45 protein-coding genes and 1 pseudogene are annotated in these 52,994 nt (G+C 57.1%); 25 read left to right on the forward strand and 21 right to left on the reverse strand.

What is annotated here, in order from left to right; genetic code table 11:
• Positions 1 to 154, forward strand: a pseudogene (locus tag ACZYSM_RS24280) (IS630 family transposase); the annotation flags it as partial.
• 11 nt (positions 155 to 165) lie between these two features.
• Here ACZYSM_RS24280 and ACZYSM_RS24285 read toward each other — a convergent pair.
• The 4 genes from ACZYSM_RS24285 to ACZYSM_RS24300 all read right to left on the reverse strand — a co-directional run bounded on the left by ACZYSM_RS24285 (position 166) and on the right by ACZYSM_RS24300 (position 5,263).
• Entirely contained in the window at positions 166 to 402 is a 237-nt protein-coding gene (locus tag ACZYSM_RS24285; RefSeq protein ID WP_489075399.1) for a DUF7336 domain-containing protein, read from the reverse strand.
• Positions 403 to 627: 225 nt separating this feature from the next.
• Complete coding sequence (locus tag ACZYSM_RS24290; RefSeq protein ID WP_489075401.1) at positions 628 to 1,035, reverse strand: hypothetical protein; 408 nt, start codon at positions 1,033 to 1,035, stop codon at positions 628 to 630.
• Between the two features lie 11 nt (positions 1,036 to 1,046).
• On the reverse strand, positions 1,047 to 3,767 hold the full coding sequence (locus tag ACZYSM_RS24295; RefSeq protein WP_489075403.1) for an RHS repeat-associated core domain-containing protein: 2,721 nt from the start codon (positions 3,765 to 3,767) through the stop codon (positions 1,047 to 1,049).
• Between the two features lie 17 nt (positions 3,768 to 3,784).
• The gene (locus ACZYSM_RS24300; RefSeq protein WP_489075405.1) at positions 3,785 to 5,263 is read right to left on the reverse strand and encodes an RHS repeat domain-containing protein; all 1,479 of its coding nucleotides are present in this window, start codon (positions 5,261 to 5,263) and stop codon (positions 3,785 to 3,787) included.
• A gap of 611 nt (positions 5,264 to 5,874) precedes the next feature.
• Here ACZYSM_RS24300 and hexR point away from each other — a divergent pair.
• Both hexR and ACZYSM_RS24310 read left to right on the forward strand, forming a co-directional pair.
• Positions 5,875 to 6,741, forward strand: a complete 867-nt coding sequence (gene hexR / locus ACZYSM_RS24305) for a transcriptional regulator HexR (protein ID WP_419114035.1) — start codon at positions 5,875 to 5,877, stop codon at positions 6,739 to 6,741.
• 223 nt (positions 6,742 to 6,964) lie between these two features.
• The gene (locus tag ACZYSM_RS24310; protein WP_489075408.1) at positions 6,965 to 7,177 is read left to right on the forward strand and encodes a PA3496 family putative envelope integrity protein; all 213 of its coding nucleotides are present in this window, start codon (positions 6,965 to 6,967) and stop codon (positions 7,175 to 7,177) included.
• Here ACZYSM_RS24310 and ACZYSM_RS24315 read toward each other — a convergent pair.
• Positions 7,119 to 8,081 carry a LysR family transcriptional regulator gene (locus tag ACZYSM_RS24315; RefSeq protein ID WP_489075410.1) on the reverse strand — a complete coding sequence of 321 codons (963 nt, stop codon included), beginning with the start codon at positions 8,079 to 8,081 and terminating at the stop codon, positions 7,119 to 7,121. The two genes, ACZYSM_RS24310 and ACZYSM_RS24315, sit on opposite strands and share 59 nt — an antisense overlap.
• 189 nt (positions 8,082 to 8,270) lie before the next feature.
• Between ACZYSM_RS24315 and ACZYSM_RS24320 the strand changes: the two genes are divergently transcribed.
• On the forward strand, positions 8,271 to 9,686 hold the full coding sequence (locus tag ACZYSM_RS24320) for an acetyl-CoA carboxylase biotin carboxylase subunit (RefSeq protein WP_489075412.1): 1,416 nt from the start codon (positions 8,271 to 8,273) through the stop codon (positions 9,684 to 9,686).
• 11 nt (positions 9,687 to 9,697) lie between these two features.
• Entirely contained in the window at positions 9,698 to 11,503 is a 1,806-nt protein-coding gene (gene oadA / locus ACZYSM_RS24325; protein WP_489075414.1) for a sodium-extruding oxaloacetate decarboxylase subunit alpha, read from the forward strand.
• A gap of 101 nt (positions 11,504 to 11,604) precedes the next feature.
• Here oadA and ACZYSM_RS24330 read toward each other — a convergent pair whose 3' ends face one another.
• Genes ACZYSM_RS24330 through ACZYSM_RS24340 form a run of 3 tightly spaced genes read right to left on the reverse strand, consistent with a single transcriptional unit; the run spans position 11,605 to position 13,382 of the window.
• The gene (locus ACZYSM_RS24330) at positions 11,605 to 12,285 is read right to left on the reverse strand and encodes a GNAT family N-acetyltransferase (protein WP_489075416.1); all 681 of its coding nucleotides are present in this window, start codon (positions 12,283 to 12,285) and stop codon (positions 11,605 to 11,607) included.
• A 17-nt stretch (positions 12,286 to 12,302) separates the two neighbouring features.
• Positions 12,303 to 12,749 (reverse strand): GNAT family N-acetyltransferase, encoded by a 447-nt coding sequence (locus tag ACZYSM_RS24335; protein ID WP_489075418.1) that lies wholly within the window; start codon positions 12,747 to 12,749, stop codon positions 12,303 to 12,305.
• A 9-nt stretch (positions 12,750 to 12,758) separates the two neighbouring features.
• Positions 12,759 to 13,382 (reverse strand): FMN-binding negative transcriptional regulator, encoded by a 624-nt coding sequence (locus ACZYSM_RS24340; RefSeq protein ID WP_489075420.1) that lies wholly within the window; start codon positions 13,380 to 13,382, stop codon positions 12,759 to 12,761.
• Positions 13,383 to 13,486: 104 nt separating this feature from the next.
• On the opposite strand from ACZYSM_RS24340, the gene pdxR reads away from it, so the two are divergent.
• Complete coding sequence (gene pdxR / locus ACZYSM_RS24345) at positions 13,487 to 15,046, forward strand: MocR-like pyridoxine biosynthesis transcription factor PdxR (protein ID WP_489075422.1); 1,560 nt, start codon at positions 13,487 to 13,489, stop codon at positions 15,044 to 15,046.
• A 79-nt stretch (positions 15,047 to 15,125) separates the two neighbouring features.
• Here the strand turns inward: pdxR and ACZYSM_RS24350 are convergent, their stop codons facing one another.
• From ACZYSM_RS24350 to ACZYSM_RS24375, 6 genes are all read right to left on the reverse strand, one after another.
• Complete coding sequence (locus ACZYSM_RS24350) at positions 15,126 to 16,226, reverse strand: polyamine ABC transporter substrate-binding protein (RefSeq protein ID WP_489075425.1); 1,101 nt, start codon at positions 16,224 to 16,226, stop codon at positions 15,126 to 15,128.
• Between the two features lie 12 nt (positions 16,227 to 16,238).
• Complete coding sequence (locus ACZYSM_RS24355; protein WP_489075427.1) at positions 16,239 to 17,270, reverse strand: histone deacetylase family protein; 1,032 nt, start codon at positions 17,268 to 17,270, stop codon at positions 16,239 to 16,241.
• A 324-nt stretch (positions 17,271 to 17,594) separates the two neighbouring features.
• Positions 17,595 to 18,587: an AraC family transcriptional regulator gene (locus tag ACZYSM_RS24360; RefSeq protein WP_489075473.1), complete on the reverse strand. Its 993-nt coding sequence runs from the start codon at positions 18,585 to 18,587 to the stop codon at positions 17,595 to 17,597.
• 274 nt (positions 18,588 to 18,861) lie between these two features.
• Complete coding sequence (locus tag ACZYSM_RS24365; RefSeq protein ID WP_489075429.1) at positions 18,862 to 19,866, reverse strand: asparaginase; 1,005 nt, start codon at positions 19,864 to 19,866, stop codon at positions 18,862 to 18,864.
• A 97-nt stretch (positions 19,867 to 19,963) separates the two neighbouring features.
• A complete protein-coding gene (locus tag ACZYSM_RS24370) occupies positions 19,964 to 21,415 on the reverse strand; it encodes an alanine/glycine:cation symporter family protein (RefSeq protein WP_489075431.1) in 1,452 nt (483 codons plus the stop codon).
• Positions 21,416 to 21,818: 403 nt separating this feature from the next.
• Positions 21,819 to 23,243 (reverse strand): aspartate ammonia-lyase, encoded by a 1,425-nt coding sequence (locus ACZYSM_RS24375; protein ID WP_489075433.1) that lies wholly within the window; start codon positions 23,241 to 23,243, stop codon positions 21,819 to 21,821.
• Between the two features lie 180 nt (positions 23,244 to 23,423).
• Here ACZYSM_RS24375 and ACZYSM_RS24380 point away from each other — a divergent pair, with 180 nt between their 5' ends.
• From ACZYSM_RS24380 to ACZYSM_RS24400, 5 genes are all read left to right on the forward strand, one after another.
• Positions 23,424 to 24,341, forward strand: coding sequence for a LysR substrate-binding domain-containing protein (locus tag ACZYSM_RS24380; RefSeq protein ID WP_489075435.1), 918 nt, complete (start codon positions 23,424 to 23,426; stop codon positions 24,339 to 24,341).
• A 336-nt stretch (positions 24,342 to 24,677) separates the two neighbouring features.
• Positions 24,678 to 25,169, forward strand: coding sequence for a 5-(carboxyamino)imidazole ribonucleotide mutase (purE, locus tag ACZYSM_RS24385; RefSeq protein ID WP_419114014.1), 492 nt, complete (start codon positions 24,678 to 24,680; stop codon positions 25,167 to 25,169).
• A gap of 11 nt (positions 25,170 to 25,180) precedes the next feature.
• Complete coding sequence (locus tag ACZYSM_RS24390) at positions 25,181 to 26,263, forward strand: 5-(carboxyamino)imidazole ribonucleotide synthase (RefSeq protein WP_489075437.1); 1,083 nt, start codon at positions 25,181 to 25,183, stop codon at positions 26,261 to 26,263.
• Between the two features lie 107 nt (positions 26,264 to 26,370).
• Positions 26,371 to 26,616 carry a GlsB/YeaQ/YmgE family stress response membrane protein gene (locus tag ACZYSM_RS24395; protein ID WP_489075439.1) on the forward strand — a complete coding sequence of 82 codons (246 nt, stop codon included), beginning with the start codon at positions 26,371 to 26,373 and terminating at the stop codon, positions 26,614 to 26,616.
• 88 nt (positions 26,617 to 26,704) lie between these two features.
• Positions 26,705 to 27,241: a DUF3299 domain-containing protein gene (locus ACZYSM_RS24400; protein WP_489075441.1), complete on the forward strand. Its 537-nt coding sequence runs from the start codon at positions 26,705 to 26,707 to the stop codon at positions 27,239 to 27,241.
• A gap of 72 nt (positions 27,242 to 27,313) precedes the next feature.
• Here ACZYSM_RS24400 and ACZYSM_RS24405 read toward each other — a convergent pair whose 3' ends face one another.
• Together ACZYSM_RS24405 and ACZYSM_RS24410 are read right to left on the reverse strand one after the other, a co-directional pair.
• On the reverse strand, positions 27,314 to 28,213 hold the full coding sequence (locus ACZYSM_RS24405; protein WP_489075443.1) for a D-hexose-6-phosphate mutarotase: 900 nt from the start codon (positions 28,211 to 28,213) through the stop codon (positions 27,314 to 27,316).
• Between the two features lie 57 nt (positions 28,214 to 28,270).
• Positions 28,271 to 28,672: an acyl-CoA thioesterase gene (locus ACZYSM_RS24410; protein WP_150640794.1), complete on the reverse strand. Its 402-nt coding sequence runs from the start codon at positions 28,670 to 28,672 to the stop codon at positions 28,271 to 28,273.
• Positions 28,673 to 29,192: 520 nt separating this feature from the next.
• On the opposite strand from ACZYSM_RS24410, the gene ACZYSM_RS24415 reads away from it, so the two are divergent.
• The 8 genes from ACZYSM_RS24415 (at position 29,193) to ACZYSM_RS24450 (ending at position 39,859) form a co-directional block, all read left to right on the forward strand.
• A complete protein-coding gene (locus ACZYSM_RS24415) occupies positions 29,193 to 30,491 on the forward strand; it encodes an MFS transporter (protein WP_489075445.1) in 1,299 nt (432 codons plus the stop codon).
• A gap of 194 nt (positions 30,492 to 30,685) precedes the next feature.
• The gene (locus tag ACZYSM_RS24420) at positions 30,686 to 31,690 is read left to right on the forward strand and encodes a phosphate ABC transporter substrate-binding protein PstS (protein ID WP_489075446.1); all 1,005 of its coding nucleotides are present in this window, start codon (positions 30,686 to 30,688) and stop codon (positions 31,688 to 31,690) included.
• Positions 31,691 to 32,105: 415 nt separating this feature from the next.
• Positions 32,106 to 34,139: an ABC transporter permease subunit gene (locus tag ACZYSM_RS24425; RefSeq protein WP_489075475.1), complete on the forward strand. Its 2,034-nt coding sequence runs from the start codon at positions 32,106 to 32,108 to the stop codon at positions 34,137 to 34,139.
• 15 nt (positions 34,140 to 34,154) lie between these two features.
• A complete protein-coding gene (gene pstA, locus ACZYSM_RS24430; protein WP_489075447.1) occupies positions 34,155 to 35,825 on the forward strand; it encodes a phosphate ABC transporter permease PstA in 1,671 nt (556 codons plus the stop codon).
• A gap of 146 nt (positions 35,826 to 35,971) precedes the next feature.
• Positions 35,972 to 36,805, forward strand: a complete 834-nt coding sequence (gene pstB, locus ACZYSM_RS24435; protein WP_489075448.1) for a phosphate ABC transporter ATP-binding protein PstB — start codon at positions 35,972 to 35,974, stop codon at positions 36,803 to 36,805.
• 71 nt (positions 36,806 to 36,876) lie between these two features.
• Entirely contained in the window at positions 36,877 to 37,638 is a 762-nt protein-coding gene (gene phoU / locus ACZYSM_RS24440; protein WP_489075449.1) for a phosphate signaling complex protein PhoU, read from the forward strand.
• Between the two features lie 161 nt (positions 37,639 to 37,799).
• Positions 37,800 to 38,705: a response regulator gene (locus ACZYSM_RS24445; protein WP_489075451.1), complete on the forward strand. Its 906-nt coding sequence runs from the start codon at positions 37,800 to 37,802 to the stop codon at positions 38,703 to 38,705.
• A gap of 257 nt (positions 38,706 to 38,962) precedes the next feature.
• Positions 38,963 to 39,859 (forward strand): peptidoglycan DD-metalloendopeptidase family protein, encoded by an 897-nt coding sequence (locus tag ACZYSM_RS24450; RefSeq protein ID WP_489075453.1) that lies wholly within the window; start codon positions 38,963 to 38,965, stop codon positions 39,857 to 39,859.
• 116 nt (positions 39,860 to 39,975) lie between these two features.
• Here the strand turns inward: ACZYSM_RS24450 and ACZYSM_RS24455 are convergent, their stop codons facing one another.
• The 3 genes from ACZYSM_RS24455 to phoB all read right to left on the reverse strand — a co-directional run bounded on the left by ACZYSM_RS24455 (position 39,976) and on the right by phoB (position 43,497).
• Entirely contained in the window at positions 39,976 to 41,316 is a 1,341-nt protein-coding gene (locus tag ACZYSM_RS24455) for a hemolysin family protein (protein WP_489075455.1), read from the reverse strand.
• Between the two features lie 124 nt (positions 41,317 to 41,440).
• Positions 41,441 to 42,727, reverse strand: a complete 1,287-nt coding sequence (gene phoR, locus ACZYSM_RS24460; RefSeq protein WP_489075477.1) for a phosphate regulon sensor histidine kinase PhoR — start codon at positions 42,725 to 42,727, stop codon at positions 41,441 to 41,443.
• A gap of 80 nt (positions 42,728 to 42,807) precedes the next feature.
• On the reverse strand, positions 42,808 to 43,497 hold the full coding sequence (phoB, locus tag ACZYSM_RS24465) for a phosphate regulon transcriptional regulator PhoB (RefSeq protein WP_489075457.1): 690 nt from the start codon (positions 43,495 to 43,497) through the stop codon (positions 42,808 to 42,810).
• A gap of 150 nt (positions 43,498 to 43,647) precedes the next feature.
• Here phoB and ACZYSM_RS24470 point away from each other — a divergent pair, with 150 nt between their 5' ends.
• Positions 43,648 to 44,028: a COG4315 family predicted lipoprotein gene (locus ACZYSM_RS24470; protein ID WP_489075459.1), complete on the forward strand. Its 381-nt coding sequence runs from the start codon at positions 43,648 to 43,650 to the stop codon at positions 44,026 to 44,028.
• A 72-nt stretch (positions 44,029 to 44,100) separates the two neighbouring features.
• On the opposite strand, the gene ubiA is transcribed toward ACZYSM_RS24470, so the two are convergent.
• Positions 44,101 to 44,991, reverse strand: coding sequence for a 4-hydroxybenzoate octaprenyltransferase (ubiA, locus tag ACZYSM_RS24475; RefSeq protein WP_489075461.1), 891 nt, complete (start codon positions 44,989 to 44,991; stop codon positions 44,101 to 44,103).
• Positions 44,991 to 45,554: a chorismate--pyruvate lyase family protein gene (locus ACZYSM_RS24480; RefSeq protein ID WP_489075463.1), complete on the reverse strand. Its 564-nt coding sequence runs from the start codon at positions 45,552 to 45,554 to the stop codon at positions 44,991 to 44,993. Before ACZYSM_RS24480 ends, ubiA begins: the two co-directional genes overlap by 1 nt.
• Positions 45,555 to 45,769: 215 nt before the next feature.
• Between ACZYSM_RS24480 and ACZYSM_RS24485 the strand changes: the two genes are divergently transcribed.
• The 5 genes from ACZYSM_RS24485 to ACZYSM_RS24505 all read left to right on the forward strand — a co-directional run bounded on the left by ACZYSM_RS24485 (position 45,770) and on the right by ACZYSM_RS24505 (position 52,311).
• Positions 45,770 to 45,937 (forward strand): rubredoxin, encoded by a 168-nt coding sequence (locus tag ACZYSM_RS24485; protein ID WP_150640779.1) that lies wholly within the window; start codon positions 45,770 to 45,772, stop codon positions 45,935 to 45,937.
• A 42-nt stretch (positions 45,938 to 45,979) separates the two neighbouring features.
• The gene (locus ACZYSM_RS24490) at positions 45,980 to 47,128 is read left to right on the forward strand and encodes an NAD(P)/FAD-dependent oxidoreductase (protein WP_489075465.1); all 1,149 of its coding nucleotides are present in this window, start codon (positions 45,980 to 45,982) and stop codon (positions 47,126 to 47,128) included.
• A 188-nt stretch (positions 47,129 to 47,316) separates the two neighbouring features.
• On the forward strand, positions 47,317 to 47,592 hold the full coding sequence (locus tag ACZYSM_RS24495) for an HU family DNA-binding protein (protein WP_489075467.1): 276 nt from the start codon (positions 47,317 to 47,319) through the stop codon (positions 47,590 to 47,592).
• Between the two features lie 646 nt (positions 47,593 to 48,238).
• Positions 48,239 to 48,523, forward strand: a complete 285-nt coding sequence (locus tag ACZYSM_RS24500; protein WP_489075469.1) for a fructose-bisphosphate aldolase — start codon at positions 48,239 to 48,241, stop codon at positions 48,521 to 48,523.
• A gap of 521 nt (positions 48,524 to 49,044) precedes the next feature.
• On the forward strand, positions 49,045 to 52,311 hold the full coding sequence (locus ACZYSM_RS24505; protein WP_489075471.1) for a metallophosphoesterase family protein: 3,267 nt from the start codon (positions 49,045 to 49,047) through the stop codon (positions 52,309 to 52,311).
• Positions 52,312 to 52,994: the final 683 nt, after the last annotated feature.

The following is a 52,994-nucleotide window of genomic DNA, read 5'->3' on the forward strand; positions in this document are numbered from 1 at the left end:
CTCGATTACCGCCTTCCTAGCATTACGGAACGCACGACCGACCCGGTACGTTTGGAACGCAAAGGGCGAGGAAATTTTGAGCAAGATACGGCGAGCACGCGAGGCGATGGAGACGCAGATGGAGGGGCAAGTTATTTCGAAAACAGCACACTAGAGTGATTTCACTCATTCATGATCTTCGCTCGGAATATAGGTGAAAAAACCTTCCGTCCAATGGTCTTTCCCAAGCTGATACCCTTCAATAAAAAAGCCCTCTTTAGTCTCAGAAAACCCAGCTTTAAGACTTGCTCTTTCTACAGCCTTTTCAGCCGATTCCTTAGAGTCATAGACACCTATAAACTTTATATCTTCTTGTCCGTCGGGCAGCTCATTCGTGTGTGTAACTATATAAACAACATCCATACGGCTATCTCCGTTATTTTTGGGTCATTCGAATGAACGATCACCCCATTTCCTTATTTTGTTATGTTCGGAAGCCGGCCCTTTGTCAGCGCGTTGAGAGGCTGAAGCTATCTCGTGATTTTATGAATATGCTAACGGTTGGGCAAAGATCGAGGATGTCGTGGCCGAGCTGGAACAAAGAGTTCAGGTCGGGGAGCTGGGACCAATAAATAGACCAAGGCCTATTTACTCAAGTTTAAAGCTCTTGGCCAACATTATTATGGTCGCACCATAAACCGGTTCAACCTCCATAAGTTTTAATTCTCCATCTCGAATACAATCGGTTTTTCTTTTTAATACATCCCAATCAAGTTCAGTTCGGGTTGGCTCCCGACCTCGTATTAAAAAAAATAAGCGTCGAGCTACATCAAGATCAAAATCGCCAAAGTTGCTATTATCAATAATGCTCACTCGATCAATAATATTGGAAAGTCGCATTTCATTCATAGTGAAATCATCAACATCAGTTGCGATAATTTGTGCTCTGCCTTTTCCCGATGCTGCATAAGTAACATCAATAATCACTTCTTTTTTCAATGTATCAACTTTTATTCCGTCAATAGTTGATTCGATTAAAATATCCCAATTATCCATGTCATTCCTTCCTATTGTATCGGTGAGTAATCACGTCCGGGGTGCTCTCTACGTCCGTCTTCCCATTCATGTACATGCGGTGACTCATGACCTTGGTGTGGCTTGTCATAGTCCCTTTTGGGCTTTCCTTCTGAGTCATATTCCCTTGTCCTGCGTCGGCCTTCTATTACTTCGTCAGGGTTCGCCCGGTTGGGGACATTTTTTTCTCTGCCTGTACTCGCTTCATTCGCAACATCATTGGCAGATTCGTTGAATAGCTTGTCCCCGAGATACCAACCCAACCCGGCGCCCAGGCCAGCACCAATAGCACCGCCAATAGCGGTCCCTACACCTGGGCATACAAATGTGCCAGCTGCAGCGCCCGCTTCGGCACCAAGGATCAAAAGTGCGCTTTGCCCGGTCGGGTCAATGTACTTAAGTGGGTTGCCTTCCACGTAGGCATAGGTATTTAGGCCGCCATTCAGCCCAATCGGATCACTTTGGACATAGCGCCCCGTTTCCGGATCGTAATCCCGGAAATAGTTATAGTACAACCCACTCTCCGCATCGTAATACTGACCAGGGAAACGGAGGTTCAAGGTCAGGCTACCGCTGGCTTGTCCGACGCCAAAGGCATCGGACTTCCAGCGCCAAACCGTTTGCCGGCTGGCGTTGGTGGCGATACGCGGCGTGTTGAGGTGGTCGCTGTGGAGATAAAACGGGGTGCTGTTGGCAAGTGCGCCTTGCTCGCCGTAGCCCACGCTCACACCACCCAGCGGTGAATCATCGAGCCAGACATAGTATTGACTCGTTAGCTTTTTGCCTTTGCTGTCGAACGCGGTTTCGCCCAGCAGTTGCCCATCAGGCCCGTAGAGGAATGTGGTATTACCTTGTGGGGTGATTTTCCGGGTGCGCTGACCCAGAGCGTTATAGCGAAACTCGGCCAGGGTCAGGTTGCCGTTTTTCACGCTGGTCAGGCGATTTTGTTCGTCGTAGGTCAATTGACGATCAGCGCGGTCTTGGGTCAGATTGCCTGCCGCATCAGCGATTACCAATTGGTCGTCGATTTGGCTCAAACGGTTGTTGCTGGCGCCATACCGATAATCAGTGGTGGCACTGTCTCGCGCCTGACCTTCGATTAGAGGCGTGAGGGTTTTTTCGGTGCGATTGCTCGCAGCGTCATAGGTGAAGGTTTGCTGTTGGCTGGTATTTGCCTCTTCTGTCAGGCGGTCCAACGCGTTGTAGCTGTAGCTCAGATCGCCGAGCAGACTATTTTGTATCTGGGTGATGTTGCCGTTGGCATCGTAGTTATAAATGTTGCTCCAGCCAGCGACAGTTTGTGCTGTCAACTGATAGTCCTGGTCATAGTTACGTTGAAGTGTGGTGCCATTGTTCCAGGTCAGGCTTTTAAGCGGGCCGAAAGGTAAATAACTGAGGTCACGGGCGAAGTTGATCGGTTCATCTGTGCCAACCCGCATTTGTACCTGGTTGACCTGCCCGGCGGAGTTGCGAAGATAGTCGATGCTGAAGCCGGACGGGTAGTCGATGCGAATCAGTCGATTGGCTCCGTCGTACCCATAGCCGAGGTTAGCGGACCGAGTGACTTCGTTCGCTGGCAGAACATGCAGTTGTCCGGTGAGGTTACCTTGCTCATCGTAGGTGTAACTCAGCACACCATTGATGTCTTCTACTGCAGTCAGTCGGCCGATGCCTTTGTTACCCTCGGCAACCGCGTCGTAGTGGAACCGGGTATCCAGTTGCGGCTTGGCCGGGAAACGGCGAGCTGTCAAACGATTGAGGGCATCGTAGGTGAAAGACGTGACTACGCCGCGGGCGTCAGTCTTTTGTGTGATGTTGCCAGCGGCGTCATGTTTATAGGTGTTGGTGCCACTGTCGGGGCTGACCAGATGAGTCAGGTTACCGAGGCTGTCATATTGATATCGAGTGATCACTCCGCGCGGGTCGTTGACTTGTATGAGATTGTCTTGAGCGTCGTATTCAAAACGAGTGGTGCCGTTTAGCGGGTCAGTGTTCTTCACTAACCGGTCGAGCGGGTCATAGGCTCTGCTATTGCTGTAATTACGAGGATTGGTCGTGACGGTGGGATTATCGTTCAGGTCGTATTGCATGCGACTGGTTTGGCCAGCAGCACCCACTGAGTGCAGTAGGCGGCCTAGTTCGTCATATACCCGTCGATGCTGTTTCGTCAGATTGCCCGCACTGTCTTTCAGTCGTGTTGCGGTGCGATTACCCATTGGATCAAGATCAAATTCGATCTGCTCCTCCAGGCTGTTGGTGATACGAGTGAGCCGCCTTGCGTCGTCCCAGGTGTAGGCCAACCAGCTACCGTCACCACGAATCAGCTTGGTGATGTCACCTACAGCATTGTGTTCGAACCGCGTGGTGTTATTGGCAGTGCTTACTGATGTTAGCCAGCCTTGCGGTGCATAGGTCAGTGTTGAGGCGACTCCATTGGGATCGACAAGGGTTTGTGGGTTACCCATAAAGTCGAAATTCGAAAGCTCGGTGACGTGCCCGAGCGCGTTAATAACGCGTGTCAGCTGTCCTTTCGCGTCGTATTCGTAGCGAGTGATGTCGTTCACATCGGTTCGGGGTCCATCCGAGGACTCGATCAGGCCTTTAGCATTGTAGGTGAGAGACCAACTGCGCTCTGCGGCTTGCGAAAATGGTGCGACAGAAATGGTGCTCAGGGCGAGCGCTAACAGGCTGGCCCGAAATGTTAGTTTCTTCATGATCAGATCCTTCTGAATCAGCGTGACGTCGCGGTTTGACTGAGTTGTCGTCCTTGAGGGTCGTAGGTGTACTGGATTAGTCGGCCCGGTTGGGTGACGCGGACAGGAGAAAATAAAGTCGGGTGCCACTCGGTGAAAATTGTTCTGGAGTCAGGCGTTCCACTGGCTTCTGTGCGGGAGGTTTCCAGACCGCGATCATTGTGGGTATAGGTGGTTACGTTGCCGTTGTTATCTATCTTGGTCTTGAGGAGTCCGCGTTCATCATAAGTAAAGGTCGAATTGCTATCCGGGCAATTAGCAGAGGGCTCGCCGTTAATCGCGGTAATGTGTTTGATGCCTTGGATGAAATCGAAAATGTAGTTTGTCTTCTTACCACGCTCATTGATGACGGTAGTTGATCCATCGGTGTTGTAATGGACTAGTATCTTCTCGGCACCACCTGCGTGTTCACTGGAGATGGCGCGGCCTTGATCATCATAAGTCCAACTGGCGTAACGAATGCCGCGCTCATCCTTGATGGCGGTCAGCAGTGTTGCATTTTTTGGGTCCTCGTATAAATACGACTTTTTCTCGGATCCTGCTTTGTAGTGGCGAGTAACTTGCTTTAGTTGTTTGTATTTATCGTAGATATAGTCGATTGTAATGTTTTCTGATACAAGTTTTTTTGGTTGTTTTCGCGCGTCTTCAGTTATTTCCAAGCGAGCGCCGTAGGCATCAGTCACGGTAAGATTTTTTTCTGTGTGTTCTATGTTTTGCGCCGCGCCGAGGTTCCTGATAGTAAGTAATCTCCCTTGATCATCGAATTCATAAAAATAGTTATCGGGAGACTGATAGCGCCAGCGATTGTTCTCTCGGGTCAACATTCCGCGCTCTGGGTGTTTGGGAGAAAAATTCTGGCCTGCTTTTTCGAAAGTGGATTCTTTTCCGTCGGCATGAGTGAGCGTGATGAGTGTGGAACCTATAATCAGTCGGAACGCATAATTATGAGTCCATACACCCTTTACGCTGCTATAAACTCTTGAAAAGCTGGCTGGATTGGGTTGGTTGACTTTTCTAGGAGTCGCATAATCTGTTTCTGACTGAGTTTTGTACCCTGTTGAAAAATCTATAGGGTTTCCGGCGAAACTTGAGGGGCAGCTCCCACCGAAACTTTTTATTTCACACTGCCCATTTAGTTGGTTGTAGTTTTTTCCTGCCTCGCACGCATCTCCAAAGCGTATGACCGTTATTGGACCATCATAGTCATCGCCATAAAACATCGGGCATTCCCACTTGTTTTTTTCATCTGCGGGTTTGGCTGGTGTGTAAAGCCATGTGGCGTCATATTCCTTATATAGCCATCTACAAACTGAATCAGGAGAAGGATGCTTTGGTTGTTGGGGGTATGGAATATCATGTCCATCTACTCGCCAGTAAAATTCCTCCGCTAGTGATTCACGATAAACACCCAGCGTCAGAAATAAAAACATTGTCGTGATATATTTGGTAATTAACATGTGGACCTTCCTTGGTCATTTTTGTGGTGTTACTAGCTTGATGTTATTGTTATAGCAAATAGAAGTGTCGTTTGTGTAAGTTGGAAATAAAATGTCAACGTTAATGCCTGTGACGTTTAGGGTGCGACGACTCCATGTAGGATTGGGAATCCTTTCTCCGGGTGCTTTGATAGGTGTATACGTGCCTTGCACGGTTTCGCATTTTGTACAATCGCCTATTGATGAACGGCGCGAAACTGCAGCGTTCAACTGAGTTCTTCGTGATTTCTATGTCGGAGTGGGTGCCTGGATACTTGATCCGGTAGTTACCGAGAGGAGTCGCTCGTTTCAATGTTACCAATTGCGACCATTCTTTCTGGCGTTGGTCGCCCCTGGCCATGCTGGGTGCACGTCGGTAGCTCAATGATCATGAAGTGTGTAGCCAAGCACTCTGCGACCGCTGCGCGCTCGGACGCAGGCTGCGCCAGCTGCTACATAGAGCGCGCGTCGGCAAAACCGGGGTTAATAAGGCGATTCAGTTACGCATTGAGCAGGCAAAAAGCCGATTCTTGTAGTATAACTACAAGCTCGCTACATCCCCGGCGTCTGCCAATAACAACGAGTCCAGCCCTTTGAATCTGTTGCAGCACATCGCCCAGTCACGCCATCTGTTACGCAAGTCGGAGCTCAAGGTCGCCGATCATGTGCTGCTTGATCCTGCGGCTGTGATGCACAGTTCCATGGCCGATCTTGCCCACAGCGTTGGCATCAGCGAGCCGACCATCGTGCGCTTCTGCCGCGCCATCGGTTGCTCGGGTTTCCAGGATTTGAAGCTGAAACTGGCGCAAAGCCTGGCGGCGGGCGCTAGCTTCGGGCAGTTCGCGATCCATGAAGATGACTCGGTTGCCGACTACAGCCTGAAAATTTTCGACACCACCCTGCACACGCTGATGGAAGTGCGCGAGAAGCTCGACCCGGTGGCCTTGCAGCGTGCGGTCACTGCCATGTCCCAGGCGCAGCGCGTGGAGTTCTACGGTTTTGGTGCGTCTGGCGCGGTGGCGGCGGATGCTCAGCACAAATTTTTTCGTTTGCTGCTGACCGCTGCGGCTTATTCCGACCCGCACATGCAGGCGATGTCGGCAGTGACACTGAAGCCTACCGACGTGGCGATCTGTATTTCCCAGTCCGGGCGCTCCAAAGACCTGTTGATCACCGCCAATCTGGTCCGCGAAAGCGGTGCGACGCTGATCACTTTGTGCCCGAGCCAGACGCCGCTGGCCGAGCTGTCGACCGTCAATCTGGCGATCGACGTGCATGAAGACACCGAAATCTACACGCCGCTGACCTCGCGTATTGCTCACCTTGTGGTGATCGATGTGTTGGCGATGGGCGTGGCCATGGCCCGTGGCCCGAGCCTGGTCAACCACCTCAAAAGCGTTAAGCGCAGCCTGCGCAGCTTGCGTCTGTCGCCCAAGTCGGTCAAAGCGCTGGACGATTGATTCTGATCTGGAATGGCCGGAAGGTCGTTCCGACCTTTTCGCGAGCAAGCCCGCCCCCACATTTGACTGCGTTCCCCTGTGGGAAAGGCCAGGCGACGTTTGGTTGCTCGTGAAGGCGTCCTCGAAAGCGCCGAAAGTTCACATCCCTGTAACCCCCGCGCAGCCAAACCGTCATCCCTGACGTCCATCGTGTAACTCCCGTACTCGCCTTGGGAGACTCGAAATGGCCCAGTCCTACGAAGAACGCAACAGCGTCGTTAAATCCCGTCGTCAGCAAGAAGACCTGCGCCGCATGGAATTCCGTCGCGCGATTGAGCACCGTTGTGAGCAGCGTCAGTTGCTCGCCGAGATTGGCGAATTCCCCGACTTGGTGGAGCTCAATTACTGGCAGGCAGCGCCAGCAACTTCCCGTCGAAACGCTCAACCAGCCCGCTGATTTGCACCCGTTCGCTGCGGATAAATCCCAGGAACGCATGCGCCACCGGTGACAGGCGCTTGGCTTTGGCCTGCACCACACACCAACTGCGGTACAGCGGTAACTCCTCCACCGGCAACTCCTTGAGTGTGCCGGTTGCCAACTCAAGGTTCAGGGCGTGGCGCGTCAGCAACGCTACGCCCAAACCTGCCACCACGCACTCGCGCTGAGCTTCGGCTGAAGCAACTTCCAGGGTTTGCGTAAAGTGCACACGTTTCTCCTTGAAATACTCCTCACACGCCAACCGCGTGCCCGAGCCTTGTTCGCGCAACAGCAGCGTATACGGCTCCAGATCCTGCAAACGCAGCGGCCCCATGTGGCACAGCGGATGCTCCGGCGGCGCCACGGCGATGATCGGGTTGTTGAGGAACGGCAGAAACTCCAGGCCCATGTCCTGCGGCACCATGGACATGATCACCAGGTCGTCGCGGTTATCCGACAGACGCCGAATAGCCTGCGCGCGGTTGATCACCGTCAGGTGCAGGTTGACCTCCGGATGCTGACGCTTGAAAGCGGCGAACAGGTGCGGTACGAAGTACTTGGCGCTGGATTCCACTGCCAGTTTCAGCTGCCCCTGCAGCGAACCCTGCATGTCCGAGAGCTGCATATCGAGGTTTTCCAGGCGTCCGAAAATATCTCGACTAGCTCGTTGCAAAGCCTCGGCAGCCTCGGTCATGTAGAGTTTTTTGCCGACATAATCGAACAATGGCTGACCAATCAGCTCTTCCAACTGACGAATTTGCAGGCTGACGGCTGGCTGCGTGAGCGACATTTCCTCTGCCGCGCGGCTGTATGAGCGTAAATCGCAAACCTCATTGAAAATTTGAAGCTGACGCAATGTCATACGCATCAAGGACTTACGCATTTTTAGAAACTCTGGTCGCAGGCTGATGAGTCAACTATAAGTCTTTACTTATGGGCGACCCAATTATTATTGATTTTTGTTAATCCATTGAGGGGGCTAGTGTGGTGACGCGACTGGCTTGAAACATTTAGTCACGCGCCGACCTGGTCTAGCGGGTCGTTGGTGCAATCGGCTCAAGGGAACCTCAAAGTGATAAAAAAGATCCTGATCGCCAACCGTGGTGAGATTGCCGTACGAATCGTGCGTGCCTGCGCCGAGATGGGCATTCGCTCGGTCGCGATCTATTCCGACGCCGATCGCCATGCCCTGCATGTGAAGCGCGCGGATGAAGCCCACAGCATTGGTGCCGAACCGCTGGCCGGCTACCTGAACCCGCGCAAGCTGGTGAACCTGGCAGTGGAAACCGGTTGCGACGCACTGCACCCCGGTTACGGTTTCCTGTCGGAAAACGCCGAGCTGGCAGACATCTGTGCCGAACGCGGTATCAAATTCATCGGTCCGTCGGCAGAAGTGATTCGCCGCATGGGCGACAAGACTGAAGCGCGCCGCAGCATGATCAAGGCCGGCGTGCCGGTGACGCCGGGTACTGAAGGCAACGTCGCGGACATCGCTGAAGCGTTGGTCGAAGGCGATCGCATCGGTTATCCGGTCATGCTCAAAGCCACCTCCGGTGGTGGCGGCCGCGGTATTCGCCGCTGCAACAGCCGTGAAGAACTGGAACAAGCGTTCCCGCGGGTGATTTCCGAAGCGACCAAGGCCTTTGGCTCGGCGGAAGTCTTCCTGGAAAAATGCATCGTCAATCCCAAGCACATCGAAGCGCAGATCCTCGGCGACAGCTTTGGCAACGTGGTGCACCTGTTCGAGCGCGATTGCTCGATCCAGCGTCGCAACCAGAAGCTGATCGAGATCGCCCCGAGCCCGCAACTGACCCCTGAACAGCGCGCCTATATTGGTGATCTGTCGGTGCGCGCAGCCAAGGCCGTGGGTTACGAGAACGCGGGTACTGTGGAGTTCCTGCTCGCCGAGGGCGAGGTGTACTTCATGGAGATGAACACCCGGGTGCAGGTGGAGCACACCATCACCGAAGAAATCACCGGCATCGACATCGTTCGCGAGCAGATTCGCATCGCCTCCGGTCTGCCGCTTTCGGTGAAACAGGAAGACATTCAGCATCGCGGTTTCGCGCTGCAATTCCGGATCAACGCCGAAGACCCGAAAAACAACTTCCTGCCGAGCTTCGGCAAGATCACCCGTTACTACGCGCCCGGCGGCCCCGGTGTGCGTACCGACACGGCGATCTACACCGGTTACACCATCCCGCCGTACTACGATTCCATGTGTCTGAAGCTGGTGGTGTGGGCGTTGACCTGGGAAGAAGCGATGGACCGTGGCTTGCGCGCCTTGGACGACATGCGTCTGCAAGGGGTCAAGACCACTGCCGCCTATTACCAGGAAATCCTGCGTAACCCGGAATTCCGTAGCGGTCAGTTCAACACCAGTTTCGTTGAAAGCCATCCTGAACTGACCAACTACTCGATCAAGCGCAAACCCGAAGAGCTGGCCCTGGCCATCGCCGCCGCCATCGCCGCCCACGCAGGCCTGTGAGGAATACAACAATGTCCAAGATTCATGTAACTGACACCATCCTGCGTGACGCCCACCAATCGTTGCTGGCGACCCGCATGCGCACCGAAGACATGCTGCCGATCTGCGACAAGCTCGACAAGGTCGGCTACTGGTCGCTGGAAGTCTGGGGTGGCGCGACCTTCGACGCCTGCGTACGCTTCCTCAAGGAAGACCCGTGGGAGCGCCTGCGCAAACTGCGTGCGGCGTTGCCTAACACACGTCTGCAAATGCTTCTGCGCGGCCAGAACCTGCTGGGCTATCGCCATTACAGCGACGATGTGGTCAGAGCGTTCGTCGCCAAGGCCGCCGTCAACGGTATCGACGTGTTCCGCATCTTCGATGCCATGAACGACGTGCGTAACCTGCGCGTGGCCATCGAAGCGGTGAAAGCCGCCGGCAAACACGCCCAGGGCACCATTGCCTACACCACCAGCCCGGTGCACACCATCAAGGCGTTCGTGGAACAGGCCAAGCAAATGGAAGCCATGGGTTGCGACTCCGTTGCGATCAAGGACATGGCTGGCCTGCTGACCCCGTACGCTACTGGCGAGCTGGTCAAGGCGCTGAAAAGCGAGCAATCGCTGCCAGTGTTCATCCACTCCCACGACACCGCTGGCCTGGCCTCAATGTGCCAGCTCAAGGCCATCGAAAACGGCGCCGACCATATCGACACCGCGATCTCCAGCTTTGCCTGGGGCACCAGCCACCCGGGTACCGAATCGATGGTCGCGGCCCTTAAAGGCAGCGAGTTCGACACTGGCCTGAGCCTGGAGCTGTTGCAGGAAATCGGTCTGTACTTCTACGCTGTGCGTAAGAAGTATCACCAGTTCGAAAGCGAATTCACCGCGGTCGACACCCGTGTGCAAGTCAACCAGGTGCCGGGCGGGATGATTTCCAACCTGGCCAACCAGTTGAAAGAGCAGGGCGCGCTGAACCGCATGAGCGAAGTGCTGGCGGAGATCCCACGGGTCCGTGAAGACCTCGGCTTCCCGCCGCTGGTGACCCCGACCTCGCAGATCGTCGGCACCCAGGCGTTCTTCAACGTGCTGGCCGGCGAGCGCTACAAAACCATCACCAACGAAGTGAAGCTCTATCTGCAAGGCGGCTACGGCAAGGCGCCGGGCACGGTGAACGAGAAGCTGCGTCGCCAGGCCATCGGCAGCGAAGACGTGATCGACGTGCGTCCGGCCGATTTGCTGAAGCCAGAAATGGCCAAGCTGCGTGGCGACATCGGTGCGTTGGCCAAGTCCGAAGAAGACGTGCTGACCTACGCCATGTTCCCGGACATCGGCCGTAAATTCCTTGAAGAGCGCGAAGCCGGCACCCTGACGCCAGAAGTGCTGTTGCCGATTCCAGAAGTCGGCGGCGTGACCTCGGCCGGTGGTGAAGGCGTACCGACCGAATTCGTCATCGATGTTCACGGTGAAACCTACCGCGTCGACATCACCGGTGTTGGCGTCAAGTCGGAAGGCAAGCGTCACTTCTACCTTTCCATCGACGGCATGCCGGAAGAAGTGGTGTTTGAGCCGCTCAACGAATTCGTCAGCGGCGGTAGCAGCAAGCGCAAACAAGCCACTGCCCCGGGCCACGTCAGCACCAACATGCCGGGCAACATCGTCGACGTGCTGGTCAAGGAAGGCGACATGGTGAAAGCCGGCCAGGCCGTGCTGATCACCGAAGCGATGAAGATGGAAACCGAAGTTCAATCGGCCATCGCCGGCAAGGTCACCGCCATCCACGTGGCTAAGGGCGACCGGGTCAACCCGGGCGAAATCCTGATCGAGATCGAAGGCTGATCTACAGCCTTTGACTACAACGCTTTAAACCTCGGGGGGGCATGTGCTCCCCTTTTTTTATCTGTTGTCCGGGCGATGGCGGTTTGTCAGACGCTGGAAATTTAACGGCTCAACCCCCGACACTCCACCAATGTCTTGACCTGCCCAGACCCCGTCTGATTTTCCTCGCTCAACCACTTCTCAAATCCGGCCCCGATTGCCGGCCATTCCGAATCGAGGATCGAGTACCAGGTGGTGTCGCGGTTTTGGCCCTTGACCACCATGTGCTGGCGGAACACGCCTTCGTAAGTGAATCCAAGGCGTTCAGCCGCTTGCTTGGAGCGGGCGTTATCGTTGTTGCACTTCCACTCCAGACGACGGTACCCCAACGCAAAAGACTCTTTGGCCAGCAGGTAAATCGCTTCGGTACTTTTCGGCGAACGCTGCATCGGCGCGCCGAAGGTGACGTGGCCGATTTCGATCCGACCTTGGGCCGGGACGATCGACATCAGGCTGAGAATGCCCTGGACGTCGCCGCTGGCGCGGTCGATCACACTGAAGAAATACGGGTCGCTGTTGGCCGCGTGGTTGTTTAGCCAGTCATCGAACGCACCGCGCTCGGTGAACGGCCCATAAGGCAGATAGTCCCAGAGTTTAGGGTCGGCATTCGGGCCCTGTAGTGCTTGCCACAAGCCATCGCCGTGGCGTGTCGGGTCGAGTTTTTCCAGGCGGATGAAGCGCCCTTCGATGAGTTTCACCGTGGGCGCCGGAACGCCTTTCCAGTCTGCGAGTGAAGTCGACATGCTGCTCTCCTTAAACCTTAAAGGCCTTTGCGAAACTGGATGAAGCCGGGGCGTTCGGCGATGCGCTCGTACAGTTGGATAGCCGTGGCATTGGTCTCGTGGGTCAGCCAATGGACCTTGCCACAACCGTCGGCGCGTGCGGTGTCGTAGACGAATTCGATCAGCTGCCGACCGACACCGGTACCGCGTGTTTCCGGGACTACCAGCAGGTCTTGCAAGTAGCAGGAGTTTTCGATGCTCCAGTTGGAGCGGTGATAGATGAAATGCACCATGCCCACGGCTTTTTCACCGTCCCAGGCGAGGGCCGCGTGGGTCGGCTCGCTCAGGTCGAGAAAACGTTGCCAGGTGCTTTGGGTGACGCTGTCGGGCAACTCGGTGTTGTAGAAGCGCAGGTAGGCTTGCCACAACGGCAACCAGGCGGCGTGGTCGCTGGCGGTAACTCGGCGGATATCAATCTGGCTCATGGTCATTCCTTAACGCATCAAGTGGGCGAGGGCCTGGTCATGCAGGTCAGGGCTGGCGGCCAGCCCTTCGCGCACGCCGGCGATGTCTGCGGTGCTGCGGTTCTGGCTAAGCTTGCGTTTACCTTCCAGGCGCTGGATCGGCAAGGCGAAGCCGACGATGGCTTTGAGCATGCCATCGATGTAGTGGGCAGGGGCATCGTCGACTTTCCATGGCTTGGCGCGACCGGCTTCGTGGCGATTGGTCAGGGCGCTGACCAGGTTGCGCAAGCGGTGCGCGTCGCTGAACACTTCGGCGCTGCCATAGGCGTGCACGGCGATGTAGTTCCAGGTCGGCACGACTTTGCCGTGGTCAGCTTTGCTCGGGTAAAACGACGGGCTGACGTAGGCGTCGGCCCCGGCGAAGATCACCAGCGCTTCGGCGCCGGCCTCCAGTTCCTGCCATTGCGGATTGGCTCTGGCCAAATGCCCATAGAGGGTGCCATTGGGGCCTTGCTCGGGGCTCAGCAGCAGCGGTAAATGGCTGGCTTGCAGGCCTTGCTCCCCGTGGGTGATCAGCACCGCCAACCGGGTGTTGAGGATCTGCTGGTGCAGTTGCAGCACGTCTTCTTCGGCAAATGCGCTGGGTGTGTACATAGAAATTTTCCTTGGCGAATGCCTGCATCCTAGGCAGGCTATTGGTCTGTTGTAAGAGCCATTAATGGCCAATTTCATAGGTCCATTTCCAAAGGTCCACTGCGATGAGCAATCCGCTGCTGTCCTTGTCGTTCAACCCCGCGGGTATTGAGCTCGACCGTCGCCAGGGCTTGAGCCGTCAGCTCTATCAGGCGTTGCGGGTACGAGTGCTTGACGGTCGCCTGGCCAGTGGCACGCGTTTGCCGGCCAGTCGGGATTTGGCTGCGGCCCTGTCGATCTCTCGTAACAGCGTAGTTCGTGCTTACGATCAGTTGTATGCCGAAGGGTTTATCGAAGGGCGGGTAGGCGACGGTACTTACGTGGCGCAGTTACCGGAAACCTCGCTGCCAGTAAAAAAACTATCCACAAATGTATCCACAAATGTATCCACAGGGTTTTCAACAGGCTTACCCACAGGGTTATCCACAAATCGGCTTGATTTACCTGTGATTACATCCAGTAAAGTTATCCACAGTGGGGCGCTGGGGCTTGTTGATAAGCACCATTTGGCCAGGCCACCCAGTGGCCCGCCGCGAGCTTTTCGGGTTGGAATACCGGCCTTCGATCTGTTCCCGTTCGAGGTCTGGGCCAAGCTGAATGCGGCTTTCTGGCGAAAGCCGGATTTACAGCAACTGTGCTATGGCGCTCCCGAAGGCGATGCTCGCTTGCGCGGTTTGATTGCGGCGTATTTACGCAGCTCTCGAGGCATGCAGTGCAGCGCTGAACAAATTGTGATCACCAGTGGCGCGCAGCAGGGAATTAGCCTTTGTGCACAGCTGCTCGTGGAACCCGGCGATGGGGTGGCTGTGGAAAACCCCGGCTATCGCGCTGCCGGTCATGCCTTTGCCGTGGCGGGGGCGCAATTACGCGGTGTGGCCGTGGACAACGAGGGTATGGACTGCGCCGAACTGGCGACATTCAGCGATTGTCGCCTGGCCTATGTCACCCCGTCCCACCAGTACCCGACCGGGGTGATCATGAGCCTGGCACGGCGTCTGGAGTTGCTGGCCTGGGCCGAGCGCACGCAAGGCTGGATCGTCGAGGACGACTATGACGGCGAATACCGTTACAGCGGCGCGCCGCTGGCACCGCTGGCGGCGCTGGATCGGCAAGGGCGGGTGCTGTATGTCGGGACGTTCGGCAAGGTTGCATTTCCAGCGCTAAGGCTGGGCTATCTGGTGTTGCCGCCAGGGCTGGTGGAGGCCTTCGCCCAGCGCCGGGCGGTGGATGTGCGCCATTCGGAAGTCAGCACTCAGGCGGTGATGGCCGAGTTCATGGCTGCCGGGCATTTTCAGCGGCATATCCGTCGTATGCGCCGCGCGGCGTTGAGTCGACGCAATGCGTTGTTGGCCGGTTGGCCGGCAGATATCCCGGGTGTCGGCAGTTTGCCCAGTGTGGCGGCGGGTTTGCATCTGACTGTGCGGGTGGACAGCCTGGCCCGCGAGCGCGAGTTGGTCGAACAAGCGGCGAGTGTCGATGTGGAGATCAATGGGTTGAGCAGTTACTGGTTGCCGGATTCTCGTACGCCAGTGGAGGGGCAGGCAGGGTTGGTGCTCGGGTTTGCGGCGGTGCCGGAACTGGCCATTGAGGCGGCGCTGGCGCGGTTACGACGCGTCTGGAATTGAAAGACCCGCACGGTGGCGGGCCTTTGGTTTGTGTGGGAGCGGGCAAGCCCGCGCAGGTTTATTCCCGCAACCATCCGTATTACGTGCCGGACTTGATCTTGGTCCAGGCCCGAGTCCTTGCCCGTTCTGCATCACGGGGCAAGGGTCGCAGGGTGTAGAGCGTGGCCATCGCCGTTTCCGTCGGGTACAGGTTGGGGTTGTTGCGGATCGCCGGGTCGACCAGTTCGGTGGCGTCCTTGTTCGGGTTCGGGTAGCCAACGAAGTCGCTGATCGGTGCGATCACTTTCGGTTGCAGCAGGTAGTTGATAAAGGTGTAAGCCTCCTCCGGGTCCTTGGCGCCTTTAGGGATCGACAGCATGTCGAACCAGATCGGCGCGCCTTCTTTTGGCAGGCGCATATCGACGATCACACCGTTCTTGGCTTCCTTGGCGCGGTTGGCGGCCTGGGAGAAGCTGCCGGAATAACCGATCGCGACGCAGATGTCACCGTTGGCGATATCGGCCATGTATTTGGAGGAGTGGAAGTAGGTGATGTACGGACGGATCTTCATCAACAGCGCTTCAGCCTTGTCGTAGTCCGCAGGCTTTTTGCTGTTCGGGTCCAGGCCGAGGTGTTGCAGGGCCAGCGGCAGGATCTCCGACGGCGAGTCGAGCAGGGCGACGCCGCACTGCTTGAGCTTGCTGATGTTCTCTTCCTTGAAGATCAGGTCCCAGCTGTCCACCGGCGCGTTGGCGCCCAGTGCAGTCTTGACCTTATCTGGGTTGAAGCCAATCAGGATGGTCCCGTACATGTACGGCACGGCAAATTTGTTGCCTGGGTCGTTGGCTTCGATCAGCTTCATCAGCTTGGGATCAAGGTGGTTCCAGTTTGGCAGTTTGCTGCGGTCCAGCGGCTGGAACACCCCGGCTTCAATCTGCTTGGCGAGGAACACGTTGGACGGCACCACCACGTCATACCCGGAGTTACCGGTCAGCAGCTTGGCCTCCAGCGATTCGTTGGTGTCGAAGATGTCGTAGACCAGTTTGGTCTGGGTGTTCTGGGCCTTGAAGTCTTCCAGGGCTTTTGGAGTGATGTAGTCGAACCAGTTGTAGACGCGCAACGTTCGTTCTTCTGCGTGAACGGCACCACTGAGCACCGTGGCGCACAGGGCTGGAGCGATAAAACGCTTGAGTCTGTTCATTGTTCTAATTCCTCATTGGGCGCTTTCAAAACCTTCGAGAACGTTCACGGCATTAATGCCGATTTCCTCTACCGCGTAACCGCCTTCCATCACGAACAGTGTCGGCTTGCCGAGACGCGCGATGCGTTCGCCCATGCGCAGGTAGTCCGGGCTGTCGAGCTTGAACTGGGAGATCGGGTCGTCCTTGAAAGTGTCAACACCGAGGGAAACCACCACGACATCGGCGTCGTAGCTTTCGATCTCTTTGCAGGCCAGTTCCAGTGCGGCGCTCCAGCTGTCCCAGCCGCTGCCGGCGGCCAGCGGGTAGTTGAAGTTGAACCCTTCGCCAGCACCCTCACCGCGTTCGTCTTCGTAGCCCAGGAAGAACGGAAACTCGGCTTCCGGATGGCCATGGATCGAGGTAAACAGCACGTCGCTGCGGTCGTAGAAAATCGATTGAGTGCCGTTGCCGTGGTGATAGTCGACGTCGAGGATTGCGACCTTTTTATGGCCTTGATCGAGGAACGCCTGGGCAGCGATGGCGGCGTTGTTCAGGTAGCAATAACCACCCATCAAATCGCTGGCGGCGTGGTGTCCCGGTGGCCGGCAGAGGGCGAAAGCACTGCGAGCGCCGCGCTGGATCACCGCTTGGGCAGTGAGCGCGACTTGCGCTGCGCTGTACGCCGCTTGCCAGGTGCCGGCGGTGATCGGTGCGCCGCCGTCGAAGCTGTAATAGCCCAACTGGCCGTGCAGACTTTTCGGGATCACTTTGCGCAACGTCCGGGCCGGCCAGGTGTAGGGCAGCAAGTCGCCGTCGGTATTGAATTCGGTCCAGCGTGCCCACGCACCTTTGAAGAAGTCGAGGTACTCGTGGCTGTGTATGCGCGCGATCGGGTCGAGGCCAAAATCCTTCGGCGCTTCCACGGATCCAAGATTCTGGTTTTGCACTCGTTGCAGTACATGGTCTGCACGGGAGGGCATTTCGAAGCAGGGCTTGAGCTGCCCGTCTATCAGTTCACAGCGGCCGTGGTGCAGGTGGTGGTCATCCGAGTAGATCGTCAGCATTTCTTATTCTCCGCAGGCTGATTCGGTTGCTCACAGTCTTGCGGCGCGGGGAGTTTGAGAGAACGGCAGGAGCGGCCAAAAGGGGATCAATATGGCCAAAGTATTTGTCCGAAATTCGCCCCTGAATGGCTAAAAGCTGCCACAGCTCGGGGCGTGGAATACTGAACCTGTTTGCCTGCGAAGCCTTTGGTGTTCTTGAGGACGCCTTCGCGAGCAAGCTCGCTCCCACATTTGATCTTCAGTGAGTCCAGTCTGCATGTGCGCCGAAAATCCTCTGTGGGAGCGAGCTTGCTCGCGATGACGGCCTCCCGGACACCGCATTGCTCAAGGGCGGAACTGACTCGGTGCCACGCCGCTCCAGCGGACGAAGGCATGGCGGAAACTGGCTGTTTCACTGAAACCCAGGGCTTCGGCGATCTGGTAAATCGGCAACTGATCTTCGCAGAGCATTTGCTTGGCCCGCTCAAAGCGCAGCTCGTCGAGCAGCTCCTGATAGCTGCAGCCCAGATCCTTGAGATGCCTGCGCAGAGTGCGCGCCGAACAGTTCATTTGCTCGGCCAAACCCTCAAGTCCCGGCGCGGCATTGAGTTGCGTGGCGAGCAGTTGGCGAATTCGCCCAAGCCACGCCTGACGTCCAGTGAACTCGAGATTCTGCTTGCGGCAGCGCTCGGCCATGGCTTGATGAGTGATGGTGTCGGCCAGTGGCAACGGTTGGTCGAGCCAGCGTTTGTCGAAGGCGAAGGCATTGGCCATGCTATCGAACTGCAAGGGGCAGTCGAAACGCTCGGTATAGCGGGTCTGGTAGTCCGGTGCGGGATACTCGAAGCGGGCGCCGAGCAATGGTAGCGGGTGGCCGAACAGGTCGTCGCAGATGACCTTCATCGAGACCAGGCAGAACTCGGTGTTGAACACTGCCAGCGCCGGGTTTTCCCGATAGTCGCCGGCCGTGAGCCAGATGCGCTCGCCATCCTCCTCAAGGCTCAACTCGAAAAGTGTTCCCAACAGCGCCGGATAATGTAGCGCCAGACGCAAAGCGTCACCGAAGGTGGCACTGGTGAGTAGGGCATAACCGAGCATGCCGTAGGAGGAAACGTGCATGCGTCGGCCCAACTCCAGGCCAATCTCGCGCTTGAGCGCAACGGCATTGGCGCAGACCTGCATTTCTTGATTAGTGGTGATCCGCGTGTCGGCACGACTCAGATCTGCCGCACTGATGCCGCTGCCGGCCAATAGCGCTTCGCTGGACAGACCTTCAGCCTTGAAGGCGCTGAGCACCAATGAGACCGCGTTGAGGGTAGTGAGGTGGGAGTGAAGCATGCTCGGTTCCAGCGTGGGGATGCTGGAGTCGAGCAAGTTGTGTGCCGTTGGGTTGTAGGGCATCAGTTAGATCCACCCCTCACCCTAGCCCTCTCCCCACGGGGGAGAGGGGACTGACCGAGGTGTATGCAGGTGTGCTGCGACCTGAAAAACCGTGTCGATTATGGATTCAAAGCAGGTTTTTCAGCTCGCAGTAAATCTTGAATAACCCCCAATCAGTCCCCTCGCCCCTCTGGGGAGAGGGCTAGGGTGAGGGGTGGTTCTAAAGCCCGCCTCAGCTCAACTCCCCACAAAGATCCTGCTCGACCAACCGTCGAATCTCACCAGTCTCAAGCCCCGCCCCTAGCAACGCATGCAACTTGCCGAACGCCGCCTCACGGGTCATGCCGCCACCCGACAACACGCCAACACCACGCAAACGGCTGCCAGCTTCGTAGACGTCCAGCGCCACCCCGCCTTCATGGCACTGAGTGATCGCTACCACCACGATACCTTTGTCCTGCGCCCGTTGCAGGCTGGCGAGGAACTCGGGGTTGTCGCTCGGTCCGGTGCCGCTGCCGAAGCACTCGAGCACCAGCCCTTGAATGCCACTATTGAGCAGTCCATCAAGCTGTCCGGTACCAATGCCGGGGAACAGAGGCAACACACCGACCGTGGCCAGTTGCTTGCTCTGACGGTATTCCAGCTGAGCCGGAACTGACGACGCCTTGGCCACGCCACCATTGCGCTGCAACGTGGCAAACGGATGACGACCAAAGCTGCGAATTTTCGCGCAGCGGGTCGGCGCCAGCAGCTCGCCGTGGAAGTACAAATGCACCCCTGGCGCCAGGCCTTGACCCAATGCAACCAGCGCACCGCCGAGGTTTTCCCAGGCATCGCTGTCGGTCACGCCGGCCGGCAACATCGAGCCGGTAAACACCACCCGCGCATGCAAACCAAGCAACTGGAAGCTCATGGCTGCAGCGCTGTAAGCGAGGGTGTCAGTGCCGTGCAGGATGAGTACGCTGTCGCAGCCCTGTACGTCGACTGCGTCGATGACGGCTTCACGCAGGCGCTGCCAATAGGCGGGCGTCATGTTGGCGCTGTCGATCAGCGGCGCCATTTCCCGGAAGCGCCAGTTCGGTACGACCAGCTCTGGCTGGCTGTGGAGGTAGTCGCGCATCCGTGCTTCAAAGCCTGAGGCTGGAGCCAGGCCGTGGGCACTGGCTTGCATGCCGATGGTGCCACCGGTGTAGAGCACCATCACGTGTTGAGCGGCGGGGTAAGTTGCGGGGTTCATGTGGGAATCTCCTGGACGAGTACACCGTACGGTCGAGCATGACGCTGACCGTGCGGTGTGTCACCTCAAGCGCAGTGGGATGCGCTCGTTTTTGCGATCAGCGTTGCGCTGTGATCGCGCCTTCAGGTGTTGCCTGAGTCTGAGCGGTTGGTGCCGGCGGATTGGCTGGCCAGGCTTTCAGGTCGAGGTCCAGATCGGGGAACTTGCTGGAGTCGAACACTGGAGTCTTGATGCCCGCAGCGCGTTGGTCATCGTAGTCACGCAGGATGCGCATGCCGACCTTGAACAGCAGGAACAGCGCGATCAGGTTGACGAAGGCTAGCATGGTCATGGTGATGTCAGCGAAGGCGAACACCGTCCCGAGGTTCTCGATCGCGCCCCAGAAGATCAACACCAGTACCAGCACGCGGTAGCCGATCAGCGCCTTGCGGTTGTCGCCGATCAGGAAGCGCAGGTTGCTCTCGCCCAGGTAGTAGTTGTAGAGGATCGAGGTAAACACGAATAACGCCAGCGCGACGCTGATGAACATCCGGCCCCAGTCACCGACTACCGCCGCCAGGGAGTTCTGGGTCAGGGCAATGCCGTCACCTTCAAAACCCGGGGTATAGAAGCCCGACAGCAGAATCAGCAACGCAGTGCAGGTGCAGATCACGAAGGTATCGAGGAACACGCTGAACGCCTGCACCACACCTTGCGCGACCGGGTGCTCGACCTGCGCCACAGCGGCGACGTTCGGCGCACTGCCCAGACCTGCTTCGTTGGCGAACACGCCGCGTTTCACGCCCATGACAATGGCGCTGCCGATCAGGCCACCAAAGGCTTGATCCAGACCGAATGCACTTTTGACGATGGTCATCAGCATGTGCGGGACCTGATCGAATTGCAGCACGATCACGTAGATGGTCACGCCGATGTAGACCAGAGTTTTCACCGGCACCAACAGGTCAGCGACCTTGGCGATACGTTTGATCCCACCAACGAATACCAGACCCAACAGCACAGCCAGACCGATGCCGGTGTAGGTGGTGTCGAGGCCGAAGGCGTTATTCAGCGAGTGGGTCACGGCGTGGGATTGCAGGCCGTTGAAGGCGAAGCCGAAGGTGATCAGCAGCAGGAACGCCATGATCATGCCCAGCCAGCGTTTACCCAGACCATGCTGGATGTAGTACGACGGGCCGCCACGGTACTGGCCTTCGGAGTCGCAGCGCTTGTAGAGCTGGCCGAGGGAGCATTCGAAGAAGCTGCTGGACATGCCGACCAGCGCGGTCACCCACATCCAGAACACCGCACCTGGGCCACCGAGGGTCACGGCAATGCCGACCCCGGCAATGTTGCCCGCACCCACCCGGCCGGCGAGGCTGAGCATCAGTGCCTGGAACGAACTGAGTTGGCCGGCGCTGCTGCGCAAGCTGTTGCCGAACACCGAAAACATGTGGAAAAAGTGACGCAATTGAACGAAACTCGAGCGGATCGTGAAGTAGCTACCGAGCCCGACAATGAGCACGATCAGTACTTTCCCTGAGAGGAAGTCGTTAATGACTTCGAGCATGGAGTATTCCTCGCTGTTTTTTGTGTAGGCAAATGCTGGACGGTCCGACACATCGCGTTACACCAGTTTGCGCACGGCACAACGGGTGGGGCGAAGGTTCGTCCCGGTTCCATATCGCGGGTTGTTATTCGTTCGGGGTTTCGCATGGGTTTGGGCCTCGTTACCGACGACCGCTCATGCGAAGAGGGGCGGCACTATACCGATGAGAGTGCCGTCCGTCTGCACGGTTGTGGTGCAAGCGATAAAACAAAGCTTTGAAACACCTGACTTTTTTGAGCCAGGCTCCCACAGAAGACAGGTTTTCCTGTCAAAAAGTTAAAAAAAAGGGCCTGGAGAGTGATCTCCAAGCCCTCAAAAGGTGAGAGGTGTCTAGTCCCTCATCCTGGTGAGCGTGTTGCAGCGATTAGGCCTTCAGGGGCACCAAACGCGGAGCAATCATGTTTTCCGGGCGCAGAATGTCGGCGAGCATGGCGTCGTCGAGCAAGCCTTCTTCGCGGACCAGCTCCAGCACGCCGCGACCGCTTTCCAGCGCGATGCGGGCGATGCGGGTGGCGTTTTCATAGCCGATGTACGGGTTCAGCGCGGTGACCAGGCCGATCGAGTGCTCGACCAGTTCGCGGCAGCGCTCTTCGTTGGCAGTGATGCCGACGATGCAGTGTTCGCGCAGCATGTCCATGGCGCGTTGCAGCAGACGGATCGAGTCGAAGATCTTGAATGCGATCAATGGCTCCATCACGTTCAGTTGCAACTGGCCGCCTTCGGCCGCGATGGTCAGCGCCAGGTCGTTACCGATGATCTGGAACGCCACTTGGTTAACGGCCTCCGGAATAACCGGGTTGACCTTGCCAGGCATGATCGAGCTGCCCGGCTGACGCGCTGGCAGGTTGATTTCGTTGATGCCGGTGCGTGGGCCGCTGGACAGCAGACGCAGGTCGTTGCAGATCTTCGACAGCTTGACGGCGGTACGCTTGAGCATGCCGGAGAACAGTACGAAGGCGCCCATGTCTGAGGTGGCTTCGATCAGGTCGGCAGCCGGTACCAGCGGTTGACCGCTGATAATCGCCAGGCGGGAAACGGCCAGGTGCTGGTAGCGCGGGTCGGCGTTGATGCCGGTGCCGATCGCTGTACCGCCCAGGTTCACTTCGGTGAGCAACTCAGGCGCCAGCGTCTTCAGGCGAGCCAAGTCTTCACTCAAGGTAGTGGCGAAGGCACGGAATTCCTGGCCGAGGGTCATCGGCACAGCGTCCTGCAGCTGAGTACGGCCCATTTTCAGGACATGGTTGAACTCGACGCCTTTGGCGGCGAACGCCTGGATCAGGCTATCAAGGCTGGCGAGCAGGGCGTCGTGGCCGAGCAGCAGGCCCAGACGGATCGCCGTCGGGTAAGCGTCGTTGGTCGACTGCGCCATGTTCACGTCGTTGTTGGGGTGCAGGTACTGGTATTCGCCCTTGCTGTGGCCCATGGCCTCCAGCGCGATGTTGGCGATGACTTCGTTGGCATTCATGTTGGTTGAAGTGCCAGCGCCGCCCTGAATCATGTCCACCACGAACTCTTCGTGGAAATCGCCGCGGATCAGACGGGCACAGGCTTCGCTGATGGCAGCGTGCTTGGCTTCGCTCAAGTGACCCAGTTCGCGGTTGGCGTCAGCAGCGGCCTGTTTGACCATTGCCAGACCGACGACCAGCTTCGGGTAATGCGAGATCGGAACGCCGGAGAGACGGAAGTTATTCACCGCTCGCAGGGTCTGGATGCCGTAATACGCTTGCGCCGGTACTTCGAGTACGCCAAGCAGGTCTTTTTCTGTGCGGAATGATGCGGCGGAGGACATGATAGAAATCATCTCGATATGGACCCGGTCTGTGCCGGAACGCTGTGAATGCTAGGCTTGTGGAGAATTTTGGGCCAATGCTGTTAAACACTGGCCTATGCACATTCGGCATAATGCCGACGTGACGCCGAGTGTGCGGCGAACGTGTGACCTAAATTGGTGCGTGTCCGGGAGGACGTGATGAATCTGGAAAGCAAATGGCTCGAGGACTTTAGTGCTCTGGCCGCCACCCGCAGTTTCTCCCAGGCTGCCGAGCGGCGCTTCGTGACCCAACCGGCGTTCAGCCGCAGGATCCGCAGTCTTGAGGCCGCATTGGGGTTGCAACTGGTCAACCGCTCGCGCACGCCGATCGAGCTGACGGCGGCGGGCCAGTTGTTTCTGGTGACCGCGCGCACCGTGGTCGAGCAGCTCGGCGAAGTGCTGCGCCATTTACATCATCTTGAAGGTGGGCAGGGTGAAGTGATGCAAGTCGCTGCCGCCCACTCCCTGGCGTTAGGCTTCTTCCCTCGCTGGATCGCGCAACTGCGCAACGAAGGCTTGAACATCGCCACGCGGTTGGTTGCGACCAACGTCGGCGACGCTGTGCATGCCCTGCGCGAAGGTGGCTGTGACCTGATGCTGGCGTTCTACGACCCCGATGCGGCCATGCAAATGGACCCGGAAATCTTCCCCTCGCTGCACCTCGGTCACACCGAAATGCTCCCGGTCTGTGCAGCCGATGCCGACGGCAAACCGCTGTTTGACCTGGAAGGCGAAGCCAGCGTGCCACTGCTGGCTTATAGCGCCGGTGCCTTTCTCGGGCGTTCGGTGAACTTGCTGTTGCGTCAGCGCGCGCTGCGTTTCACCACCATCTATGAAACCGCGATGGCCGACAGCCTGAAAAGCATGGCGCTGGAAGGCCTGGGTATCGCTTGGGTGCCCCAGCTCAGCGTGCGCGCCGAGCTGGCGCGCGGTGAGCTGGTGGTTTGCGGTGGTCCGCAATGGCATGTGCCGCTGGAGATCCGTTTGTACCGCTGTGCCCTGGTGCGCAAGGCCAACGTACGGTTGTTGTGGCGCAAGCTGGAAGGAGGGTCGGCACAGGGCGCAACCAGCTCTTGAGGCAGTCGAAGAAACCCGTGGGAGCGAGCCTGCTCGCGATGACGGACTGGCATTCAACATCAAGGGTGACTGTCCCGACGCTATCGCGAGCAGGCTCGCTCCCACAAGGGAACTGCGGCGTGTATTGGCTGACCTTGAAGTCAATAAAACCGGCACTTTGCGCCGTATGACAGATGGTCGCAACGGGGGCTGTTTATCTGCTTCTTTGAGGTATACTGCGCGGCCTTCGGCCGGTCCAAACCGGCCTTAATTCGTATAACAAGCCACGCCGGTTACCCCGCGTGGCTTGTTGTTTTTTGACGCGCCTGCGGGCGCCCAGAGAGAAGAGGCACGACGATGAGTGCACTGGTTGGCGTGATCATGGGCTCCAAGTCCGATTGGTCCACCCTTAGCCACACCGCCGATATGCTGGAAAAGCTCGGCATCCCTTACGAGGTGAAAGTGGTCTCTGCCCACCGCACCCCGGACCTGCTGTTCCAGTACGCTGAAGAGGCCGAAGCGCGTGGCATCGAGGTGATCATTGCCGGTGCCGGTGGCGCTGCCCACTTGCCGGGCATGTGTGCGGCCAAAACGCACCTGCCGGTACTGGGCGTGCCGGTGCAGTCGTCGATGCTGTCGGGCGTCGATTCGCTGCTGTCCATCGTGCAGATGCCCGCGGGCATTCCGGTTGCCACGCTGGCGATCGGCAAGGCAGGCGCAATCAATGCCGCGCTATTGTCCGCGAGCATCCTCGGCGCCAAACACCCACAATTCCATTCCGTGCTGAAAAAATTCCGCGCTGAGCAGACAGACAGCGTCCTGGAAAATCCAGACCCACGCATCGCCTGAGGTTTTTGACGATGAAGATCGGTGTAATCGGTGGCGGCCAGTTGGGCCGCATGTTGGCTTTGGCGGGTACACCGCTGGGGATGAGCTTCGCTTTCCTGGACCCGGCGCCGGATGCCTGCGCAGCGGCGTTGGGCGAACACCTGCGGGCCGATTACGGCGATCAGGACCACTTGCGGCAGTTGGCCGATGAAGTGGATCTGGTGACCTTCGAGTTCGAAAGCGTCCCGGCTGAAACCGTGGCCTTCCTGTCGCAGTTCGTACCGGTCTACCCGAGCGCCGAAGCCTTGCGCATCGCCCGGGATCGCTGGTTCGAAAAGAGCATGTTCAAGGACCTCGATATTCCGACCCCGGCGTTCGCCGACATCCAGTCGCAAGCTGATCTGGATGCGGCGGTGACCAGCATTGGTCTGCCGGCAGTCCTGAAGACTCGCACTCTGGGTTATGACGGCAAGGGCCAGAAGGTTCTGCGTAGCGCCTCCGACGTGGTGGGTACTTTTGCCGAACTGGGCAGCGTTGCCTGCCTGCTGGAAGGTTTCGTGCCGTTCACTGGCGAAGTCTCGCTGATCGCCGTGCGTGCCCGCGATGGCGAAACGAAGTTCTACCCGTTGGTACACAACACCCACGACAACGGCATTCTGCGTCTGTCCGTGGTCAGTACCGATCATCCGCTGCAGGCCCTGGCCGAAGACTATTCGAGCCGCGTGCTCAAGCAGCTGGATTACGTCGGAGTGATGGCGTTCGAGTTCTTTGAAGTCGACGGCGGCCTCAAGGCCAATGAAATCGCTCCGCGTGTGCACAACTCCGGACACTGGACCACCGAAGGCGCCGAGTGCAGCCAGTTCGAAAACCACCTGCGGGCGGTGGCCGGTCTGCCGCTGGGTTCGACCGCGAAGGTCGGCGAGAGCGCGATGCTTAACTTCATCGGTGAAGTACCGGCCGTGGAAAAAGTCATCTCCATTGCTGATTGCCATCTGCACCACTACGGCAAGGCGTTCAAGATCGGTCGCAAGGTCGGTCACGCCACCCTGCGCTGCGCTGACAAGGCCACTCTTGAGCAGCAGATCCTCAAGGTCGAAGCGCTGATCGCTGAGTAACAATCTCTGGTGCGGTCGGGAACCATTCGAGGGCCGTCAACCTCTGATGGCAGGATGTCAAAGCCTGTCTAGGCTTTGGCATAACCACTCCATACAGAGGAAATGCCATGCATATTATCGGAACCATCTTTATCGGCTTGATCGTTGGTCTGCTGGCACGCTTCCTGAAACCGGGCGATGACAGCATGGGCTGGATCATGACCATCCTGCTCGGTATCGGTGGTTCGCTGGCGGCGACCTATGGTGGCCAGGCGCTGGGCATCTATCAGGCGGGCCAAGGTGCGGGCTTCATCGGCGCACTGGTAGGCGCGATCGTGTTGCTGGTGATTTACGGCCTGATCAAAAAGAGCTGATTTAAGCGACAAAGTCCTCTCTGTGCTGCGCACGGAGAGGGCTAGAATATTCGGCGACTCATCGTCCCTTCCTTTTACCGAGCCTGTTATGCGCCGTCTTCTGTTGACTCTCCTCTTGCTGGGCAGTGGCCTGGCCCGTGCCGGCGAACTGCCGGAAACCGACTGGCTCGAACTGATGCCCAAGTCGGATCAGAAAGCCCTCGAACAAATGCCGGAAATCGACCATAACTCGCCCGAATCTAATGGGACCTTCACCGACAAGGGTGGTTTGAAGCAGAGCAAAGGCCTGCCCGCAGTGATGTATTCGACCAAAACCGTGGCAGCGATGAATGACAAGAACATCCGTATCGGGGGCTATCCGGTGCCGCTGGAAACGGATGCCAAAGGTCGCAGCACGCTGTTCTTCCTGGTGCCATACCCAGGCGCCTGCATCCACGTGCCGCCACCACCACCCAATCAACTGGTGCTGGTGCGTTATCCGAAGGGTTTGAAGCTGGACGACATCTACACGCCGCTGTGGGTGACCGGCACGCTGAAAGTCGAGAAGGTCAACAATGACCTGGCTGATGCGGCCTATGCGCTGGATGCGGCGACGGTGCGTGCGGTGAAAGAGTCGGATCTGTAACAGTGCCAGTCATTCTGGCACCGATTTAATGTGGGAAGGGCCGGGCGACGTTCCCACATTGGTTTCGTGGTGTTAGAGGGGCTTGCTCGCCACACTCACACCCAGCGTATGCTTCGCCCCCGGCGCCAGGGTCACCACGTCACCCATCACATTCGCCGTTTCGATGCACAGCATGCGCTGCCAGCCATCGTCGGCCATGTCGCTCAATTGTTTGGCGCGTTCGATCCAGGGATTCCAGATCACCGCCGAGCGTGAGCCGCGGCCGGTCAGCTGAATGCGCCGTTCCCAGGTTGGGTCAACGATGCTCAGCTGTTCAGGCGTATCGAGGTAGATGCGGTCGGTTTCACCGCTAAAACGCAGGTCGCCGGCCTGAACACAGGTTTTCCAGTCGTCCAGGGTTTCGATATAGCTCAGCCCGTCCAGCCCTTCGACGTGCACATTGCGCACATCGCTGACGGCAAAGTAGCTGTGCAGCGCCTGGCTGATGCTCACGCTTTCAGCGCCCAGGTTGTGGCTGGTGAGGCTGATGTGCAGCTGCTCATCCAGACGAATATTCAGCTTCAACTCAACCTGGTGCGGCCAGCCCGGCAAGCCGTCTTCGGGCAGTGGTAGGACGAATTCGACTTTCAGGTTTTCACCTTCAGCTTCAATCTCGCCCAACTCCCAGTCCATCGCCCTTACCAAACCGTGGGCGGTAGCAGGTTCAGTGCTCTGGCGCATGTCCTGAACACTTTGCGGGTTACGTGCCAGATTGCCGAACCACGGCCAGCACACCGGAACACCGGCACGAATGCTCTTGCCGGTTTTGAACTCGGCCTCATCGTTGAGCCAGATCAGCGGCGGTTGCCCGGCTACCTGATAGCTGAGGATGTGCGCGCCTTGCTGGGCCACCAGCAGTTCGGCCTGACCGTGGCGGATGCGCCAGCAGTTCAGTTCATCCAGTTTCACGGCTTCAACGTTGGGCGTAGGCATGCTGCAGATCTCACTCAGGAACAATGACTGCAATGGACCCGCAAAGGGCCCATGAGTTTAACGTCGTGGCGGCACCGACCGGGTACGGCCGCTGCCATCGATGGCGACGAAGACAAACACGGCTTCAGTCACTTTACGCCATTCGCTGGACAGGGGATCGTCGCTCCAGACCTCGACCATCATTTGAATCGAGCTGCGACCGATTTCCAGCGCCTGGGTATAGAAGGACAGTTGCGCGCCAACCGCGACCGGCACCAGAAACGCCATGCGATCAATCGCTACCGTTGCGACGCGTCCGCCGGCGACTTTGCTGGCCATCGCCGTGCCGGCCAGGTCCATTTGCGCGACCAGCCAACCGCCGAAAATATCGCCAAAGCCGTTGGTTTCGCGAGGAAGTGCAGTGATTTGCAGGGCCAGATCGCCTTGCGGAATAGGATCTTCTTGTTCGAGCTCAATCATGCCGGGGGTGCCTCTGACCCGTAACTCTTCGTTTTATTGCGGGTGAATAGCCGTCTTAAGAAAAAACGATTCAGCCCGAACATACTACGTTCGTCACGTTCTTCGTAAGGCGTACTAAAGGGAAACTCTGCGAAACCGGCTGGCTCAGGCACTGTGAAAACTACTGCGCTCAGCAATCCAGCGTTAAAAACAGGCTCGGACTGCTCATTTACAACCCGTAAACTCCGCGTCCTCGCCTGTTTTTGCCTTGTCTTGCTTTCGCTCGCTACGTTTTCACACCACCTGAGTGCGCCCAACGGCGTTTTCGCACAGCAACCCTTCCAACGTGCGGGTGTATATCCGCAGATTGCGAGTATATCGATCGGTAGACCCCGCGACGACCGTCCGGTTCTCATTTTGACCATCAATTACGCTCATCTATGTGCTTTTTCGAACAATTTGTTATCGTGCCGAACCTGCCAGGCCCCAACCAGCGCTGTTGCGGCTTCCAGACCTGACTATAAAAAGAGATGCCCTTGCCATGACCAGTGTGCCCTCGAGCATTGCGCAGCCTGCGCAACCCACACGTCCGTTGACCCGCAACGACTACAAGACTTTGTCGCTTTCTGCCTTGGGTGGGGCATTGGAGTTTTACGACTTCATTATTTTCGTGTTCTTCGCCACGGTGGTCGGCAAGCTGTTCTTCCCGGCAGATATGCCGGAGTGGCTGCGCCTGATGCAGACCTTCGGGATTTTCGCTGCCGGATATCTGGCCCGACCGCTGGGCGGCATCGTTATGGCGCACTTCGGCGACCTGCTGGGACGCAAGAAGATGTTCACCCTGAGCATTTTCATGATGGCCGTGCCAACGCTGATCATGGGTTTGCTGCCGACTTACGCACAGATCGGCATGTGGGCGCCGATTCTCTTGCTGCTGATGCGAGTGATCCAGGGCGCGGCCATTGGCGGTGAAGTGCCTGGGGCTTGGGTATTTGTGTCCGAACACGTACCGCAGCGGCACATTGGTTACGCCTGCGGCACGCTGACGTCCGGCCTGACCGCCGGGATCCTGCTCGGTTCGCTGGTCGCAACGGTGATCAACAGCATTTATACCCCGACCGAAGTCTTCGATTACGCCTGGCGTATCCCGTTCCTGCTGGGTGGGGTATTCGGTCTGTTTTCGGTGTACCTGCGTCGCTGGCTGCACGAAACCCCGGTATTCGCCGAGCTGCAACTGCGCAAAGCCCTGGCCGAAGAAGTGCCGTTGCGCGCCGTGCTACGCGACCATCGCGGGGCGATCGTGATCTCGATGCTGCTGACCTGGTTGCTCTCTGCCGGGATCATCGTGGTCATTCTGATGACTCCGACCGTATTGCAGACTATCTACCACTTCTCGGCGACCACCGCGTTGCAGGCCAACAGTCTGGCGATCGTGTTTCTGAGTCTGGGGTGTGTCGCGTCGGGCGCGCTGGCTGATCGTTTCGGCGCGGGCAGGGTGTTCGTGTTCGGTAGCGGGGCGCTGTTACTGACGTCGTGGACCTTTTATCACAGCCTGTTCAACCACCCTGACTGGCTGTTCCCGCTGTACTCGCTGACCGGTTTGTTCGTTGGCACCATCGGCGCGGTGCCATTCGTGATGGTCAAGGCGTTCCCGGCGGCAGTGCGCTTCAGCGGTTTGTCATTCTCCTACAACCTGGCCTACGCGATTTTCGGCGGCCTGACCCCGATGATCGTCACCTTGCTGCTCAAGGAGAGCCCGATGGGCCCCGCCTATTATGTTGCAATAATTTGCAGCATGGGCCTGTTGGTTGGGCTGTATCTGTGGAAGAAGGGCCGTTGATGTAGGAGCTGCCGCAGGCTGCGATCTTGGCGATTTTCACCGCGCCCACAAATCTCAAACCTTCACCCAAAAGGCCAGCCCTCCAACCAAATGCTGGCCTTTCATCTAATTGTCACATTCCAGTCATAGAGTGTTCACACGGCCTGCCGATACTTGGCCCCGACTTAACACACCCTATTTGCTAGGAGTAAGGCATGAAACTGAAGCGTTTGATGGCGGCAATGACTTTCGTCGCTGCTGGCGTTGCGACTGCCAATGCGGTCGCCGCTGGTGTTGACCCGGCTATTAAGCCTTATGTAAAGGCCACCGGTGTGTCGGGCAACCTGTCCAGCGTCGGCTCCGATACCCTGGCGAACCTGATGACGCTGTGGGCCGAGAACTACAAAAAAGAATACCCGAACGTAAACATTCAGATTCAGGCTGCTGGCTCCGCCACTGCTCCACCTGCGCTGACTGAAGGCACCTCGAACCTGGGTCCGATGAGCCGCAAGATGAAAGACACCGAACTGGCTGCCTTTGAGCAGAAGTACGGTTACAAGCCGACCGCTATCCCGGTCGCTGTGGATGCCCTGGCCGTGTTCGTGCACAAGGACAACCCGATCAAGCACCTGACCATGGAACAAGTCGACGCAATCTTCTCCTCGACTCGTCTGTGCGGCGCCAAAGCTGAAGTGAAAACCTGGGGTGACCTGGGTGTGACTGGCGACCTGGCCAACAAGCCAGTTCAACTGTTCGGTCGTAACTCGGTATCCGGCACCTACGGCTACTTCAAAGAAGAAGCCCTGTGCAAAGGCGACTACAAGCCAAACGTCAACGAACAACCAGGTTCGGCTTCGGTCGTACAATCGATCAGCAGCTCGCTGAACGGTATCGGTTACTCGGGCATCGGCTACAAAACCGCTAGCGTGAAGACCGTGGCTCTGTCCAAAAAAGGCAGCACTGAGTTCATCGAAGACAGCGAAGAAAACGCTCTGAACGGCAAATACCCGCTGTCGCGCTTCCTCTACGTCTACGTCAACAAAGCCCCGAACAAGCCTCTGGCCCCGCTGGAAGCTGAGTTCGTGAAACTGGTTCTGTCCAAACAGGGCCAGGAAGTGGTTGTGAAAGACGGCTACATCCCTCTGCCAGCCAAGGTTGCTGCAAAAGCACTGGCTGACCTGGGTCTGCAGGAAGGCGGCGCTGAAGTCGCAAAAAAGTAACACCTGAGCCTGGGTCGTGACCCAGGCTGCATCACTCCGGCGGGGGTCTGTTCGACCTGGACCCCTGCCCCTAATTTTCGATCCGCTGCCAGCTCTGCTTCGCGGCGGATTTTTTGCGTCACTGCATTGTCATGTTTTTGTCATAAAGGATCGCTAGGGTGAGCGCATGAATGATCTGGCCAATTCCACCATGACTACCAATCCCCCCAAGCGAATTGACTTCAATACGCCTGAGCTACAACGCAAGCGTCGTATCCGTGCGCTTAAAGACCGCCTGACCCGCTGGTACGTGCTGATAGGCGGTCTGGCCGTCCTCGGCGCGATCACTTTGATCTTTTTCTTCCTCGGTTACGTCGTGATGCCGCTATTCCAGGGCGCTGACCTGACCGCCAAGGAATCCATCAGCCCTGCCTGGATGCAAGACGCCGGCAAGCCGTTGATGATCTCCCTGGAAGAGCAGAATCAGGTTGCGATGCGGGTTTCCGACAAAGGTCAGGCGTTGTTCTTCGACGTCGACAGTGGTGCCGAATTGAGCCGCGTGAACCTGCCGATTCCGGCCGGCGTCAGCGTGACATCCATTGGTGAAGACCAGCCGGGGCATCCGTTGGTGGTGGTTGGCTTGTCCAACGGCCAGGCTCTGGTGTTCCGCCACACTTATAAAGTCAGCTACCCGGATGGCAAGAAGACCATCTCGCCGGCCATCGAATACCCGTACGGTGAAACGCCGATCGCGCTGAACGAGCAAGGCGGCGCCCTTGAGCACGTCAGCCTCAACGCGACCGAATCGGCGCTGGTGGTTGCCGGTTCTACCGGTCCGCAGCTGCACGTGCTGTCGCTGACAAAAGAAGAAAACATGATGACTGGTGAAGTCACCAGTGATCAGACCCGCATCGAACTGCCGCAAATGACCGAAACGGTCAAAGCGATCTTCATCGACCCACGCCAGCAATGGTTGTACGTGGTCAACGGTCGAGCCCAGGCCGATGTGTTCAGCCTGCGCGACAAGAGCCTCAACGGTCGCTACAAGCTGCTCGAAGATGGCACTGCCGAAGTGACTGCCAGTACCCAACTGGTGGGCGGCATCTCGTTGATCATCGGTAACTCCAAAGGTGGCCTGGCCCAGTGGTTCATGGCCCGCGACCCGGATGGCGAGCAGCGTCTGAAGCAGATCCGGACCTTCCAGATGGGCACTACGCCGATCGTTGAGATTACCGCTGAAGAGCGTCGCAAAGGCTTCATCGCGCTGGACGCCTCCGGTAAGCTCGGTGTGTTCCACAGCACCGCCCACCGCACCTTGCTGGTTGAGCCTGTGGTCGACGGCGCCGGCATCTTCGGTCTGTCGCCTCGGGCTAACCGCGTCATCGTCGAACAGGGCGGCAAGCTGCAACCGCTGCTGCTGGACAACCCGCACCCGGAAGTTTCCTGGAGCGCGTTGTGGAGCAAGGTCTGGTACGAAAACTACGACGAGCCTAAATACGTCTGGCAATCGACCGCCGCCAACACCGACTTCGAACCCAAGCTGAGCCTCTCGCCACTGACCTTCGGTACGCTGAAAGCGGCGTTCTACGCCATGCTGCTGGCTGCACCGCTGGCCGTCGCTGCCGCTATTTACACCGCCTACTTCATGGCTCCGGGCATGCGCCGCAAGGTCAAACCAGTCATCGAACTGATGGAAGCGATGCCGACGGTGATCCTCGGCTTCTTCGCCGGTCTGTTTCTGGCGCCGTATGTCGAAGGCCATCTGCCAGGGATCTTCAGCCTGCTGCTGTTGATGCCGGTCGGCATCCTGGTCGCCGGTTTCGCCTTCAGTCGCTTGCCTGAATCGCTGCGCGTGCGGGTGCCGGACGGCTGGGAAAGCGCGATCCTGATTCCGGTGATCCTGTTCGTGGGCTGGCTCTCGCTGTACATGAGCCCGTACATGGAAACCTGGTTCTTCGGCGGCGACATGCGCATGTGGATCTCCCACGACCTGGGCATCACCTACGACCAGCGCAACGCCCTGGTAGTCGGTCTGGCCATGGGCTTCGCGGTCATTCCGAACATCTATTCGATTGCTGAAGACGCTGTGTTCAGTGTGCCGCGCGGCCTGACGTTGGGTTCGCTGGCGCTGGGTGCTACGCCATGGCAGACCATGACTCGCGTGGTGATTCTCACCGCCAGCCCGGGCATTTTCTCGGCATTGATGATTGGCATGGGCCGTGCGGTCGGTGAAACCATGATCGTGCTGATGGCCACCGGCAACACCCCGGTCATGGAAATGAACCTGTTCGAAGGCCTGCGCACACTGGCTGCCAACGTCGCGGTGGAAATGCCCGAATCGGAAGTCGGTGGCAGCCACTACCGTGTGCTGTTCCTCTCGGCGCTAGTGCTGCTGTTGTTCACCTTCATCATGAACACCCTCGCCGAGCTGATCCGTCAGCGTCTGCGCAAGAAATACTCGTCGCTTTAAGAAAGGTAGAAGTCTGTGAAACAGAACTCCCTAAAAGGCTGGTTCAAGAGCGGCGCCCCCGGCGTCTGGATCAGCGGTGGTGCGGTGTCCATCGCGGTCATCATGACCATCGGTCTGCTGGCAGTAATTGCCGTGCGCGGTCTGGGCCATTTCTGGCCGGCGGACCTGATGCACGCCAGTTACGACGTGCCGAACCAGGCCAATCACATCGTCATCGGCGAAGTGGTGCAGAAGGAAGAAGTGCCCCGTGAGCGCCTGAAAAGTGCTGGCTTGCCAGTACCCGATCAAGGCCCGGAGTTCATGACCCGCGAGCTGATCAAGGTCGGCAACCGTGACCTGAACGGCAACGACTTCACCTGGACCGTCGGCGAGTGGCTGACCAACCAGACTACGCCGCCGGAACTGATGACCATCGAGCGTCGTGAGTGGGGTAACTTCTACGGCTACCTGGTCAACGTCAAACAGGACGGCAAGGTCATCGCTGAAGGCGAGGCTGCATGGCCGGAGCTGCAAGCCCGTGTCGACCGCGTCAACAAGCTCGCTGCGCAACTGAAAGTTCTCGAGAAGACTGACATCGGCGCCATCAACTCCGGCCTCGAACGTCTGCGTCTGCATGCTCGCAAGCTGGAACTGGCCGGCACCCTTGACGCTGCCGCTCAGGCAGATATGGACGGCGAACGCGCCGAACTGAACAATCGCTACCAGGCTGTCGAAGCGCAACTCAGTGACCTTCACACGCAGTTCAACCGCGACAGCCTCACGGCCCGCGATGCCAACGGCAAAGAAGTGGAAATCGGTATCGGCAAAGTGGTTCACGCCTACCAGCCGAACGCCATGAGCACGCTGACTAAAGTCGGTTTCTACTTCAGCAAGGTCTGGGAATTCCTCAGCGACGATCCGCGTGAAGCCAACACCGAAGGCGGGATCTTCCCGGCGATTTTCGGCACCGTGATGATGACCCTGATCATGGCCATGATCGTTACCCCGTTCGGCGTGCTGGCGGCGGTCTACCTGCGTGAATATGCACGCCAGGGCCCAATGACCCGACTGATCCGCATCGCCGTGAACAACCTGGCGGGTGTACCTGCCATCGTTTACGGCGTGTTCGGTCTGGGCTTCTTCGTCTACGTACTGGGCGGCTCGGTGGACCGGATATTCTTCCCTGAAGCCTTGCCAGCGCCGACCTTTGGTACGCCGGGCTTGCTGTGGGCATCCTTGACCTTGGCGCTGCTGGCGGTGCCGGTGGTGATCGTCGCCACGGAAGAAGGCCTGGCACGGATTCCTCGCACCGTGCGTGAAGGTTCGTTGGCGTTGGGCGCGACCAAGGCGGAAACGCTGTGGAAGATCGTTCTGCCGATGGCCAGCCCGGCGATGATGACCGGCATGATCCTCGCCGTGGCCCGCGCCGCCGGTGAAGTGGCGCCGCTGATGCTCGTAGGTGTGGTGAAACTGGCGCCATCGCTGCCGGTGGATGGCAACTACCCATACCTGCACCTGGACCAGAAGATCATGCACCTGGGCTTCCATATTTATGACGTCGGCTTCCAGAGCCCGAACGTCGAAGCCGCACGGCCGCTGGTATACGCCACGGCGCTGCTGCTGGTGCTGGTGATCGCCACGCTCAACCTGACGGCAGTGTGGATTCGTAACCACCTGCGCGAGAAATACAAAGCGCTGGATAGCTGATTTCATGCAGTACTGATTTTTCTGTGGGAGCGAGCCTGCTCGCGATGGCATCACTGCGGTTTCAGACTTAAACCGCGTCGCCTGTATCGCGAGCAGGCTCGCTCCCACAAAAACCGAAACGAATTTGTTAGCGTAGGGAGCATCCCATGCAGCACGAAACCCATACCCACGGCATCAACATGTCCGCCTTGGGTCGCGACAAGCAAAGCCTGAGCCTGGCGCAAGAAACCGTCGCCATCGAAGTGCCAGGCCTGAGCCTGTACTACGGCGACAAACAAGCATTGTTCGACGTCAGCATGAACATCCCCAAGCAGCGTGTGACCGCTTTCATCGGCCCGTCCGGCTGCGGCAAGTCGACCCTGCTGCGCACCTTCAACCGGATGAATGATCTGGTCGACGGCTGCCGCGTGGAAGGCGAAATCAACCTGTACGGCAACAACATCTACCGCAAGGGTGAAGACGTCGCCGAGCTGCGTCGCCGGGTCGGGATGGTGTTCCAGAAGCCTAACCCGTTCCCGAAAACCATCTATGAAAACGTGGTCTACGGCCTGCGCATTCAAGGCATCAACAAAAAGCGTGTGCTCGACGAAGCGGTCGAATGGGCGCTCAAGGGCGCGGCGCTGTGGGAGGAGGTCAAGGACCGTCTGCACGAGTCGGCACTGGGCCTGTCCGGTGGTCAGCAACAACGTCTGGTGATCGCCCGCACCATCGCTGTGGAGCCGGAAGTCCTGCTGCTCGACGAACCGTGCTCGGCTCTGGACCCTATCTCGACGCTGAAAGTGGAAGAGCTGATCTACGAGCTGAAATCCAAATTCACCATCGTCATCGTCACACACAACATGCAACAAGCCGCTCGGGTCTCCGACTACACGGCGTTCATGTACATGGGCAAACTGGTGGAGTTCGGCGACACCGACACCCTGTTTACCAATCCGGCGAAGAAGCAGACCGAAGACTACATCACTGGTCGTTACGGCTAGGAAGCCTTCGTGGCTCACTGAACCAACGCTGCGGTCGACCGCACCTACCGGACGCTCCAAGGACGCCAAACATGATTAGTAAAGACAGCCTCACGCATCACATCTCCCAGCAGTTCAATGCCGAACTCGAGGAGGTGCGCAGCCACCTTCTGGCGATGGGCGGGCTGGTCGAGAAACAAGTCAACGACGCAGTGACTTCCTTGATCGAAGCCGACTCAGGCCTCGCTCAACAGGTTCGCGAGATCGACGACCAGATCAACCAGATGGAACGCAACATCGACGAAGAATGCCTGCGCATTCTGGCCCGTCGTCAACCGGCTGCGTCCGACCTGCGCTTGATCATCAGCATCTCCAAATCGGTGATCGACCTGGAACGCATCGGCGACGAAGCGACCAAGATCGCCCGCCGCGCCATCCAGCTGTGCGAAGAAGGCGAAGCGCCGCGCGGTTACGTCGAAGTCCGGCACATCGGCGACCAGGTGCGCAACATGGTCCGCGATGCACTGGACGCCTTTGCTCGCTTCGACGCCGATCTGGCGTTGTCTGTGGCGCAGTACGACAAGATCATCGACCGCGAATACAAGACCGCGCTGCGTGAGCTGGCGACCTTCATGATGGAAGACCCACGCTCTATCTCGCGGGTCTTGAGCATTATCTGGGTCCTGCGTTCGCTGGAGCGGATCGGCGACCACGCGCGCAACATCTCGGAACTGGTGATCTACCTGGTGCGCGGCACCGACGTGCGTCACATGGGCCTCAAGCGCATGAAGGAAGAAGTTGAAGGCACAAGCGCTGAAAGCGCTAATGTTCCGGGCAAACCTGACGATAAGTAAGATTGCCCAAGAAAAAACGCCCGGCCTCTTGGTCGGGCGTTTTTGTTTGTGGTTTTCGAATTCATAGCACCCGCGAACGAAAGTCCCGGCGTGACTGAAGAGTTTTGGCACATTGCCATCAGCCAGCGTTATGCTTGCCGGGATTTTTTAAGGGGTGGTCGATGAGTAAGGTCAGTGTGTTGGTGGTGGATGATGCCTCGTTCATTCGCGATCTGGTGAAGAAGTGCCTGCGCAACTACTTCCCGGGCATCAAGATCGAAGACGCGGTCAACGGCAAAAAGGCTCAGACCCTGCTGATGCGTGAGTCCTTCGACCTGGTCCTGTGTGACTGGGAAATGCCAGAAATGTCCGGCCTCGAACTGCTGACCTGGTGCCGCGAACAGGACCACCTCAAAGCCATGCCGTTTGTCATGGTCACCAGCCGTGGCGACAAAGAGAACGTGGTCCAGGCCATTCAGGCCGGCGTTTCCGGCTACGTCAGCAAACCCTTCACCAACGAGCAACTGCTGACCAAGGTCAAGCAGGCCCTGAACAAGGTCGGCAAACTCGACACCTTGCTCGCCAGCGCCCCGACCAAAATGAACTCGGCGTTCGGCAACGATTCCCTCAGCGCCCTGACCGGCGGCAAGGCCGAAGTGGTCAAGCCCGTCGCGGCGCCTGCTGCACCTTTCCAAGGCCTGCTCAACAGCCCACCGATCAAAGCTGCAACGACCTCAGCTTCGTTGGTGAGCGGCCGTGGGCAAGGCCAATTACGTCTATCCAGCGGCACTCAACAATGCGCGATCAAAGCCCTGAGCCTCAAGGAGGCGCTGTTGGTGGTCCGTCGCACTGAAACCCTGCCACAGGTACTCGACAGCGCCGTCCTCGACCTGGAGCAGGGCGACAACGCCGAAGTGGCGCGCCTCAACGGCTACCTGCACGCGGTTGTCGCCTACGAGCCGAAACCTGACAGCGACTGGCTGCAACTGACCTTCCGCTTCATCGACCAGGATGCGCAGAAGCTCGATTACATTTCCCGCCTGATCGCTCGCGGTACCGCGCAGAAGCATTTTGTACCGGGTGCGTAAGGTTTTTTGATCTGGCACCTTCATTGGCTGCCAGAAAGCCATCGCGAGCAAGCCCGCTCCCACATTGAATCTCTACCGTTCACAGTATTTGCGTGCACAGGAGATCCAGTGTGGGAGCGGGCTTGCTCGCGATGACGGCCTTGAATTCAACACAATTCCCCCTGAATGAGCGCACTGTTCTGAAACATCTGACGACTACGCGGGTCCATTGCAGCTGCTAGGCTGCCTCCCACGCCTTAACCGACAGATCCTTGCCCATGCTCGCGCGATTGCTGTTTTTCTGTGGTCTTTTCATGACCGCCACTTCGGCTGTGGCCATGACGATCTACAAGTCCACTGACGCCAACGGCCTGGTCTCGTACAGCGACCGGCCGACACAGGGCGCGCAGGTGTTTGTGTTTCGCGATCGGATGGTCGAGCACCTCGAACGCCAGGTTCGTCTCGATATCAAAAAGCAGAAGGGCATGGACAGCGTCTTTGTGCGTAATGACCTGTATGCACCCGTTGAGATCGAGCTGAGTTTCGCCGATCTGAAGAACGTCAGCGGCGCACCGCAACAGCCCATTCGGCGGGTTTTGCCAGCACGCAGCAACTCACGCCTGGCGCTGCTCATGGCGACCCAGACTGACAAGCCGCTCACCTATAGCCCAAGGTTCCGTTATTCGCTGGGTGACCCTTCAGGGGCGGCGCAGGCCTATCAGTATCCGCTGCCTTGGCGAGGCGGGCCGTTTCGGCTGACTCAGGGCGCCAACGGCCAATACAGCCACTTCGGGGTCAAGAGTCGCTACGCCATGGACGTCGCTATGCCCGAAGGCACGCCCATCATCGCGGCACGTGGCGGAGTGGTGGTAAAAATCGAAAATGCCCAGACCGGGCGTGGCACTGACCCTTCCGGCAACTTTGTCCGGGTGTTGCACGACGACGGCACCATGGGCGTCTATCTGCACCTCAAGCAAGGCTCGGTGAATGTTCGTGAGGGGCAGCGCGTGGCGGTGGGCGGCGCGTTGGCGTTGTCGGGCAATACCGGCAACAGCAGCGGGCCGCACCTGCATTTTGTCGTGCAGCGCAACACCGGATTGGGGCTGGTGTCGATTCCGTACCAGTTCAATCAGCCGGTGGGGATGTTGCCCAACTTTGCGTTGGGCAAACAATGATGTGTTGCCTGTTCTGACGCCTTCGCGAGCAGGCTCGCTCCCACATTGGAATGCATTTCAAATGTGGGAGCGAGCCTGCTCGCGAAAGGTGCGAAGCGGTTTCGACCGGCGATCACTTAATCCAGCATCAACACCTTGGCCAATATGATTTTCGGGCCTTTCATCTTTTTGATGATGATCCGCAAACCTTCGACTTCCAGTACTTCTTCCTCTTCCGGCACCCGTTTCAAGGTTTCGTAGATCAGCCCGGCGAGGGTTTCAGCTTCGATGTGGTCCAGGTCGATGCCCAGCAGACGTTCGACCTTGAACAGCGGTGTATCACCGCGCACCAGCAGCTTGCCTGGCTGGTAAGCGAGGATGCCGCGTTCGGCCTTGCGGTGTTCATCCTGGATATCGCCGACCAGCACTTCGAGCACGTCTTCCATGGTCAGGTAGCCGATGATGTTGCCGTCGGCTTCTTCAACCAGCGCAAAGTGCGAGCCGCCCTTGCGGAACTGCTCCAGCAAGTGCGACAGCGGCATGTGTCGGGACACTCGTTCCAGCGGCCGGGTCAGTTCGGCGAGGTTGAACGACTCGGGAATGTGGTCCAGCGCCGCCAGTTCCAGCAGCAGATCCTTGATGTGCAGCAGGCCGACGAACTCATTGCGTTCGGTGTCGTATACCGGGTAGCGGCTGAATTTGTGGCGGCGGAACTGCGCAAGGATTTCCTTGAGTGGTGCGTTGAACTCGATGGTCACCAGGTCCTCGCGGGAGTTGGCCCAGTCGACCACTTCCAGCTCACCCATTTCCACGGCCGAGGCCAGCACACGCATGCCTTGGTCGCTGGGATCCTGGCCACGGCTGGAGTGCAGAATCAGTTTCAGTTCTTCACGGCTGTAGTGATGGTCGTGATGCGGGCCGGGTTCGCCCTGGCCGGCGATCCGCAGGATGGTGTTGGCGCTGGCGTTGAGCAGGTAAATGGCCGGGTACATTGCCCAATAGAACAGGTACAGCGGCACCGCGGTCCACAGCGACAGCAACTCGGGTTTGCGAATCGCCCAGGATTTGGGGGCCAGTTCGCCGACCACAATGTGCAGGTAGGAAATGATGAAGAAGGCGGTAAAGAACGACACGCCTTTGACCACTTCAGCGGACTCTACGCCCACCGCACTGAGCAGTGGCGCCAGCAAGTGCGCGAACGCCGGTTCACCGACCCAGCCCAGGCCCAGGGAGGCGAGGGTGATACCCAATTGGCAGGCAGACAGGTAAGCGTCGAGCTTGCTGTGTACGGTGCGCAGGATCTGCCCGCGCCAGCCGTTTTTATGGGCAATGGCCTCGACCTTGGTCGAGCGCAATTTGACCATGGCGAACTCGGCCGCAACGAAGAAGCCGTTGAGCAAAACCAGGATAAATGCAAAAAGGATCATGCCGAAGTCGGCGAAGATTGTCGCGAGGGTGATACTAGGGGAAGGGTCCATGGTGGAGTTTTGCGGGTTCCGTATATTCGAAAAGAAAGAGGATTGCTGTGCCTGAAAGGCAGGCCCAAGTCAGCCAATGTAGCGGCTGACAGGGCGATTGCCTAGTGGCCAGTCACGGTGGGCGCTAGTCGGTCAGGCTGCCGGCCTTGGATTTCGTGACTTGGGCGGGCACGAAATGGCAGGTGAAGGTGCTGCCGTGGCCCAGCACGCTGCTGATCTCCATTCGCGCGCGGTGGCGCAGCAGCACGTGTTTGACGATGGCCAGGCCCAGCCCGGTGCCGCCGGTGTTGGAGTTGCGGCTGGAGTCGACGCGGTAGAAGCGTTCGGTCAGGCGCGGCAGGTGTTTGCTGTCGATGCCGATGCCGGAGTCCTGCACGCTGAGGTGCGCACCTTGCTCATCGCCCCACCAGCGAATGCGAATGTTGCCTTCGGCGGGGGTGTATTTCACCGCGTTGAACACCAGATTGGAGAACGCACTGCGCAGTTCGGCTTCGCTGCCCTTGAGCAGAATCGAAGGATCAGCTTCCAGGGTGATACGTTGATTGCGTTGTCCGGATAACGCCTGAGCATCGTTCTTGATCGATTGCAGCAGGCTGTCCACCGACACTGGCTGGTTATCCGACGGATAGTCGGTGGCTTCCAGCTTGGCCAGCAGCAGCAAGTCGTTGAGCAGGGTCTGCATGCGTCCACCTTGCTGTTGCATTTGCTGCAAGGCGCGGGTCCAGCGCGGGTTCACATCTTCGACGTTGTCGAGCAAGGTTTCCAGGTAACCGCAAATCACCGTCAGCGGTGTACGCAGCTCGTGGGACACGTTGGCGATGAAGTCTTTGCGCATCTGTTCGAGCTGATGAATGCGGGTGACATCGCGCACCAGCATCAAGTGTTCGTTGTTGCCATAGCGGGTGATGTACAGCTGGATGCGCAGGCGATCATTGGTCGGCGAGGGGATTTCCAGCGGTTCGGAGTAGCTGTCCTGCTCGAAATACTCCTTGAAGCGCGGATGGCGCACCAGGTTGGTCACCGATTGGCCACTGTCCTGCGGGGTTTTCAGGCCGAGCAAGGTTTCTGCCGCGCGGTTCCACCATTCCAGGTTGCCGTCGCTGTCGAGCATGATCACCGCGTCTTTCAGCGCGGCCGTGGACTCTTGAACCCGGTCGATGACCGCTTGCAGGCGTCCGCGCACCCGCTGGTCGCGGCGTTGCAGGTGATAGATGCTGTCGAACACTTCGCCCCACAGGCCATAGCCGTCGGGTGGTGCGTCTTCGGATTTGTGCAGGCGCAGCCATTCGTGCAGGCGCAGCAGCTGCTTGAGGGTCCAGCCCAGATAGACCCCCAGGCCGATGGCCAGGCTCCATCCGTAAAAACCACTGATCAAACCGACCAGTAAGCAGCCGGTGATTAGAAGCAGCATGTGGCGGATCAGGGTGCCATGCCAGTTTTGGTTCACTTAAACATGCGTCCTTGTCAGCGTGTCTGGCGGGTGAGGGCGACTCAGCCTTTGGTGGAAAAGCGATAGCCGGTGCCGCGTACGGTTTGTACCAGATTCTCATAGTCCTCGCCGAGGGCTTTGCGCAGACGACGGATATGCACGTCGACAGTGCGCTCCTCGACATACACGTTGCCGCCCCACACCTGATCCAGCAGTTGCCCGCGGGTGTAGGCGCGTTCCTGGTGAGTCATGAAAAATTGCAGCAAGCGGTATTCGGTGGGGCCCATTTCGGCGGGCTTGCCGTCGATGGTCACGCGGTGGCTGATCGGGTCGAGCAGCAGGCCACCGACTTCGATTGGCGCTTCACCATCGGTTGGGCCGGCGCGACGCAGCACAGCCTTCAGACGGGCGACCAGCTCACGGGGGGAAAAGGGTTTGGTGATGTAATCATCGGCGCCGACTTCCAGGCCCTGGATCTTGTTGTCCTCTTCGCCTTTGGCGGTGAGCATGATGATCGGGATATCCCCGGTCAACTCATCGCGCTTGAGGCGGCGGGCCAACTCGATGCCTGAGGTGCCGGGGAGCATCCAGTCGAGCAGGATCAGATCGGGTTTGCGGTCGACAATGATGGCATGGGCCTGCTGGGAGTTTTCCGCCTCCAGGCAATCGTAGCCGGCCATTTCCAACGCAACGGCGATCATCTCGCGAATGGGCGCTTCGTCGTCAACAATTAGAATGCTCCTGCCAACCATGCTTAATCCTCTTGTCATTTAACTGTCTTGCGCCGCATTAGATAACGGAATTATTGCAGTCGTGTGACAGTATTTTAGTGCAGCTGCGATCTGTGCATTCGTGGGCTAAGCTCTAAGTCCGAATCCTGACAACCACAAAGGAAGGTTTTTATGATCCACAGTACTGTTTCCTGGAAAGCCCTGTTGGTGACTGCTGCACTGGTCCTGCCTGGGCTGGCGCTTGCCGCTGAACCGGCAATGATGAAAAACGGCATGATGGTCGACCAAAAGGGCATGACCCTGTACCACTTTGACAATGACAAAGGCGGCAAGTCGATGTGCAACGACAAGTGCGCCGAGAATTGGCCACCAATGATGGCCCCGGCGGGTGCCAAAGCCGAGGGCGAGTGGACGGTGATCAAGCGCGACGACGGCAAGATGCAATGGGCTTATGACGGCAAGCCGATGTACACCTTCATAATGGACAAGAAACCTGGAGACAAAAACGGCGACGGTAAAATGAACGGTGTCTGGCACATGACTCAGAAGTAGTTGATTTGAGCCACCTGCAAGCCCGCCCCTGTGGGAGCGGGTTTGTGTGTCCAGCTTCGGGTTGAGGCGCTCTCAGCGCAACGCATAATCCAGCACAATCCCCACAAATATCGCCAACCCTGCCCAATGGTTGTGCAAAAACGCTTTGAAGCAGCGCTGCGGATCTTTCCCGCGGGTGTACCAGAACTCCCAGACAAAACACGCCGCCGCCGCCAGCAGCCCGAGGTGAAACCAGCCGCCGAGCTCGAAGCGCGCCCCCGCCAGCAGCAAGCAACCCAGTGCCAGCCCTTGCAGGGTGAGGATGATCACCCGATCCGCGTCGCCAAACAGGATTGCCGTGGATTTCACGCCGATCTTCAGGTCGTCGTCACGGTCGGTCATGGCGTAATAAGTGTCGTAACCCACGGTCCATAGCAAGTTGGCGATGAACAACAGCCAGGCCGCTGCCGGCAGGTTACCGGTCTCTGCGGTGAACGCCATCGGTATGCCCCAGGAGAACGCTGCGCCGAGCACCACTTGCGGGTAATAGGTATAACGCTTCATGAAGGGGTAGCAGGCGGCCAGTGCCAGCCCGCCGAATGACAGCCAGATGGTCGTTGAGTTGGTACACAGCACCAGCAAAAAGCTCAGGCTCATCAACACGGCAAAGAACACCAGCGCTTCTTTGTAGCTGACCTTGCCGCTGACCAGCGGACGCTGCTCGGTGCGTTTGACGTGGCCGTCGACCTTGCGGTCAGCCCAGTCGTTGATCACACAACCCCCCGCGCGGGTCAGCACCACGCCGAGGACGAAAATCACGATGTTGCTCAGCGAAGGCGAGCCCTTGCCGGCAATCCACAGCGCCCAGAGGGTCGGCCACAGCAGCAGGTAAATGCCGATCGGCTTGTCTACGCGGGTCAGTTGAATGAAATCCCAGGCCCGCGGGTTCAGGCGATTCAGCGATTTGAGCAGGCTCAGGTACATCAGCAGTTCTCCGGATGGGCGCTCGCGGCGAGCCAAAGGGGCGGGAGGAATATTTCCGCGACCAGCACGCTCAATGCGCCCCGGTCAAAACGTGAGCGACGGCCCCAAAGCTCCGGAGCCTGGGACTCGGCAGGCAGCCATTCGAGGGGATAGTGGCAAACCTCAAGGGCGCGGCGCTGGAACGCCTGATCGCAGAACAACAGCTCGCCCAGCGAACGGCTGCCCAGTTCATCCATATTCAGCCCGCCATCCTGCAAGGCACTGCGCGCCGCCACGCTGCGGGCAAAGACCCAAGCCTCACCATGACCACGCAAATACACCTCGCGGGCCCAGCCCTCACTTTCTGCGGGCAGCTCCAGCGCGGCGCATTCATCGTCACGCAAAATCTGCCAGCCCTCGAACAGCGGCGTGACACTGAAACCGTCATTCGACAGCCGGGTCAGGCGGCGGGTCAGAGAGCCTTCATCGAACAACCAGTCGAGGGTTTGCGCGTCGGGGAGGGGCGTCAGCCGGCTGTGGGGCAGCCAGACGGGGGCAAGGGTAGGGGGCGTTGAGTGCGGCACAGTGAGTCATTATTGGCAGCAAATGAGGCGGCGAGCTTACCATGTTGATCAGCGATTTAGCCTGATCGGGTCAGGCCCGTGTGTCGAACGTGCTTGCATCTGTCGATCCCGATCAGTACAAAACGCCCTGAGCCGGACGGCGACCCAAGTGTCATCTCCCATTACCCATCGACCGTCCGCGCCAGCGATAGCCCGAAAACCTGAGGAAACACGTAATGAAGAAGTGGCAATGTGTGGTCTGTGGCCTGATTTACAACGAGGCTGACGGTTGGCCAGACGACGGCATCGCACCCGGTACCCTGTGGCAAGACGTGCCCGCAGACTGGCTGTGCCCGGACTGCGGCGTTGGCAAAATGGATTTCGAGATGATCGAAATCGGTTGATCGCAGCTTTTTGAATCTATTGAACACAAAATGGAGAAAGGGATGAACGCACCTGTCGTGATCGTCGGCACTGGGCTGGCTGGCTACAACCTGGCCCGGGAGTTTCGCAAAATCGATGGCGAAACCCCACTGCTGCTGATTACCGCAGATGATGGTCGCTCTTACTCCAAGCCAATGCTCTCCACGGGGTTTGGCAAAAACAAGGACGCTGACGGCCTGAGCATGGCTGAACCCGGGACCATGGCCGAGCAACTCAAGGCCGAAGTCCGCACCCATACCCGCATCAGCGGCATCGATCCGGGCCACAAGCGCCTGTGGATCGGCGAAGAAGCGGTGGTGTATCGCGATCTGATCCTGGCTTGGGGCGCGGAAACCGTGCGGGTGCCCGTGGAAGGCGACGCCCCGGAAGCGATCTTCCCGATCAATGACCTCGAAGATTACGCACGCTTTCGCGCTGCGGCCGCCGGCAAACGCCGGGTACTGTTGCTCGGCGCTGGCCTGATCGGCTGTGAGTTCGCCAACGACCTGATCCTCGGCGGCTATGAAGTGCAACTGGTGGCGCCGTGCGAGCAAGTGATGCCGACCTTGCTGCATCCGGCCGCCGCTGCGGCTGTTCAGGCCGGGCTGGAAAGCCTGGGCGCACGTTTCCACCTAGGGCCGGTGCTCAACCGCTTGCAGCGCGCCGCGGACGGGCTTGAGGCTCACCTCTCCGACGGTCAGATCATCCCTTGTGATGTCGTCGTGTCAGCCATAGGCCTGCGCCCGCGTATCGATCTGGCGGCGGCAGCGGGCTTAGTCGTCAATCGTGGCGTAGTGGTCGATCGTCACCTGAAGACCTCCCACGCCAATATCTATGCCCTGGGCGACTGCGCCGAAGTCGACGGGCTCAACCTGCTGTACGTCATGCCGCTGATGAGTTGCGCCCGTGCGCTGGCCCAGACCCTGGCCGGCAACCCGACTGTCGTCAACTATGGCGCCATGCCGATTACCGTGAAAACGCCGGTTTGCCCGCTGGTTGTCTCGCCACCGCCACGGGGTTCGGAGGGCATTTGGACGGTCGAAGGCCAAGGCTCCGATATCAAAGCGCTGTGCCGCGACGCCAGCGGCAAACTGCTGGGCTATGCCCTGACCGGCAGTGCAGTGATGGAAAAACTCGCTCTAAACAAGGAACTTCCAGCGCTTCTGGCGTAAATACGGGTCGTTCTGTCGGATTCGCCACACTTTTGCCCTTACAAAGGTCGCGGGGAGACTGGCGCCGCTCCTGTCCGCGTGCCATCCTCATTCCCGTCTGCCGCAGAGTAGAGCCTGCGGCGCCTTGGGCGCTGTTCCGGAAGAACAGCACGGACATAACAACAAAAAACCGTCAAAGAGGCTTCACTATGCGTAAACCAGATCTCGCAGCCGCCATTGCTGAAAAAGCTGATCTCACTAAAGAACAGGCCGGTCGTGTTCTCAACGCCGTTCTTGAAGAAATCACCGGCGCTCTGCACCGTAAAGACAGCGTCACCCTGGTAGGTTTCGGCACCTTCCTGCAACGCCACCGTGGCGCCCGCACCGGTAAAAACCCGCAAACCGGTGAGCCTGTGAAAATCAAGGCAAGCAACACCGTTGCCTTCAAGCCGGGCAAATCGCTGAAAGACAGCGTCAATCCGTAACGGATGCGTACTCCCAAAATAGCGGGAGAGCGGTATTTAAGATGGGCATACCAACCAGGTTGGGTGCCCATTTTTTATGGGTGAAAGTTTTGCCGAATATTGGAGATGGAACCCACCAGTATGGTAAATAAACCTGTCCTCTTTTCCGTCCGCTCTGACTGGAAAAACTGAGTTGCCGATTGACCGAAAAGCCTGTGGGAAATGAAGCATTTGTGGCGAGGGAGCTTGCTCCCCTTCGGCTGCGAAGTAGCCTTAAAATCTCCGACCATGCATGGCCTGACCCCATGGATCAGCCACATTGCGACCGCTTCGCGCTCTAGCAGGAGCAAGCTCTCTCGCCACAGGAACTGCGCAACCATCGAGCAGTCGGGTTGCACCCCAACAAGTCCGCCGCTTATAGTTCGCTTCGTCTGCTGACTCTGGTCAGCGACAGGGTTTCGCAGCCCTACAGAAATAATCATTCAGCACCGTCAAAAGGCAGCACAGGCGAGTTTCGTCTGCGTTTCGTTTTATGGCGGCTGTGCGTGGGAGACCTTCGGGTCTGCCGGGTTTGATTCTTTCCTCGGTCTGCGAACCCGCGTACAGCTGCCACCCAATTTGTTTCGCAGCGAACGGTGGCAATTCTTTTCTTGAAAGGATTCACACTATGACTACCCAAAATCCGCCCGACCGCTTCATCCCCTTCACCACCATATCCACCGACGTTCCCGTCCTGATGATTGATAGCCACGCCCCGCTGCGAGACTTGCATGCCTGCGTCAGCGAACGTCTGTATACCGTCCTCAACTACCTGACCCTGATGGCCTGCACCAACCTGCCCGACCACGCCGAGCGCGATATCAACACCGTCGCCAACGTCGCCCGTCTGATGATTCAGGACATCACTGATGTGTTTGGGGTGATTGAGATGCGAGGGATGGAGAAAACCTGAGATTGTTTGCTCGCGACCTGAAATAAAGAAAACCCGCAGTGATGCGGGTTTTTAGAAAGGGGCAGATTTGTTTTCTGGAGCCATAGACGACGCAGAGGAGTTTAAAGTCATCAAGTGCCAGTCGTGACCGGCTCCAATCGGCCAAAAGGGGGACGTCCGACCCCGAACACTCCCGGCCCAAAACGGATGAAAGCAACGTATACGCTGCTAAAGGTCAACTCTCGCAATCGCGTTGCAGATTTCCAACGCGGAGATAAAGACTTCACCACCCAGTTCAGACCTCCCCCTTGGTACCTTCTCTCGACTACGGTGCTATTGCATCTGCACGTAGGTTCCTGATATTAGATTGCCACCCCAGTGAAATGCTGTTGACCGCTTCAGTCAGCTCGTTTTCTCGCAAGCTCCAGTACACCCACTCAGGGCAATACGAGTTTTGTACTTGACTGAGCACCCACTTGTGATCTGGATAACAACGCACGGGCACTTTTTCACAAATTTATCAATTCGATAAGGACCATCACTTGACATCCTCATTTTCTTGGCTTCATCTCAGCGATCTTCATGCAGGAATGAAAAATCAATCTTGGATGTGGCCATCGTTGAGGGACAAAATCCATGATGACCTTAGATACTTGATAAAAAAACACCAAAGTTGGGACGTTGTTGTTTTTTCAGGTGATCTAACTCAGAAGGGGACACCTGAAGAATACGAAGTTCTCAATGAGATTATCAGAGAACTATGGCAAATATTTAATGAAAACGGCTTCGCGCCAAAATTATTTTGTGTGCCTGGAAATCATGACTTGGCTCGTCCAGGAAGCATTGATCCAACGTGTCTTGCGTTAACAAGATGGTGGGACCTAGGAGAACTAAGAGCGGATTTTTGGGGTGCCAAGGGTGATATTTATCGAAAAACTGTAGGCGACTATTTTTCAAACTACACGAATTGGCTGGATGGGTTGGAGAAAATTGGAATCCCCTTGCTATCCGGAGTTTTCGGCGCATTTCCTGGCGATGTGTCTGCGGTATATGAAAAAGACGATTTTCGAGTAGGATTTATTGGGCTCAACTCGACATGGTTACAAGTAGCAGCCGGTGATTTCAAAGGACGTTTACATATAGATCCACGACAGCTTCTTGAAATCACCGACAATAAGCCGTCAGATTGGGCAAAAAAAAATGTACTAAATTTTTTAGTCACGCATCACCCACTTGACTGGTTGCATGCAGACAGCTTGAGTCTTTTCAATCAGGACATAGATATCGGCGGCAGATTTGATGCACACCTTTATGGACACATGCATGAGCCGGCTGTCATTCAAAAAACTCACTTAGGTGCTCTTCCAAAAAGATCCATGCAAAGTGCATCTCTATTCGGCTTAGAGACATTTGGAGATAACATTCAGAGAGCGCATGGATACTCCTTCAACTCGATAAAAATTATAGATGGCTCTATTGCCAATTTGGAAATATGGCCACGTGCGTCTCGTGTGATACACGGTACCGGGGAGCGGGTCATGGGCCCAGACATGACGCTTCCAATTAACAATGATAATTATATCGCACACTCTTTTGAACTTAATCGACGACAAGAGCCTATTAATCAGTCGCAGTTAGAGAACAAGTTTTCAGATACGATTATTTCAAATGAAATCACAAGCGGTGAGCTGAAAGCCAATATAGACAATCTGACTGTTATACTTCCAGCCGCTCCTGAGGCAATGGGCGTACGGCTCATACAACAAGAGCAGGCTCGTAAGATTCTGACTAATTCGAGGCGGCTTTGGCTAGCCGCCGACTGGGGAATGGGCGAAAACGGATTTATTTGGTCCACTCAGAAAAGAATATCAGCGGCCAAATGCCAAGTCTATAAAATAGACATGTGTGACTACGTTAATCGAAGCGAATTCTATCAAGACATCAGAATAAAATACGGATTTAGCTTTGAGTCATTATGTGGAGCGCTTTCCACACAGCAAGATGCATATCTACTTCTGGATGACATTCCGTTCTCCGACGATATCGATGAGTCCTTAAAGCTACAATACGACCTAGAAGAGCTGGCGGGCATTGTACTATCATACTGCCCAACATTAAAAGTTATATTGCGTAGCCGGCTCAAGCCTACCGCAAGCGATCTTGATTTTGTCGAAATTACTGCTCTGGATAAAGCAGACACTAGGTTCTTTATTGAAAACCACCATTTGGGGTCAGCGCAAGCTCTAAGCCCAGAAGATATCTTGAGGATTTACAATCATACAGATGGCTTGCCAAATTTAATAGAAACGGACCTAAGAAGTCTCAGTGTAGCGTCAGTGAGTGAAATTACAACTTCGCCTTCTGGGGTTTCAGCTTTGCCTGCCGGGCTATTGCAAAGGGCAATTCTTGAATTATCTGAATCAAAAGACGAGACACTCAAGCGCTCTTACGTCCTCCTAAAAGCACTTTCTGTTTTCTCACACGGCGAGGAACTGAGTCGAATTAAACACTTCGATAAGACTAAGCCTGTATTCTATGCTCACGCACAGATACTTCAGCAGCGCGGGTTGTTGTACGCCGAAGAAATAGAACAGTTCGACAGAGGTGGCGGCACTGATAGGCCGAAGCGACTAATAATTACTCGCGCTGCGAGAGAGTGGCTACATGCCAATTTAGATTCTGCTGAGTTAAAGCGTCTGAATGATGCTGCGGCCAAGCTTTATTTCGGATCAGACTGGGCAAGTGGTCAAAGCAAGCCCCCAACTGCTTATCGATTCGACCAGCCTAATAAAGCTGTTGCAGAGATGCACAACGCAAGAACAATCATCATGCAGATAGTAACTGAAGCCGCGGATAATAGTCGCAAGCTTCAGGCCGCCATGCAACTGGTATCTGCGCATGGTGCTGCGCTATTAAGAGGAGACTATTTCAAAAGTGCAATCGAGTTATTCGACTATATACTTCCAATGCTAGAAGGAAAAGTCACCTCGAATTCATATGAATTTTCGGTCTATCTGCATGCAAAAGCCCTGCGCATGATAGATGGTAAGAGCGCCTCTGAAAAAGCTAAGGAGATGCTGCTCGCGGTACTGCCCGGTATATCTGACAAAACCACAAAAATAAGCATTTATCTAAACCTGGCTCATTGCTTCAATTATTTAGACCAAGGATTGGAGGCCATAGAATATGCGAAAAAAATCATCTCCCTGGAGCCCCGTGGATCTAGTGCATTAACCGCCAATCAAATCATTCTCGAAAACTCTGAAGAAGTGGTCGATATAAATTCCAGGCTCGATAAATTAGAGGCAAAGGCGAGAAAGCAAAACGCTCTAACCGTCGCATTTAATATTGGATTCTCAAGAATAAAGTCAATTTCTGACCCCGACCAAAAAGCCGACACTCTCTATAAGCTAGTTAGGGAGGCCAAGCAGAATAATGACCACTACAATGTGATGCGCGGAATGATTTCGGTGGGATCGCTTGCAACAGAAGGGCAAATACTCTTGACCCTTCAAGACAAAAATGAATTAATTAAAATCTATCACTACCTTTATAACGAAGGCTTTTATACGCAATTCAATAAATGCCATGACGTTCTGTGGCACATTTTTTCTGCCGATAAAGAGATCCATAATCTCTTGCAGCTTTATCGATATAGCTCATTATCTTGGAGGTTGCGCGGCAAGGAAGATAGAGAAATGTCTTCTCTTCGACTCCTAAATGCTGAAATAAAGAAATCCCCCCTTACCAAAGGTAAGTCTGACATGTCGGTCGCTTATTTTTATGCTCGCCTTGGTCTCCTTCTATAATCTTTTTAAGTGGCCGCCAAAATTGGTTTAATCAATAATGTAAAATTGATATAGCCGCCTGAATCTGATCATACAATGTGCTCCCCCCACGGATCCATGGGGGGAGTTTCTATAAAATCTAAGGCGGTCATCAGTCGAGGTTAATCGCTTCCGGTTTTCAATCCATCTTTGCTTCGTCAGGTGGATTGAGAACTGTCCTCGACGAATGGCCGCCTTGGGTCGTTTTCAGCCGGTCGCGACAGGCAGAAATCGGCCAAAGGCGGTCACTCACCTACTCATTTTGGCTTTACCGCCTTCAATACCTCGAGGAGATTTTTGAATTGTTCCGGATCAAGAGGACTGCTGACTGTATGCGCCTCCGTAGTCCGACCAAAATAGCTTGATGTGAGCCCGGTTCGGATTGCCACCTTACTATCCTCTGGTAGCAGCTCAATGAATGGCCCAATCGAAGCGAGCTCGAGTTCAGTCTGCCTGGCCCTATCAGCATTAGTGCGATGACGAGCAGATTCTCGCGCGGTGTAGATTGCTGGTGACGTTATAACGATGGCGTAGAACAGTAACTGATCCATAAACCCCACCTATCCAAACAGGCGGCGCCTGAGGTGGGGAGGAATCAAATCATGCCGGCGCGGAGGCCGTTCGCGGCGCAGCTACTTCATTTTTTGTGGCTTGATATCCACCAC

Source organism: Pseudomonas sp. F220, from assembly GCF_057813935.1.

What these genes read in the sequence shown, in the direction of transcription:
- ACZYSM_RS24285 (WP_489075399.1), bottom strand. Translation starts at nt 402, where the DNA reads ATGGATGTTGTTTATATAGTTACACACACGAATGAGCTGCCCGACGGA.
- ACZYSM_RS24290 (WP_489075401.1), bottom strand. Translation starts at nt 1,035, where the DNA reads ATGGATAATTGGGATATTTTAATCGAATCAACTATTGACGGAATAAAA.
- ACZYSM_RS24295 (WP_489075403.1), bottom strand. Translation starts at nt 3,767, where the DNA reads ATGAAGAAACTAACATTTCGGGCCAGCCTGTTAGCGCTCGCCCTGAGC.
- ACZYSM_RS24300 (WP_489075405.1), bottom strand. Translation starts at nt 5,263, where the DNA reads ATGTTAATTACCAAATATATCACGACAATGTTTTTATTTCTGACGCTG.
- ACZYSM_RS24310 (WP_489075408.1), top strand. Translation starts at nt 6,965, where the DNA reads ATGGCCCAGTCCTACGAAGAACGCAACAGCGTCGTTAAATCCCGTCGT.
- ACZYSM_RS24315 (WP_489075410.1), bottom strand. Translation starts at nt 8,081, where the DNA reads ATGCGTAAGTCCTTGATGCGTATGACATTGCGTCAGCTTCAAATTTTC.
- oadA (WP_489075414.1), top strand. Translation starts at nt 9,698, where the DNA reads ATGTCCAAGATTCATGTAACTGACACCATCCTGCGTGACGCCCACCAA.
- ACZYSM_RS24330 (WP_489075416.1), bottom strand. Translation starts at nt 12,285, where the DNA reads ATGTCGACTTCACTCGCAGACTGGAAAGGCGTTCCGGCGCCCACGGTG.
- ACZYSM_RS24335 (WP_489075418.1), bottom strand. Translation starts at nt 12,749, where the DNA reads ATGAGCCAGATTGATATCCGCCGAGTTACCGCCAGCGACCACGCCGCC.
- ACZYSM_RS24340 (WP_489075420.1), bottom strand. Translation starts at nt 13,382, where the DNA reads ATGTACACACCCAGCGCATTTGCCGAAGAAGACGTGCTGCAACTGCAC.
- pdxR (WP_489075422.1), top strand. Translation starts at nt 13,487, where the DNA reads ATGAGCAATCCGCTGCTGTCCTTGTCGTTCAACCCCGCGGGTATTGAG.
- ACZYSM_RS24350 (WP_489075425.1), bottom strand. Translation starts at nt 16,226, where the DNA reads ATGAACAGACTCAAGCGTTTTATCGCTCCAGCCCTGTGCGCCACGGTG.
- ACZYSM_RS24355 (WP_489075427.1), bottom strand. Translation starts at nt 17,270, where the DNA reads ATGCTGACGATCTACTCGGATGACCACCACCTGCACCACGGCCGCTGT.
- ACZYSM_RS24360 (WP_489075473.1), bottom strand. Translation starts at nt 18,587, where the DNA reads ATGCTTCACTCCCACCTCACTACCCTCAACGCGGTCTCATTGGTGCTC.
- ACZYSM_RS24365 (WP_489075429.1), bottom strand. Translation starts at nt 19,866, where the DNA reads ATGAACCCCGCAACTTACCCCGCCGCTCAACACGTGATGGTGCTCTAC.
- ACZYSM_RS24370 (WP_489075431.1), bottom strand. Translation starts at nt 21,415, where the DNA reads ATGCTCGAAGTCATTAACGACTTCCTCTCAGGGAAAGTACTGATCGTG.
- ACZYSM_RS24375 (WP_489075433.1), bottom strand. Translation starts at nt 23,243, where the DNA reads ATGTCCTCCGCCGCATCATTCCGCACAGAAAAAGACCTGCTTGGCGTA.
- ACZYSM_RS24380 (WP_489075435.1), top strand. Translation starts at nt 23,424, where the DNA reads ATGAATCTGGAAAGCAAATGGCTCGAGGACTTTAGTGCTCTGGCCGCC.
- purE (WP_419114014.1), top strand. Translation starts at nt 24,678, where the DNA reads ATGAGTGCACTGGTTGGCGTGATCATGGGCTCCAAGTCCGATTGGTCC.
- ACZYSM_RS24390 (WP_489075437.1), top strand. Translation starts at nt 25,181, where the DNA reads ATGAAGATCGGTGTAATCGGTGGCGGCCAGTTGGGCCGCATGTTGGCT.
- ACZYSM_RS24395 (WP_489075439.1), top strand. Translation starts at nt 26,371, where the DNA reads ATGCATATTATCGGAACCATCTTTATCGGCTTGATCGTTGGTCTGCTG.
- ACZYSM_RS24400 (WP_489075441.1), top strand. Translation starts at nt 26,705, where the DNA reads ATGCGCCGTCTTCTGTTGACTCTCCTCTTGCTGGGCAGTGGCCTGGCC.
- ACZYSM_RS24405 (WP_489075443.1), bottom strand. Translation starts at nt 28,213, where the DNA reads ATGCCTACGCCCAACGTTGAAGCCGTGAAACTGGATGAACTGAACTGC.
- ACZYSM_RS24410 (WP_150640794.1), bottom strand. Translation starts at nt 28,672, where the DNA reads ATGATTGAGCTCGAACAAGAAGATCCTATTCCGCAAGGCGATCTGGCC.
- ACZYSM_RS24415 (WP_489075445.1), top strand. Translation starts at nt 29,193, where the DNA reads ATGACCAGTGTGCCCTCGAGCATTGCGCAGCCTGCGCAACCCACACGT.
- ACZYSM_RS24420 (WP_489075446.1), top strand. Translation starts at nt 30,686, where the DNA reads ATGAAACTGAAGCGTTTGATGGCGGCAATGACTTTCGTCGCTGCTGGC.
- ACZYSM_RS24425 (WP_489075475.1), top strand. Translation starts at nt 32,106, where the DNA reads ATGCAAGACGCCGGCAAGCCGTTGATGATCTCCCTGGAAGAGCAGAAT.
- pstB (WP_489075448.1), top strand. Translation starts at nt 35,972, where the DNA reads ATGCAGCACGAAACCCATACCCACGGCATCAACATGTCCGCCTTGGGT.
- phoU (WP_489075449.1), top strand. Translation starts at nt 36,877, where the DNA reads ATGATTAGTAAAGACAGCCTCACGCATCACATCTCCCAGCAGTTCAAT.
- ACZYSM_RS24445 (WP_489075451.1), top strand. Translation starts at nt 37,800, where the DNA reads ATGAGTAAGGTCAGTGTGTTGGTGGTGGATGATGCCTCGTTCATTCGC.
- ACZYSM_RS24450 (WP_489075453.1), top strand. Translation starts at nt 38,963, where the DNA reads ATGCTCGCGCGATTGCTGTTTTTCTGTGGTCTTTTCATGACCGCCACT.
- ACZYSM_RS24455 (WP_489075455.1), bottom strand. Translation starts at nt 41,316, where the DNA reads ATGGACCCTTCCCCTAGTATCACCCTCGCGACAATCTTCGCCGACTTC.
- phoR (WP_489075477.1), bottom strand. Translation starts at nt 42,727, where the DNA reads ATGCTGCTTCTAATCACCGGCTGCTTACTGGTCGGTTTGATCAGTGGT.
- phoB (WP_489075457.1), bottom strand. Translation starts at nt 43,497, where the DNA reads ATGGTTGGCAGGAGCATTCTAATTGTTGACGACGAAGCGCCCATTCGC.
- ACZYSM_RS24470 (WP_489075459.1), top strand. Translation starts at nt 43,648, where the DNA reads ATGATCCACAGTACTGTTTCCTGGAAAGCCCTGTTGGTGACTGCTGCA.
- ubiA (WP_489075461.1), bottom strand. Translation starts at nt 44,991, where the DNA reads ATGTACCTGAGCCTGCTCAAATCGCTGAATCGCCTGAACCCGCGGGCC.
- ACZYSM_RS24485 (WP_150640779.1), top strand. Translation starts at nt 45,770, where the DNA reads ATGAAGAAGTGGCAATGTGTGGTCTGTGGCCTGATTTACAACGAGGCT.
- ACZYSM_RS24490 (WP_489075465.1), top strand. Translation starts at nt 45,980, where the DNA reads ATGAACGCACCTGTCGTGATCGTCGGCACTGGGCTGGCTGGCTACAAC.
- ACZYSM_RS24495 (WP_489075467.1), top strand. Translation starts at nt 47,317, where the DNA reads ATGCGTAAACCAGATCTCGCAGCCGCCATTGCTGAAAAAGCTGATCTC.
- ACZYSM_RS24500 (WP_489075469.1), top strand. Translation starts at nt 48,239, where the DNA reads ATGACTACCCAAAATCCGCCCGACCGCTTCATCCCCTTCACCACCATA.